Origin of the sequence: Xenorhabdus japonica (assembly GCF_900115195.1) — a bacterium.
GTDB classification, from domain to species: Bacteria; Pseudomonadota; Gammaproteobacteria; order Enterobacterales; family Enterobacteriaceae; genus Xenorhabdus; species Xenorhabdus japonica.
Genome location: NZ_FOVO01000026.1, coordinates 1 through 51,422 on the forward strand (window position 1 = coordinate 1; position 51,422 = coordinate 51,422).

Annotated in this window: 38 protein-coding genes; 27 read left to right on the forward strand and 11 right to left on the reverse strand. The window is 49.6% G+C overall.

The annotated features are described in order from the left end of the window. Positions 1–104: 104 nt before the first annotated feature. Complete coding sequence (locus BM135_RS10950) at positions 105–470, forward strand: DUF1090 family protein (protein WP_092519765.1); 366 nt, start codon at positions 105–107, stop codon at positions 468–470. A gap of 56 nt (positions 471–526) precedes the next feature. Here BM135_RS10950 and BM135_RS10955 read toward each other — a convergent pair whose 3' ends face one another. The 5 genes from BM135_RS10955 to BM135_RS10975 all read right to left on the reverse strand — a co-directional run bounded on the left by BM135_RS10955 (position 527) and on the right by BM135_RS10975 (position 10,223). Beyond that, a complete protein-coding gene (locus tag BM135_RS10955; protein WP_245737384.1) occupies positions 527–1,075 on the reverse strand; it encodes a hypothetical protein in 549 nt (182 codons plus the stop codon). A gap of 533 nt (positions 1,076–1,608) precedes the next feature. Beyond that, the gene (gene yhjD, locus BM135_RS10960) at positions 1,609–2,574 is read right to left on the reverse strand and encodes an inner membrane protein YhjD (protein WP_422646154.1); all 966 of its coding nucleotides are present in this window, start codon (positions 2,572–2,574) and stop codon (positions 1,609–1,611) included. Between the two features lie 261 nt (positions 2,575–2,835). Then, a complete protein-coding gene (locus BM135_RS10965; RefSeq protein WP_092519768.1) occupies positions 2,836–7,251 on the reverse strand; it encodes a hemagglutinin repeat-containing protein in 4,416 nt (1,471 codons plus the stop codon). Positions 7,252–7,365: 114 nt separating this feature from the next. Continuing rightward, positions 7,366–9,054: a ShlB/FhaC/HecB family hemolysin secretion/activation protein gene (locus BM135_RS10970; RefSeq protein ID WP_092519769.1), complete on the reverse strand. Its 1,689-nt coding sequence runs from the start codon at positions 9,052–9,054 to the stop codon at positions 7,366–7,368. A 650-nt stretch (positions 9,055–9,704) separates the two neighbouring features. Continuing rightward, positions 9,705–10,223, reverse strand: coding sequence for an Hcp family type VI secretion system effector (locus BM135_RS10975; protein ID WP_092519770.1), 519 nt, complete (start codon positions 10,221–10,223; stop codon positions 9,705–9,707). Positions 10,224–11,154: 931 nt separating this feature from the next. Between BM135_RS10975 and tssB the strand changes: the two genes are divergently transcribed. The 19 genes from tssB (at position 11,155) to BM135_RS11070 (ending at position 38,511) form a co-directional block, all read left to right on the forward strand. Next, on the forward strand, positions 11,155–11,652 hold the full coding sequence (gene tssB / locus BM135_RS10980; RefSeq protein ID WP_092519771.1) for a type VI secretion system contractile sheath small subunit: 498 nt from the start codon (positions 11,155–11,157) through the stop codon (positions 11,650–11,652). A gap of 20 nt (positions 11,653–11,672) precedes the next feature. Continuing rightward, positions 11,673–13,151 (forward strand): type VI secretion system contractile sheath large subunit, encoded by a 1,479-nt coding sequence (gene tssC / locus BM135_RS10985; protein ID WP_092519772.1) that lies wholly within the window; start codon positions 11,673–11,675, stop codon positions 13,149–13,151. Between the two features lie 2 nt (positions 13,152–13,153). Beyond that, positions 13,154–13,594, forward strand: coding sequence for a type VI secretion system baseplate subunit TssE (gene tssE / locus BM135_RS10990; RefSeq protein ID WP_092519773.1), 441 nt, complete (start codon positions 13,154–13,156; stop codon positions 13,592–13,594). Beyond that, a complete protein-coding gene (tssF, locus tag BM135_RS10995; protein WP_092519774.1) occupies positions 13,595–15,427 on the forward strand; it encodes a type VI secretion system baseplate subunit TssF in 1,833 nt (610 codons plus the stop codon). Beyond that, positions 15,391–16,443, forward strand: coding sequence for a type VI secretion system baseplate subunit TssG (gene tssG, locus BM135_RS11000; RefSeq protein WP_092519775.1), 1,053 nt, complete (start codon positions 15,391–15,393; stop codon positions 16,441–16,443). The genes tssF and tssG overlap by 37 nt, the downstream gene beginning before the upstream one ends. Positions 16,444–16,448: 5 nt before the next feature. Next, positions 16,449–17,744: a type VI secretion system-associated FHA domain protein TagH gene (gene tagH / locus BM135_RS11005; protein WP_092519776.1), complete on the forward strand. Its 1,296-nt coding sequence runs from the start codon at positions 16,449–16,451 to the stop codon at positions 17,742–17,744. Next, positions 17,728–18,282, forward strand: coding sequence for a type VI secretion system lipoprotein TssJ (gene tssJ, locus BM135_RS11010; protein ID WP_092519777.1), 555 nt, complete (start codon positions 17,728–17,730; stop codon positions 18,280–18,282). The genes tagH and tssJ overlap by 17 nt, the downstream gene beginning before the upstream one ends. Before the next feature lie 2 nt (positions 18,283–18,284). After that, a complete protein-coding gene (gene tssK, locus BM135_RS11015) occupies positions 18,285–19,637 on the forward strand; it encodes a type VI secretion system baseplate subunit TssK (RefSeq protein ID WP_092519778.1) in 1,353 nt (450 codons plus the stop codon). Positions 19,638–19,639: 2 nt separating this feature from the next. Next, positions 19,640–20,407, forward strand: a complete 768-nt coding sequence (gene icmH / locus BM135_RS11020; protein WP_092519779.1) for a type IVB secretion system protein IcmH/DotU — start codon at positions 19,640–19,642, stop codon at positions 20,405–20,407. 9 nt (positions 20,408–20,416) lie between these two features. Further along, a complete protein-coding gene (gene tssH / locus BM135_RS11025; protein WP_092519780.1) occupies positions 20,417–23,026 on the forward strand; it encodes a type VI secretion system ATPase TssH in 2,610 nt (869 codons plus the stop codon). Beyond that, entirely contained in the window at positions 23,026–23,823 is a 798-nt protein-coding gene (locus BM135_RS11030) for a Fis family transcriptional regulator (protein WP_092519781.1), read from the forward strand. The genes tssH and BM135_RS11030 overlap by 1 nt, the downstream gene beginning before the upstream one ends. After that, positions 23,820–24,527 (forward strand): type VI secretion system-associated protein VasI, encoded by a 708-nt coding sequence (gene vasI, locus BM135_RS11035; protein WP_092519782.1) that lies wholly within the window; start codon positions 23,820–23,822, stop codon positions 24,525–24,527. The genes BM135_RS11030 and vasI overlap by 4 nt, the downstream gene beginning before the upstream one ends. 5 nt (positions 24,528–24,532) lie before the next feature. Beyond that, complete coding sequence (gene tssA / locus BM135_RS11040; RefSeq protein ID WP_092519783.1) at positions 24,533–25,987, forward strand: type VI secretion system protein TssA; 1,455 nt, start codon at positions 24,533–24,535, stop codon at positions 25,985–25,987. Next, positions 25,984–29,610, forward strand: coding sequence for a type VI secretion system membrane subunit TssM (gene tssM / locus BM135_RS11045; RefSeq protein WP_092519784.1), 3,627 nt, complete (start codon positions 25,984–25,986; stop codon positions 29,608–29,610). The genes tssA and tssM overlap by 4 nt, the downstream gene beginning before the upstream one ends. Positions 29,611–29,696: 86 nt before the next feature. Further along, complete coding sequence (locus tag BM135_RS11050) at positions 29,697–31,097, forward strand: VasL domain-containing protein (protein ID WP_092519785.1); 1,401 nt, start codon at positions 29,697–29,699, stop codon at positions 31,095–31,097. Between the two features lie 15 nt (positions 31,098–31,112). Then, positions 31,113–33,038 carry a type VI secretion system Vgr family protein gene (locus BM135_RS11055; protein WP_092519786.1) on the forward strand — a complete coding sequence of 642 codons (1,926 nt, stop codon included), beginning with the start codon at positions 31,113–31,115 and terminating at the stop codon, positions 33,036–33,038. 121 nt (positions 33,039–33,159) lie between these two features. Continuing rightward, on the forward strand, positions 33,160–33,579 hold the full coding sequence (locus BM135_RS11060) for a DUF1795 domain-containing protein (protein WP_092519787.1): 420 nt from the start codon (positions 33,160–33,162) through the stop codon (positions 33,577–33,579). Positions 33,580–33,591: 12 nt separating this feature from the next. Continuing rightward, the gene (locus tag BM135_RS11065) at positions 33,592–38,019 is read left to right on the forward strand and encodes an RHS repeat-associated core domain-containing protein (RefSeq protein ID WP_092519788.1); all 4,428 of its coding nucleotides are present in this window, start codon (positions 33,592–33,594) and stop codon (positions 38,017–38,019) included. Between the two features lie 18 nt (positions 38,020–38,037). Further along, positions 38,038–38,511 (forward strand): hypothetical protein, encoded by a 474-nt coding sequence (locus tag BM135_RS11070; RefSeq protein WP_092519789.1) that lies wholly within the window; start codon positions 38,038–38,040, stop codon positions 38,509–38,511. Positions 38,512–38,615: 104 nt separating this feature from the next. Here BM135_RS11070 and BM135_RS11075 read toward each other — a convergent pair whose 3' ends face one another. Continuing rightward, positions 38,616–38,936, reverse strand: coding sequence for a SymE family type I addiction module toxin (locus BM135_RS11075; RefSeq protein ID WP_092519790.1), 321 nt, complete (start codon positions 38,934–38,936; stop codon positions 38,616–38,618). A gap of 78 nt (positions 38,937–39,014) precedes the next feature. Next, a complete protein-coding gene (locus BM135_RS11080; RefSeq protein WP_339385130.1) occupies positions 39,015–39,374 on the reverse strand; it encodes a helix-turn-helix domain-containing protein in 360 nt (119 codons plus the stop codon). A gap of 132 nt (positions 39,375–39,506) precedes the next feature. Between BM135_RS11080 and BM135_RS11085 the strand changes: the two genes are divergently transcribed. Both BM135_RS11085 and xerC (BM135_RS11090) read left to right on the forward strand, forming a co-directional pair. Further along, positions 39,507–42,188 carry a CHC2 zinc finger domain-containing protein gene (locus BM135_RS11085; protein ID WP_092519792.1) on the forward strand — a complete coding sequence of 894 codons (2,682 nt, stop codon included), beginning with the start codon at positions 39,507–39,509 and terminating at the stop codon, positions 42,186–42,188. Between the two features lie 167 nt (positions 42,189–42,355). Further along, positions 42,356–43,447, forward strand: a complete 1,092-nt coding sequence (xerC, locus tag BM135_RS11090; RefSeq protein ID WP_281244134.1) for a site-specific tyrosine recombinase XerC — start codon at positions 42,356–42,358, stop codon at positions 43,445–43,447. 111 nt (positions 43,448–43,558) lie between these two features. Here the strand turns inward: xerC (BM135_RS11090) and BM135_RS17015 are convergent, their stop codons facing one another. Beyond that, a complete protein-coding gene (locus BM135_RS17015) occupies positions 43,559–43,801 on the reverse strand; it encodes a hypothetical protein (RefSeq protein WP_175486098.1) in 243 nt (80 codons plus the stop codon). A 185-nt stretch (positions 43,802–43,986) separates the two neighbouring features. On the opposite strand from BM135_RS17015, the gene BM135_RS17020 reads away from it, so the two are divergent. The 3 genes from BM135_RS17020 (at position 43,987) to BM135_RS11110 (ending at position 45,969) form a co-directional block, all read left to right on the forward strand. Beyond that, entirely contained in the window at positions 43,987–44,187 is a 201-nt protein-coding gene (locus BM135_RS17020; protein ID WP_175486096.1) for a hypothetical protein, read from the forward strand. Between the two features lie 141 nt (positions 44,188–44,328). Next, the gene (locus BM135_RS17720; protein ID WP_479688441.1) at positions 44,329–45,477 is read left to right on the forward strand and encodes an RHS repeat-associated core domain-containing protein; all 1,149 of its coding nucleotides are present in this window, start codon (positions 44,329–44,331) and stop codon (positions 45,475–45,477) included. 18 nt (positions 45,478–45,495) lie between these two features. Continuing rightward, on the forward strand, positions 45,496–45,969 hold the full coding sequence (locus BM135_RS11110) for a hypothetical protein (RefSeq protein ID WP_092519789.1): 474 nt from the start codon (positions 45,496–45,498) through the stop codon (positions 45,967–45,969). A gap of 104 nt (positions 45,970–46,073) precedes the next feature. Here the strand turns inward: BM135_RS11110 and BM135_RS11115 are convergent, their stop codons facing one another. Both BM135_RS11115 and BM135_RS11120 read right to left on the reverse strand, forming a co-directional pair. After that, positions 46,074–46,394: a SymE family type I addiction module toxin gene (locus BM135_RS11115; protein ID WP_092519790.1), complete on the reverse strand. Its 321-nt coding sequence runs from the start codon at positions 46,392–46,394 to the stop codon at positions 46,074–46,076. Between the two features lie 78 nt (positions 46,395–46,472). Further along, on the reverse strand, positions 46,473–46,832 hold the full coding sequence (locus tag BM135_RS11120; protein ID WP_339385130.1) for a helix-turn-helix domain-containing protein: 360 nt from the start codon (positions 46,830–46,832) through the stop codon (positions 46,473–46,475). A 132-nt stretch (positions 46,833–46,964) separates the two neighbouring features. Between BM135_RS11120 and BM135_RS11125 the strand changes: the two genes are divergently transcribed. Both BM135_RS11125 and xerC (BM135_RS11130) read left to right on the forward strand, forming a co-directional pair. After that, on the forward strand, positions 46,965–49,646 hold the full coding sequence (locus tag BM135_RS11125; protein WP_092519792.1) for a CHC2 zinc finger domain-containing protein: 2,682 nt from the start codon (positions 46,965–46,967) through the stop codon (positions 49,644–49,646). 167 nt (positions 49,647–49,813) lie between these two features. Then, on the forward strand, positions 49,814–50,905 hold the full coding sequence (xerC, locus tag BM135_RS11130) for a site-specific tyrosine recombinase XerC (RefSeq protein ID WP_281244134.1): 1,092 nt from the start codon (positions 49,814–49,816) through the stop codon (positions 50,903–50,905). Between the two features lie 111 nt (positions 50,906–51,016). Here xerC (BM135_RS11130) and BM135_RS17030 read toward each other — a convergent pair whose 3' ends face one another. Beyond that, the gene (locus BM135_RS17030; RefSeq protein ID WP_175486098.1) at positions 51,017–51,259 is read right to left on the reverse strand and encodes a hypothetical protein; all 243 of its coding nucleotides are present in this window, start codon (positions 51,257–51,259) and stop codon (positions 51,017–51,019) included. Positions 51,260–51,422 lie beyond the last annotated feature (163 nt).

Below are 51,422 nucleotides of genomic sequence, written 5' to 3' on the forward strand. Positions count from 1 at the left end.
GATTGTAAATCACAAACGATCATCAATGTTCCTACCTTTATGTACTGAAGGCACATCACTGAACTAACTGTTCAATTTAGACCCGTTTGCCCTAGGAATAACCCATGATGTCGAAAACCGTGATCTTATCTGTATTGAGCGTTTTCAGTATGAGTGCAGCCTATGCAAACCAAGGTAAGTCGGGGTGTGAGATTAAGAAAACAACGTTGGAAAAACAGCTCGAGTATGCTCAGGCGGATAAAAATGAGCGTCTGACAAAAGGATTAACCCGCACTTTGGAAAACATAAAGATCACCTGTGCTCTGGAAAAGCGCCTAAAAGAGCAAAACAATAAACCAGAAACCGTAAAAAATAATTTGGCCGATGGCTCTCCGTCCTTAAAGCAGAAAAACAACAAAAGCCAATTTCACAAATCCACCAAAAGCAGCACAATAAAGACAAAAAAAGAAGTGCAGGCCAATAAAAAATAGCAAACCTGCACTCAATCTTGTAATTTTGCTCATTTTCCTAAAGAAGCTAGAGAAATTTACAAATTTCTCCCTCTAATTTGTTGTGCATTAGAAGGGGAAATTTTGTAATAAACCTTATCGCTTATAAATGGCTTATGTTCAATTTCTACTGAAATAATGGAGTTATTTTTTGAGATAGCATAGTGGCTAAAATAATTTTCTTTTCTTTCATAGGGATAATGAAAATTAGGCTTGATAAATTTTTTCTCGTAAGATTTACCCGAAGAATTATACTCATCTGAATAAACTACCTTATTATCTCTGACAAAGATAATTTTATAAAAAAGGCTGGCTTTCTTATTAAATGTCGCACCGATAATGTTCTCAATGTCCTTAGGTTCCATGCCTTTATCGATGATATACATTTTGTCCCAGTCAAAAGGAGTGATTTCGTTCATGTCAATCAAACAGGCTGTGTTCTTTTGACAATGTTTATCAGCATAACCAACAATCCTCACTCGACTGTTATCAAAAGATAAAAATAAAATGACAATCCCCAATATTAAAGTAAATACGATAATATTATTTTTGTTGATAATATGGAAAAACATCATTCCCCCCTTCATAATCAAACCTGATATGAGAAAACGGCTATGGAATTTTAACCTTGAAAATCAACTAACTAACATCGACCCTGCAACTTAAGCTTTATCACTATTCCCTTATGTCATGAAGGTATATCTTGAGTTTTGAAGACAACTTAACATCACTTATTAGTTATAAGCGATTGTTATACAATTGCTATTCGATATCGTAAGTGAGGTTTACAAGATAAGAAATTGACACTTATTTCTGTTTTTCATTCCGAGGATACTATAAATAGAGACTCTGGATAGTGAAAAAGTACAGTAATTGTACTAGCAATTTTTTTGATTTCAAATAGAAAATTATGGTAAACAAATAATAAATGAATAAAATAGTTGCTAACGTGATTTAATAAACTATATGTTAAAGCATTGGAAATCTATAATAGAAATAAAGCGTTTTTTAATACTGTGTTTGATGAATTTGTGGAAGAGTTGGATAAATAAAATTTCCAGGTTATTGGCGAAACTAGCAATGCATTTATTACAAAGCCTTCTTATAGATATGTGGATATTTACTCGGTTTTTTTCTCTTCTGCGGTAGCGATCCACGCGGCGCAAAACAGCGTCAGGCGGGCGAAAAAATAGAAGAAAGCCATTAAACCAATCACTGAACCAAAAGCAGCGCCAGAGGGTGAGCTGGCAAGGCGTGGCAACATCATGGTCATGATATATTTGATGACTTCAAATCCAATGGCAGCCATTAAAGTTCCTTTGAACAGCGCTTTTCTTTCAGGGCGATGACGCGGCAAGATCCACAATATCCATAGGAATAGCAAATAATTGGCAGAAATGGAAATGGTCATGCCAATCGATGTCCATGCAGGGCGCAACCATTCTATGCCTTCCAATCCAAGGGCATGGACGATGGAAGCTTGGGCAGAACCTGCAATGGAAGTCAGTGAAAGGGTCATTACCAACGCAAAAAGCAGGCCGAATAGCGAGAAAAAGTCGCGAATATACTGAAAATAGATTTTCTCTTTATCTTCATGATTGCGTTCCCAGATATCCCGGGATTGGGCAAGTATTGCTTCGCGTAAATTACCGACCCAGTTTAAACCTGAATAAAGAGCAATCGCCAAACCTGTCAATCCCACCGTCGTTCTTTGGTTGACCGCAGTATCTACGCTATTTTTCAGCGTGTTGGCGAGAGCAGGATCACTGATGCTATTGGCAATACCATTGATCAAACGGGCCAGCAAATCAGGGTTGGAAGCCAGCACAAAACCCGCGATGGCAAAAGAGAGCATCAGGATTGGGATTAAGGATAGAAATGAGAAATAGGTGATTGCAGCACCAAATTGGCTGCCCATTCGGTCGTTGAAACGTTGTGCCGCCCTAATTAAATGAGCGATAAAAGGAATGTGGCGGATGGCATTGCCAATACGAATTGTTACGGAAAGCGCTTTTTTACTGCCATGTAGCCCTTTCTCTAACGGTGTGAAACTCTTCCCCATATTGGGTTGTTCCCTTTTTTTCATGGTCATTTGGCATTACATCCCCTTAAACCTGGTCGTGCCTGATGTTACTCGTTATATCACTTTTAAAAATAGCACTTAAGATATATTGCCCTGAGTGCTGTTCGATAATGTTATTCGCTATATCTATATATGTAGCGAAAAATACATAAGTGAAAAAAGAGTAACAGGCAAGATGGAAAAGGCAACTGATGAGAGGATTTGAAAAAGTACGGTAGCCTTATATTGGCTACCGTACAGAAGATCAATCATTGATCATGATGATCAATCTAATTGATGACCCTTGACTTCACTGTGGACAGTTGGGATCTCAGTATTGTGGCTCTCATTTGTCACAAAAGGTACTTTACCGGAGAAAATATCTTTTTGTGCAGAGATTGCCAGACTTGCCATGGAATCTGGTACGTTAACCCCTAAGTTTTTGCCCTTGTCGTATCCCGCAACAGATTGTTGATTAATTTGCGGAGTATTCAGTGAGACAGATCCTTGGGCGCTGTCAATTTTGCTACCCACCAGATACGTTGTTCCAGTGGTATCAAGATTAACCCCTTGAGCACCGGTCAACGTTGTTTGCTTGCCAATGGCTTCTCGGTCGAGGGTCTTGTAATTGCCGTTGAATTTGCCATTGAAGCCCTTGAACGCGGATTTCAGTTGATCTTTCAAACTTGGTGCTTCACCGTCGGTTTTAGCATTGCCGGTAGCCGTAGTGTTTTCTGAAGAGCCTTCCGTTGCGGTAGAAACACTTTCTTTAGAAGGAGCATCTCCTTTAACGGTTTTGCTATAACCTAAACCAGCATCCAGACCCACATCCAGACGATGGGTGCTGTCTTTGCGGCTTTCAACATTGAAATTACCACCGACTTTGCCCGTTACCTGATTATCAGCAGCCACATTAGCACCTTTGAGTGAGGTATCTCCCGCACTGGTCAGTGTGACATTATCGCCGGAAACATGAGCGTTACGGTGAGTGGTTTCATCCAGATGTTTGACACCAAATTTCAATTCACCGCCAATGTTATATTTGCTGTCGATGATTTTGTCAGCCGAATCGCTTGCCGCGCCATCGCCTCCTTCATTTTTGCGGGCGGTGGAAGACATACCACCTTTCGCTTTAGCGCCGACGTTCCAACCATTGGCGTTGGCAGTATCCTGAGCCGAAGTCAGTTCGATTTTTCCACGCTGTGCTGTTAAATCTACCTGCTTGCCAGAAACATTGGCACCTTGTAACGTCAGATTATTGCCCGCATTCAGATTTACACCTTGCCCACCAGTAAGATTGCTGGTTTGAGCTGTCGTGTTGTTTTGATTGTCTGTGTTATAACCGCCACCGACGCCACCACTGAAATTCTTACCATCAGGGTTGGTTCCTACGGTCAGAGAAATCTCTCCATTGTAGCCATTGCTTTGTTTTTCATTGCGATTAGTGGCTTGATTGAACTGAATATTTCCACCTGCATTAACATTGACTGAACCTTTGCCCGCATCCATTGAGGTGCCTTGGTAGCGTGCATCTCTGGTCACCTGAACATCAATGCCGTTTTGGGCTTTGATGCTGCTGGTGGCTGTGCTGGTATTGTTGTTAGATGTTTCCTGATAACTGCCATTGCCTTTGCCATTGATGGAGATATCTGCCCCCGTTGTGGTATAGACCCGCAAGCTTGCATTGCCAGTAGTGTCAGAGGAATGAGTGTCTTGGCGATTGAGTGCCGCTTCACTGGTATGGCTGCCAGCGGTCAGGGAAACATCGCCTTTCTTGGCTTCATATTGCGTACCTTGATCGTAGACATCACCGTTCGTTGTTACTTTGATATCGCCAGCCTTGATGGTAGTCACTACGGCATTGGACTGATGGTTATTGGTGTAATGGCTTTTACCATCCATCGTCAGTTCAATACCCGCATTAGGCAGGCCAGTCTTTGTGATCGCAGTATCCAGTTTCTTATCTGCGGCGGCTTTGGCCGTTTTTTCCACAGGACGGGTAGTTGCGCTGTAATCGGCAGTTCCGCTGATTTCACCACCAACCTGTAATTGATTGGTTGAGCTAGATTCTGTATTGGCTGTTGCTACATTCTTAATATTGCCAGCATTGGCCTGATAGGAGCCTTGCACCTGATGGTCCGTTCCCTGTTGCTTCAACTCACCCATTGCGTTCAGCTCAAGGTTGCCATTGACTTGGGTTGTAGCCACTTCAGCTGTTGTCCGGCCTTGGGATTTTCCATTGCTGTTGTAGTTTCCTTCAACGCCACTACCGAGTTTGTCCATACCGCCAGTGACAAACACACTGCTACGAAGTTTTTCTTGCGAGGTTGAAGTTGATGTACTGTTTTCTCCGGCCAGTAAGGCAATGTTATCCCCAGTGATTCTCGCATCTCCCTGAGTTGTGACCAATTTTGAACCAGTCACAGTGACATTTTGGTCGGCATTTACGTTGAGGTTGCCACCACTTAATTCTGATGGGCGTTGTGTTGTGCTTTCATCCTTCTGTTTATCGGTAACGTGCTCAAAACCCACACCAGCGCGATATTGTTTATCTTTCATCTCATTGGCGTAGTACTGCCAGTTAAGGTTGGTTTTTTCCTGTTGGTACTGATTTTTATCTCCATAATTCAGGATATTAATGTTACCCGAAGTATTCAGTTGCAGTTCTCCGGCACTTTTCACCAGACTGCCAATAACATGGATATCTTTATTGCTGAGTAATTTCAGATCTGCGTCGGAAATCAGAGAACTGCTGGAAGATTTTTGCTGCTCATCATGCTCTTGGTTCGTTGTTTTGGTGATATTAAAGATGGTGCCTTTTCTTTCATCCACCTCTTTATAAGTATGGCTGACCGCGTTATCGATAGTTAATTGTCCATCATTGGCTTCAACGTAGGCCCCTTTTTGGGCTTTGACTTTACTACCCGTAATGGTGACACCATCCATGCCTTGCAGCATCACATACCCGCCAGCCGTCACTTCGGATATATGATGAGTTTCTGATTTATCGTGATTATCTTTCTTACTGCCACCAGCAATACCGCCCCAATAAGTTTTATCCTTGTCAAGGCTTTGATCATTAATGAGGGATTGAACAGTAATATTGGTTTGTTGTCCCGCCAAAACCATCAGGTTTTCGCCTGAATTAATGTGCGTTCCGATAATGTCAACATTTCCATCTGCCCGGATGACCAAATCTCCGCCTGAGCTTAATTCATTGCCAGTGCTTCTTTGTGTGGTATTAACCTCGTTCCAGTGCCCCGTCTGCAATGATGCAGAATGGTTCTTTTTATAACCTTTCTCTGAGGTCACTTCTGATTCCACTAGTCCCGCCAGCTTCACATCTTTCTTGGCAGATACGGACAAATTATTTCCGGCTTTGATCTTACTGCTAAGCACTTCTGCATTGCCTTTACTGGCAGTCAGCTGAACATTTTCATGGGCGTTGATGGTATTGCCTTCGTACTGGTATTTTTCATTCTCATAGGTGACATCATACCGCCAAACTACTTTCCGTTGATTATTGATGCTACGGTCAAGTTGATGAAGTTTTTGCCCATCCAGTTTCAGATTGGCACCAGTCAGTTCGACATTATTCCCTTCAATATCGGTTGCCATTACTTGATTGTTTTGTTTGGCAACCAGCATGATGTTCTTGCCTGTCAATTGAGTACGGGCAACAGATTCACTAATTTGCTCTTGTTCGGTATAAATGCTACTAAAAAGGTTTCGGTGATTATTACTGCCCGTTTTGTTTGATGAAGATTGGTTCAGGCGTCCTTGGGACAGCACATTATTGCCGCGCAAGGTGATATCTCCTCCTTTTAGCGCCGCCGCTTCCAATTTCACATCGCCGTAGGATTCAACATTAATGCTATCATCAGCCGTCATTTTACCCCGTAAATTGACACCGCTTCCTTCCGCTGTATTCAGCAGACGGATACGCCCAGCCTGCATACTGCCAAAATAATAGCTGTCGAGTGCGCCAGCATTTGCTTGCTGAGAATCCAAAATATGGCCATCGGCGGAAATCTGGTTATTCCCCGTCGTGATATTGAGGTTTTTTGAGGTAATCACCTGACCCTTGATATCAACTTTAGGCGCAATCAGATTCAATACTTCATTATGGGATAATCCCTTGTTTCTGATATCCAAAGACTTTTGGTTATCAAATGTACTAAAACTTTTGAGCATGCCATTTTCCACCAGCGGATTACCGACAACCAGTGATGCCTGATTAGTATTGATAAAACCACAGCCGTTACAAGTGATACCATTAGGATTTGCCAATATATAATCAGCAGCTATGCCAAACACTTCCTGTTCTCCGAGCAAAAGTGAAGGGTTACGGCTAATAACCTCATTTAAGATCACGCTTGCAGCTTGCCCATTTAGGTTGCTGTTGGCAGATAATTCGCCTGCTAGTTGTGATTGCCCATTCTCCAGGGAGTTATTGAACACTGCCCCCATTTGGTCAACGTTGAAATTCTGATATTGGTTATGTGATAGCCCTGAGTTCGAAGGTGCAACAATATTTATCACCGTTGCACCGGTATCAGCTTGGATAACACCCGGGCTGTGTGCAGCATTGCCTCCTGGAGTAATTCTATTGGCGAAACTGGCTGAACAAGTTACCAGAATAATTGCCATGGATACGGCGAGTTTTCCCGTAGGAGATAGCTTAAATTTATTACTTTTCATATGATTACCTTTATCTACTTTTTTATTGCCATATGCAGTGCCCTGGGGATCATTGTTCTAGGATTAATCCCCACAGCTGACTGCGGTTAAAAAAACATCAAATGGTTTAAGAAACTAAAAAGTATAAGAAAAGCGGGTTAACAGTTGCATAGGCTCATCCGTGTTACTATTTTGGTGAGAAAGAAATTTGCCCCGGCTTACTTCAACATCCGCAAACAAGCTCTGATAGCGCAGCGTCAGACCGGTACTCAAGCCGGCACTGCTTTTCCAGTCATCCTGACTGAGATAACTTTTAACTTGACCGATATCCACACCAGCCCACAGAGCAAGTGAGCCTTTGGGAATGGAGATTGAGTGAGAGAGTGTATTTCTCCAGTACCAGCCATTATCAGCCGATGACACATTTTTGCTGAATCCTCGCACGGCATTACGGTCGGTCACATTGAGCCACTCAATACCCGGTAACCCACTTCGGCTGTACTGAGCATAAAATTGGCTATTAAATCGGTAAGGCATATCAAAGAGAGTGAAGCGCTGCTGTAAATTTGCCGACAATTTCCCTTTGGTAAATTGTTTATTCAGACTGACTGTTGTTGTTTGGGTACTAAACCACGGCATTCCCCGTTCAATGCTTATATTGAGGGAGATCAGCCCTGAAGGAATGAGTTGTAAATGGTTAATACCCAGTTCGAGAACACTCAATGTCTGGCTACTGACATCGATTTTGCTGTCTGCGGCATAGTTATTGTAATTCTTATAAACAAACTGGGTGTTTAATGTGCTGATTTGCGATTGATTACGATGAAAGACCCAATCGGTACGAATTCCTGTTTGCTGTGAATTCCCGTGCAGTTTGATTGATTTTATCTGTGAACGGGGATGGCTGGTGTATTGGGAATAGCTGTTGAATCCGCTGAACGTCATTGCCCCATAAGGGAGGGAATAAAACAGGGTATAGGCGCGATTGTATTGAGTATCAGGTTTATCAACGGTACTGCTGCCGCTAAGGCTGACAAAATCAGATAATCCCAATGGGCTATCAACGTTGGCATTGAGTCGGGTGATCCATTTTCCTGTACTTTTTTGCCCATAATTATCGGTGGTTGTGGTTATCCTCCACGGAGAAGAGTGCTGATTATATAGCTTGACGATGGAACCACCATTGACTGTACCGGGTAGAATATCGAGAGTCGTTTTGTTTGATTGCAGGCGATTTGCCTGATCCAGTCCTTGATCAAGCTGATTCAGGTTGAGTGGTTGATTTGTCAAACGTGGGAATAGTGTTTGGCTATTGATCCAGCGATCACTTCCTTCTATCGCCTCGACAAAACCTTCAACAACATTGATCCCCAATTCACCATTCGCGTTGGGAGGAATAAATTGTACCCGCGCCGTAATGTAACCTTTAGCGATATAAAGGTTAGTGATTTCCGCCGACAGCTTGTTGATGTCATTACTGGTGATACAGTTATCGGACAGGGCACTGAGCGTATTCAAGTCCCCCAGAGAGAGTAGGGTAATACCTTGAAGATAAACTCTTTTGATAGCCAAACAAGATGGCACTTCTTCCAGCACAGGTGAAACAGTTTGCGGAGAAACGCTGTCTGCGCGATTAATCAACCCTTGATGGCGGCGCTCTTCAATTAATTGGTCTATTTCCCGTGAACTATCCTGTAAGGTTCTTCTTATTTCATTTGTAGAGAAAGTTTCATCCGTAGGTAAAATAGGGTTAAACGCGTCAGACGAAGCGCTTACCTGAAATGAAGTACATAATAAGATGAAGATTGTCGTCCTTTTAATCATGGGAATACCCAAATGACAATAGTTGATGGGAAATGTATCGTGTTGGGTTATGGTTAAACTTCCTAGTTTATTAATTCAGCATTAAAGCATAAAAAATATTTTATGTTGCTCTGATTAATGATTGTTTTTTGTTCTGTAATATAATTTTTGGTTATAAATTCACCTTAGTGATTTATTATAATTCATTTTGGTTATGCATTAATCCAATGCTTGGAGATAAGTGAAATTCAATTTTGGTTTAGTCAATATTAAGCAAAATAATGAAAAAGAATTAGGTATCTTGCTCTATTTGAGTTTTTTATTTATAAGTTTTACTTATAGCGTCTTGATGGAATGTATTGAGAATGTATTGAATAGAAGAGAAGATAAAATATAAGAAAGGCACTTTTTAATCAGTTGGTTTAATTGAGTATTAATTATGCATGTAATTATAAATACATTTATCTTAATTTATTATGAAAATAATTACTATATGAAAATCTGACAACGGGAAAAAATCAGAAAAACAAATATAAAAAAGAAAAATGGGAATTAAAGTAAATTGGCAGGAGTTTTAAGAAATATCCGATTGATTCATTCAATATTGATTCAGCCAATGAATAATATTCATTGGCTGAAAGATTATTACTTAATACTTAATGAATAAGATATTAAGCAACAATTGGCGCACGCCAGTCGTCAGCACCAGAAGTACCAGCAGTAGTGTGTTCCCACTCGATCTTACGGTAAGAAAGAGAAACACGAACCAACTGAGTGAATTCAGATTTTGCTGGGTCCTGGCAGTGTGGCATTTTGCAGTCGATATCAACGATAGTTGCATCTACCAGTTTAGTAGTGAAGAAATGCTCTTGTTTACCTTCGATTGAAGTACGGTACCATTTCAATTCTACAGTAGTCAGCATCTCGCCAGAAGCCAGTGCGTTGTAAAGCAGAGGAACTGCTTTATTCAATGCAACGGTAAAGCGGAATGGCTTATGCGCACGCTGGCCAGAAGGTTGTCCTGACTGTGGATCAGTTGGAACAGTTACGATGTGGTCAAATTCTTGAACCAGCATTTCATCTTCGTGACCTTGAACAAAGATATTACCAACGGATTCAGCCGTGAATGCGCCAGCAGTAATATTGCCCTGAGTTTTACCATTGATAGAAATATAACATGGAGTTGGCATATGAATATCCTATAAAAATTTACCAATATTTAGTGTAAGTGTTCATTCCTTGCGTGATAATTCCATTTATTCATCAAAATGAAATTTTAGCTTGCCAAACACTCGGAGCGAATAATAAAGCTGAAATTGTCTGACGCAAAGTCATTTGAAAAAATCAACATACGCTTTAATTCAATGACAAATAAAAATTTTATAATCATTGCCGTTGTGAAAGTTATGGCTTATTTTCTATAAAAAATCAGCCTCTTTAACTGGTTTAAAAATGAGCTTCGATATTCGCATGCATTTAACTTTTTGATATATAGTGTTTTTTATTTTTTTGCTTAAATGTTTTCTATGATCATTTAAAAAGTGTTACCGAGATCAAAAAAATGAAAATAATTTAGATTGTTGTGATACATAATTAATCAAAATAAAATAATAAATGACATTGATGCTGATTATTAATCTAGATTTTGATGGTTACGTTTTATTCATGAGAAGATGAAAAATATTTCTTTTTATACAATTTATAAGTAATGGGATTACATACTCTTACAGAGAGTAAAACCAAACTTTTCTCTACTTTGAGAGAAAAAAATATTTATAATTTGCTATGAGTTGAGATAAAGATATTAAAAGCTTGAATAGAGGACTTTATCAATTTGTGTTTTGGCTTTACATCAAAAAAATAAAATGTCAAACTCGAACTTGACGATTTTTCATATCGATGTTACTTCCACGATTAGATAGGATATATCTGATTATTTAACTATATGTTGATATACAGTTGATATAAAACCATTCGTACCTGCAAATATAGTTATCTTCTATTTCCTATTTTTTTAGGGAGATTTTTTGTATTTGTTATATAGGTAAGCATTGGAATCATTCTCTCACCAATAATGGGTTGTTAGACAGTTCATGGTTGTATTAGCCAAAGGATTAAAATATGAGTAAGAATAGTCCAGGTAGCGTAGCTCCAAAAGAAAGAATTAATATTAAGTACGTCCCTAATACCGGTGACCAGACCGCAGAAGTTGAATTACCTCTGAATCTTCTAGTTGTTGGTGACTTGAAAGGCAAAAGCGAAGATACACCAATTGAAGAACGGCAAACAGTTTCTATCAATAAGAACAACTTTAATGCCGTAATGAATGAGGCAAATATCAACCTGACTTTTAACGTCCCTAATCGTCTCGATGAAAAAAGCGAAGAAGATCTGCCAGTTAATCTGGAAATAAAATCACTGAGCGATTTTTCACCAGATAATATCGCGAAGAAAGTACCTGAATTAAATAAACTTCTCGAACTTCGTGAGGCATTGGTTGCATTAAAAGGCCCATTGGGAAATATCCCAGCATTTCGTGCTCGCTTGCAGTCACTGCTGGAAGATGAATCCGTTCGTGAGCAACTCCTGAAAGAACTTGAAATCGTCAATAAAAAATAACTGGTTAAAGGAATTTTTAAATGGCTCAGCACGAAGAAAACAGCACAGCTATTGCTTCTGGCGCAACGACCTCCTTGCTTGATGAAATTATGTCTCAAGCGAGAATGACTCCGGAAAATGATGGCTACTACATTGCAAAACAAGGTGTTGCTGCGTTTATCGGTAGCATTCTGGATACCGGTTCTAACGAAGAACCAATCAACAAACTGCTTGTTGATAAAATGATCGTTGAATTAGATAAAAAGCTCAGCGAGCAGATGGACGAAATTATGCACGCTAAGCAGTTCCAGGAATTGGAATCTTCTTGGCGTTCACTGAAAATTTTGGTGGATCGCACTGATTTCCGTGAAAACATCAAAATCAACATTATTCATGCCACTAAAGATGAACTGCTGGAAGATTTTGAATTCTCACCTGAAATTATTCAGTCCGGCTTCTACAAGCACGTTTATTCCACAGGCTACGGTCAGTTCGGTGGTGAACCTGTTGCTGCTGTCATCGGTAACTACGCTTTCAGCAACACGACGCCTGATATTAAATTAATGCAGTATGTCAGTTCAGTGGGGGCGATGGCTCATGCGCCATTCTTGTCTTCCGTTTCGCCTGAATTCTTTGGTGTTAACAGCTTTACTGACCTGCCAGCCATTAAAGATCTGAAATCTGTCTTTGAAGGTCCTTCACATACTAAATGGCGTGCGCTGCGTGAGTCTGAAGATTCACGTTACTTAGGTCTGACCGCACCACGTTTCTTGCTGCGTCTGCCTTATTCCAACGTTGAAAACCCAATCAAGAACTTCAACTATCAGGAAAATGTCAGCCGTGACCATGAACATTTCTTGTGGGGCAACACTGCATACTTGCTGGCTAGCTGCCTGACTGACAGCTTCGCTAAATATCGCTGGTGTCCAAACATCATTGGTCCACAGAGTGGTGGTGCAGTAAGCGATCTGCCGGTTCACCTGTACGAAGCAATGGGTCAGGTTCAGGCGAAGATCCCAACAGAAGTTCTGATCACTGACCGTCGTGAATTCGAACTGGCAGAAGAAGGCTTCATTACTCTGACCATGCGTAAGGGTAGCGATAACGCAGCATTCTTCTCTGCAAACTCGGTTCAGAAACCAAAAGTATTCCCAAATACCCGTGAAGGGAAAATTGCAGAAACCAACTATAAGTTGGGTACGCAACTTCCATACATGTTCATCATCAACCGTCTGGCTCACTACATCAAAGTGTTGCAGCGTGAACAGATCGGCTCTTGGAAAGAGCGTCAGGATCTGGAGCGTGAACTGAACATGTGGCTGAAACAGTACATTGCTGATCAGGAAAACCCACCAACTGACGTTCGTAGCCGTCGTCCTCTGCGTGCAGCTGAGATCAAGGTTCTGGATGTTGAAGGCGATCCAGGCTGGTATCAGGTTGCGATGCAAGTTCGCCCGCACTTCAAATACATGGGTGCAAGCTTCGAACTGTCTCTGGTTGGACGTTTGGATAAGGAATAATCATGGCTGCGCTGTACAGTTGGAACAGAGGCAGCTCTGCCAGTCTGTTCGAGCGCATTCAAGGGAAGAGCTCCGGCTCTTCCCGTCAGTCAAGGATGCGTTCACTGCTTGATTCTATCAGGAAGCATTTGAATGAAGTGCTGAATTCCCGTCCTGGTGCCTGCCAAAGCGCCGTTGAATTAGGGGTCATTGATCTCAATGATGCGACCGCGACATCAGTGGATTTCAAGCAAAGTATCGAATGGGCGATTGAAGAGTGCATCAGAAATTATGAACCCAGAATATCAGCGGTTTCTGTCAGCGCCATCAATGATGATTCAGATCCGTTGCTGTTGAGCTTTCATATCAGCGCTGAAATCTCTCTGGATGATATCAACGACCTTGTGGAATTTAGCATCCAGTTGGATAACAACCGGCGCTATTGCCTAGAGCGAACTCAATAAATGTCATTTGAAAAATATTTCAGAGATGAGTTGAACTATCTGCGACAACTGGGGAAAGAAGCCGCAGTTGAGCGCCCTCATCTTGCCGCATTTCTATCAGAACAAGGCTCTGACCCCGACGTTGAGCGTTTGCTTGAAGGTTTTGCCTTCCTGACAGGCAACCTGCGGGCAAAGATTGATGATCAGTTCCCTGAATTGACTCACGGCCTGCTCAATATGCTCTGGCCGAACTATCTGCGCCCAACCCCCAGCATGACTATCATCGAGTATACCCCCGATGAAAGCGTTGTGACGAAAGCGACACTGGTCAAGCGTGGCACACAGATTATGAGCCAGACGCTGTCAACTCAAGATGATATTTATTCGAACGAAAAACCGGGCGGCAAAAAAGACGATCATGGCCGCTGTACCTTCACGCTCTGCCGTGATGTTTGGCTATTTCCGCTTTCTATCCGAGACATCTCCGTTAATAACAGTAATGAGACCGGGATTATCGGCCTGAATTTTGCGTCGAAAACGGAGCTGAACCTGCATGAGTTAGAACTGGACAAACTTCGTTTTTATCTGAGTGGTGATGGCTATACCACTTCCCAGCTCTATTTCTGGCTCTGTTATTACTTCAGAAAAGCAGAATTGGTGGTAGGAGATACAGTAATCCCTCTGCCAGATTTTGATTTTGTACCTGTAGGATTTGAGCGGGAAGATGCATTACTGCCATACCCGAAAAACGCCTATATGGGGTATCGCATTTTGCAGGAATATTTCTGTTTTGCAGAAAGCTTCCTGTTCTTTGATGTGAAAGGCTTCCCAGAGCTGCCTGAAGATCTCAAGACTAAAGATTTCAAACTGAATTTACACTTTTCTCAGGCACTGCCACCAGAAGTCAAGGTTCGTCATGACACTTTCCGTCTGCACTGTACACCCGCAATCAACCTGTTCCCTATGGACAGTGAAGCGATTGAACTCAATGGCAGCCAGACTGAATATCCGTTGAAAGCCAGTTACAGCTTTCCTGATCACTATGACATTTTCTCTGTCGATGGCGTAGAAAGCTGGCTAACAGGAGAAAATGGTGAACGCAGCCGCGCCCGTATTGGTGAGCGAGTTTATACCCCGTTTGAAAGTTTCAACCACCAAATTGATAACGAAGACGAACGCTCAATGCGTTATTACCGTCTTCGGGTGAAAGAGTCACCTTTCCGCAGGGGGCTGGAACATTTCATCTCATTTGTTCGGGGGGATGAATCAGATTTGCTCAGACTCAAACTGAAAGAAAATGTTTCGATCGGATTGACCTGTACCAACCGTGAATTGCCTTTAGAGCTACGCGTTGGCGACATTAATTACCCTTCAATCGGCAGCCCGTCATTTGCGACATTCCGCAATATCACGCGCCCATCAGTGCCTCTCTATCCTCTATTGGATGGCGGTTTGCACTGGTCACTGCTGTCAAATATGTCACTTAACTATATGTCATTACTGGATAGGGACGCGTTGAAACAGGTGCTGCGTACCTACGATTTCCCAAGTATTCATAACCGACAGTCCAAGCGTTCATCGCAGAAACGGCTTGATGCCATTGAGAAGATCGAAACAGAGCCGACAGATCGGCTGTTCCGCGGGCAGCCTGTGCGCGGGTTGCGCTCAACACTGTATATCCGACAACAGGCATTCAGCTCGGAAGGCGAGCTTTATCTGTTCAGTACGGTTCTGTCACGGTTTTTCTCACTGTATGCCAGCGTCAATGCTTTTCATATGTTGAAGGTAATCAATTTAGATAATCAGGAATGTTATGAATGGCCGGTACAGATAGGTCAACACTCGTTGATGTAACCATTGATCAGAACCCTGCCACATCGCTGGCATTGGACATCGCACAGTACAACTTTTACCAGTTGGTTGAGCTGCTTAACCAGCTGGCGGTAGCGTGGGATAAAACAGGGGAGACAGATCGTCCTGATCTGGAATCTATCCGTTTCCGTTCTAGTGCCAGTCTGGCATTTCCGACTCGTGATGTCATCTCACTTGCGCAATCTAAGAAGGGATACTTCGAACTGGAAGTTTCCTTTATGGGGTTGCACGGAAGCCAGTCTCCGATGCCGGGCTATTATCTCGATTCTCTGGCATGGGAAGATGCCCAGGGGGAAAACCGCCTGACGGATTTTCTCAACCTTTTTAACCATCGTTTAATTACGCTCCTGCATCAGATTTGGCGGAAATACCGCTATTACATCTGTTTCAAGAAAGGTGGGGAAGATAATTTTTCCCAGCGTATGTTCTCTCTCGTTGGGCTGGGCAGTGATGTCAACCGCCGGATGCTGAACATCAATCACAGCAAAATGCTGGCGTATGCCGGATTGCTGGCAAGCCCCGGACGCTCACCAGAAGTGATATGCAGCCTTGTTTCCCACTGTTTTGATTTGCAGGACGTTACGCTGCACGGCTGGCAATTCAGGAAAGTTACCATTCCGGTGGATCAGCAGAATCGGCTGGGGGGAACCAATAAAGGCCAGAAAATCGGTGATACCGAGCTGTCTGTATTGGGACAAAACTTCACCATCGGCTCTTGGGTTGGGGATTATAGCGGGAAATTTCTGCTCAGTATCAACGACCTGACCCGCGATCGGTTCCTCTCATTCCTGCCTGATGGCAAGAACTATCTCCCGTTGGTGATGTTCATTTCTTTTGTCATGCGCAGCCAGTTCGCTTGGGAGCTGCGTCTTGGGCTGGCTGAAAATCAGGTCAGCGGCATGGTATTGGGGGCGAAGCAGAATAACCATCTGGGGTGGACCAGTTTTCTCGGCGAACCGGAAAAGAAACCCTTTGTCACAATTTCAGTTATGGAATAACGACTATGGAAAAACATCAACCAATCCTTTCATTGCGGGTTCTTAACAGTGAACAGCTAGAAAGTGGTAAAGCCGCCAATTGCCAGTTCTCGACACAGGGCGGTACGGTCGGTAGCAGTGAAAGCCATCTTTGGTCTGTACAGGATCAGCAGGGCAATATCCACCCATCACAATTCACCATTAAGTGGCAGGATGGGGCATTTTGCCTGCAAGTACTTGCTGAACCAGTGCAGGTTAATAATGCAACGTTGACGCCAGAGGCGAGTTTGATCCTGTTACAGCAAGGCGATCAAATCAAGGTCGGCAATTTGTCGATCAAGAGTCACATCAGTCTTTCTGAGACAGATCGCGTTGATCCTTCAACAGTATCACCTGAATCGCTGGTTTCCAGCTACAGCAATCCGCTGGATGCCATGATGGAAGGCGTACCCGCACAAAAATCTGTATTTGCCCACGATGAAAGCATTGCTCCGACGGTTATGCACCGTTTCAGTGATGATCCACTACGGGTACTTGATAGCGAGAGCCTGACCACATTGAAACCACAGGTTGAGGCTGATGATACGGAACAACTTTTGCCACCGGATCATTACCAATCCCCCCCATTTGCTAACCCTATTTTTGATAACCGAGGCAGTGTTATGGATCAGGAGTTCCTTGATTTACCTGATATCGATTCCGATAGGCAGTACGAAAATATGGATGTTGACCATGTCGCTATTACTCCTCTCATGCGTGGGCTGGAAGCTCGCCTGCCTCTGCACGACAGCCAACAGGCGAATGATTTTCTGCAAGAGATGGGCAAAACCATGAAAGCCGCTATTGAAGGGCTATTAGCTCTTCAGCGTGAACAACATGGATTGCGTGATAAACAACTCCGTCCTATTGAAGATAACCCTCTGCGCCTGAACATGGATTATGACACGACCATGCAGGTGATGTTCTCTGATCAGAAAAGCCCGGTTCATCTCTCCGCACCGGCAGCGGTAGCGGAAAGTCTGCAAAACCTGCAATTGCACTATCAGGCCAACCGGGTTGCCATTTCTGCCGCACTGGACACCATGCTGGAAGCCTTTTCCCCAGAGCAATTGCTCCGCCGTTTCTCGCATTATCGTCGTAGTAACGAAGTCAGGAATAAAGATGCGTCCTGGGCTTGGGAAATGTACACCAACTATTACCGTGAATTAGCATCCAGCCGCCAGCAAGGATTCGAAAAGTTATTCCGCGAGGTATATGAGCAGGCTTATGACCGCGCATTGCGTCAGGGCTTGGAGGAATCCAGCAATGACACATTCCGCTAGTCGCCGTATATGGGCTGTAGGGATTTTATTGCTGTCAGTGATGTTGCTGAACGGCTGTAGCAGTGCATGGAACGCAACAAAAAAAGTAGGCCAGGTCATCTGGGACCCTTCCACACCGGTAGGTACACCCGATGAGCAGGCTTCTGTTGCCAACATTACATTGCTGGCCGAATCAGACATCAACCCCAATGAAAGTGGTGAAGCAGCTCCTGTTGAAATGAATTTGGTTTATCTCAGTGAAGATTCACGTTTTCTGGCTGCCGACTATGACCAGCTTGAAAGCGACAAACTCGAAAAGGCACTGGGGAAAAACTACATCGATCATCAGGATTACACTTTGTTGCCGGGGCAATACAAGCCTCTGGAAGCCATCACATTGGAAAAGAAAAACCGTTACATCGGTGTCATCGTTCACTATGCAGATGCTAATCAATCTGAATGGAAAAAGATCATCCTAGTAAAAGACATCGGCCGCCATTACCGCATCTTGGTGCATGTCAGAAACAATGACGTCGAACTTAGAAAAGAGGAGGAGTAATCATGCCAGGTAAAAATCGGGTGATTTGGCACGAAGGGTTATTCATCAAACCACAACATTTTCAGCAACAACAAAAACACATTGATTATCTGGCACATAGCCTTGTTTCAGTATTGACACCTTATGCTCATGGTTTCAGCTCCCTGAGCATCAATGATGATTTGCTCAAACTGGGGCGTATCGGGATTACCGAAGCCAGTGGCATCATGCCTGATGGCACCATTTTTTCTGCGCCCAGCCAAGATTTGCTGCCAAAACCGTTGGATATCGAAAATATCAATGACCTGAAAAGCAAGGATATTTATCTGGCATTGCCAATGTCCAGCGATACCATTCGGGAAATTGCTGATCGGGATGCAGAAACCCAAAGCGCGGTGCGTTATCGGGAGCTTCCTACTGATGTCCGTGACCTCCATACCAAAGGTGGTGATGCCTTTGCCCTCAACCTTGCCCAACTGACACCAGTTCTGATGCAAGGCTCCGAGGACATGAGTGCTTACACCGCCATTCCGCTGTGCCGCATCAAAGAAAAGCAAAAAGATGGCACTATCGTTCTGGATAACGAATTTATCCCGACGTGTCTGTCGATTTTCGTGGCCGACAAACTCAAGCGTTTCATGGTGGAAATAGATGGCCTGCTGACCGAGCGTTCAAGAACACTGGCTAAGCGCATTGGCTCACCGGGTCAGCAAGGGGTGGCTGATGTCGCAGAATTTATGATGCTGCAATTGCTCAACCGCGTTCAGCCGTTGTTCAACCATTATGCAAAACAAACCGTTCTGCACCCACTGTATTTATATACCGAGCTACTCCAGACTTGTGGCGAGTTGAGAACATTCACCGATGCAAGCCGCCTGCCAGGGAATGTCCTGGCGTATGACCACAATAACCTGACAGACACCTTCCAGGATGCAATGCACGCAATTCGTGATGCGTTGAACGTCGTTCTGACCCCGCGTGCAACTTCGATTGCACTGAAACAGAACGAAGGTGGTATTCGTGTGGCAACGCTCCACGACAACGATCTGCTGCGCAAAGCCGAATTCGTACTGGCAATCAGCGCCAGCACACCGCAGGAACAGCTGCGTCGTCAGTTTGTCCAGCAAACCAAAGTTACCTCGATGGAAAAAATCCGTGATCTGGTCAGCGTTCAGTTGCCAGGCGTGCCATTGATTGCATTGTCCGCGGCACCTCGCCAGTTACCGTACCACTCTGGATATACCTACTTCCGTCTGGATCAGAAGAGTCCGGCATGGAAAGAGATCCAGCAGGGGAATTCCATCGCGTTCCACGTATCAGGGGATTTCCCTGACTTAGATATGCAGCTCTGGGCTATCAGGGGCGGTAAGGAATAATCATGAGTGATATCAATGTTGACAGTCTGTCGCTGGAAAAATCTGAAACGCTGAAAGCATTTCAGCGTCAGTACCAGCTACCGTTGCGTGGTGAAAGTCTCAACCCAATGATCGATGCCGCCACCCCCTTGCTGGGGATGGTTTTGCGTTTACAGGACATGAATGATCAGGCACTTCCGGACAAGCTTTACCAACAGGTTGTTACTGATATTCGAGCCATTGAGCAGTTCCTGCAAACCAAAGGTTATGAGCCGGGCGCGATTGTTTCATTCCGTTACGTACTGTGCACCTTCATTGATGAAACCGCGTTGGGGCACGGCTGGAACAGTCAGAATGGCTGGTTGAAGCAATCACTGTTGGTGCACTTCCACAATGAAACCTGGGGAGGTGAGAAGGTCTTCGTATTGCTTGAACGTTTGATGGGAGAGGCCCAGCGCTATCAGCACCTGCTGGAATTTATTTACCTCTGCCTCTGTCTGGGATATCGCGGACGCTACAAAGTCAGCGCCCAGAAAAGCGATGACTTTGAGCGCCTGTTCCGTCGTCTACAGCAACAGCTTCACTCACTGCGCGGAGATACTCCGCCGACCACGCTGTATATCAATGTCAACGAAAGTGATGCGCGTTATCGCCTGAGCAGACGATGGACTATCAAGCACCTGCTCGTTATCAGCGTAGGCTTGGTTGTGGCTATTTACAGCTTTTATGCCATCCGCCTCGGTGATCAGAGCCAAGACATATTAAAGCAGCTAAGTAACTTATTAAGATAGGAAGTCGCGATGATCCAGATTGATCTGCCTACCCTTGTAAATCGTTTAAACCCGATGACTCGCCATGCACTGGAAGCGGCGGCGGCATCTTGCGTCAGTCAGCAACAACCTGAAATCACCGTTGCGCAGCTACTGCTTCAAATGATCGATACGCCACTCAGTGATATGCGACTGATCCTAAATAAAGTAGACATTGATAAAGATCTGCTGAAAGAACAACTCGATCAGGTAATGACGCACCACCAATCGATTGTACAGACTTACCCAAATTTTTCCCCAATGCTGGTGGAATGGTTACAGGATAGCTGGCTGCTGGCTTCCACAGAGATGCAGCACAGCGAATTGCGCAGTGGCGTTATGCTGATTACGTTGCTGTTCAGTCCGCTGCGTTATCTGGCACCACAAACCGCGCGTCTGTTGGCCGGTATCAACCGCGAATTATTGCGTCAAAACTTTGCGGAATGGACAAATGGCTCGGCAGAGCAGCCTTTTGCTGTCAGCGATAAAGATGGGCAGAGCGCACATCCAGCAAACAGCGACAGCCTGCTGGCACGCTTTACCCAGAACATGACCGAGCAGGCACGTCAGGGCAAACTTGATCCGGTTTTGTGTCGCGATAATGAAATCGATCTGATGATCGACATTCTTTGCCGCCGCCGCAAAAACAACCCAATTGTCGTTGGTGAAGCGGGTGTGGGTAAAAGTGCCCTGATTGAAGGTCTGGCACTGCGCATTATTAACGATCGCGTACCGGATAAATTACGCAACAGCGAACTGATGACACTGGATCTGGGGGCATTGCAGGCAGGAGCAGCGGTTAAAGGTGAATTTGAAAAACGCTTCAAAGGCATCATGGCTGAAATCAGCCAATCCCCAAAACCAATCATCCTGTTTATTGATGAAGCCCACACCCTGATCGGTGCAGGCAACCAAGCAGGAGGTTTGGATATCTCCAACCTGCTTAAACCCGCTCTGGCTCGTGGCGAACTGAAAACCATCGCCGCCACCACATGGAGCGAGTACAAAAAGTATTTCGAAAAAGATGCTGCGCTGTCCCGCCGTTTCCAACTGGTGAAAGTCTCTGAGCCAACCGCGGATGAAGCAACTGTCATTATGCGTGGCTTACGTGCCATTTACGAGCAGGCGCATGGCGTACTGATTGATGATGAAGCACTGAAAGCCTCTGCGGTATTGAGTGACCGTTATCTTTCTGGCCGCCAACTGCCGGACAAAGCCATTGACGTACTGGATACCGCCTGTGCTCGTGTTGCCATTAATCTGACTTCACCCCCGCGTCAGCTCTCCTCGTTGACGACCGAATTGCACCAGATGCAAATGGAAATCGACGTGCTGGAAAGAGAACAACGCATGGGGCTGAGCGTTCATGTTGAGCGATTGGAAGAATTGCAGAACCAGCAAACAGAAGTTCAGGAACAACTCACCGTATTGGAAAATAGCTGGCAACAACAACAGGAGTTGGTGAAACAAATCATCGAACTGCGCAGCCAATTGCTGGCTGATGATGCCCCCGTTGAAACAGAATCCGAAGCTACTGAAAAAGTAGCAGTTCTCAACGTACAGTTGGCAGAACTACAGCAGAAGCAAACACTGGTTTCTCCGCACGTGGACAAAACTCAAATTGCAGCGGTAATTGCCGAGTGGACTGGCGTGCCATTGAACCGCTTATCACAAAGTGAACTGTCCATCGTCACTGAACTGCCTACCCACTTGGGACAGAGCATTAAAGGGCAGGAAATGGCGATCCAGTGCTTGCACAAACACTTACTGACCGCTCGTGCCGATTTGCGTCGTCCGGGGCGTCCTCTTGGTGCATTCCTGTTGGTAGGACCAAGTGGCGTCGGTAAAACCGAAACCGTCCTGCAAATTGCGGAACTCATGTTTGGCGGCCGTCAATACCTTACCACCATCAACATGTCCGAGTTTCAGGAGAAGCACACAGTTTCCCGCCTGATTGGTTCACCTCCGGGCTATGTGGGATACGGCGAGGGCGGTGTACTGACCGAAGCCATTCGTCAGAAGCCTTACTCTGTCGTCTTATTGGATGAAGTGGAAAAAGCGCACCCTGACGTACTGAACCTGTTCTATCAGGCTTTCGACAAAGGGGAATTGGCGGATGGAGAAGGGCGCATCATCGACTGTAAAAACGTCGTGTTCTTCCTGACTTCAAACCTGGGCTATCAAACCATAGTAGACAATGCCGGGCAGCCAGAGCAGATCAACGATTTGCTGTATCCAGAACTGGCGGCATTCTTCAAGCCGGCACTGTTGGCGCGTATGGAAGTGATCCCTTACCTGCCGCTGGGCCATGAAACGCTGAAAACCATCATTCAGGGCAAACTGGCGCGATTGGATACCCTGCTGACTCAGCGTTTCAACGCAGAAGTCACCATCAGCGATGAAGTATCCGAAGAGATCCTGCAACGCGCTACCCGTGCGGAAAATGGTGCCCGTATGTTGGAATCCATCATTGATGGTGCACTGTTACCACCTGTTTCATTACTGCTGTTGCAGAAAATGGCTGCGGGCACACCAATTAAGGCTATTCGCTTAACTGTAGCTGAACATGAATTCCATGCAGAGGTTGAGGAGGCAGAATAATGAAACAGCGGCTGAAAAGCGCGTTAGCGTTATTGGAAGATGACACTATAGGACAACTGGTTGACCATTTTTTGCAGGTCAGCCATAGCTCGCGTTTTGATGCCTTGTTAGTTTTCCTGCTTAACATCAATGAAAACAGGCTGGAATGCTACAACTTGCCGGAGCCTCAGCAAACCAATTCGCGCCGGTTACAAGTGGACATTGATGACGTCAATAACCCATTGATACAGGTATTACGCAAGGGAACCCCAATTGTCTGGGATTCCCTTAATCACGGGGCACGCATTGACGATCCAAATTTCCGCTCGTTCATTGCAGAGCTGCCGCATAACTGTGGGTTATACGGCACGCCTCTGTTTGACTGCAATGGGCAGGCTTGTGGTGTCATCGCCATCTTTGCCGAAAATGTCTTCCCTTTCACCAACAATGAAAACATGTTCGGCATTTATTGCCATGTTATGCAGCATCGCCTGAAAAAATTGCAGGAACTCGAACAACTGCGCGGACAGTTACGCCAAATCCGTCAGGTATTTCAGGTTCAACGCCAAAAAGAAAAACAATTGGATGAACTGCTTGCTTCCTTGAGTGAATCAAAAAACCCGGCGGCGGTCAGCAGTATCTCCGTGGATTACAGTCATATCGATAATCTGCCAAAGGCCATAGAAGAATTTGAAAGCGCCGTGTTGGTTCAACGTCAGCGTCAGTTTGGCAACGACACCAGATTGATTGCACAAAGTTTGGGAATTCCCCAGAGGACGTTGGTTTACAAACTGGCTAAATACGGGTGTAGATTATGAATATTATTTTAATTATCAGTTCATTGCTCGCTTCATTGACAGGGAACCCCAAGCTTGCAGAGATGGTAAAGCCAACGGAAATGGTAAAAACCACGGAAACGGTAAAACCAACGGAAGCAGTCGCGGTAGTAAAGGAAGAGCAAAATTTAGATGAACTGCATAAATGCCGCTTTGAGCCGTCTCCTCTTATTCGGCTGGCATGCTATGACAGGGCGTTGAATAACCTCCAGTTCAAAACTGTACAAATTCCTATCGAAAATATGGGGCCCTTATGGCGGAAAGCGATGGAACAGGAGATGAAACGCACCGATTACTCCACCAGCTTCATGGTGACGCAGGGAGAGAACGGCGCAGCACCGATTATCCTGACCACGCCCGCGATTGGGGTTCCTCCACCGCGTCCTGTATTAATGCTGAGTTGCATTGACAGTATCACCCGTTTGCAGGTGGCACTGCCTAAGCCCGTGGAATCAGGGGCGGTTACCGTGGCAACAGACAGAACCGAGTATCGTACTGAATGGTTCGTGCGGGAACATGGTTACTTATGGGAATCCAGCCGTGGCTTACCGGGCATTGAGGAAATCAAGCGGCTAATGGACAGCGACCGGATGAACATTACGGGCAGTAATGGTAGCCAGATAACCTTTAACATTTCTCAGTTGGAGCAGGCAGCGAAACCATTACGCGCTACCTGTCGTTGGTAATCGACATGGACATCAGAACACAATTCGATTGGTTCGGCTCCCTGCTGGCCTCCCTGTCCGACGAACAGATTGGCAAGGGGCTGGGAGACAATGAACCTGCATGGGAATACATTGACGGCGAGATGATCAAATTTGGCTCACTGTCACATGGCTCGCTGGATGTTGAAGAGATCCAGCGGCAGGCCTTGCAACTGCTGAGCGAAAAGAGCAAGGACTTCCGGCTGATGGTGCATTTGTTACGTACATTGCAACATGCCAGCAATTCTGCTGAGTTGATCCTCGCTATGGAACTACTGACCGAGTATGTCAAAAATTACTGGGAAAAGGCCTGGCCAACCAAGCTACAGTTAAAGCGTCGACTGGCACAGCAAGTACTCAAGCGTTTTGAGTCATCTCAAGGCAGTTTTACTGAACAGGCGAGCAAAAGCGAACGGGATGATGCACAAGGCGCATTTGCACATCTCGCCCAATGCTGGCATGCCAATGAACCTAATCTTGCCAAAGAAGTTGACCAACTGCGCATTCGTTATAACCGTCAGCCAGAAACTGTGCCCGTGGAGACAAAGCCAGCTCCAGCCGTGGCATCAGCATCTACAGCCGAATCTCTGGCGCAAGCGCCCCAGAGCTATGAAGCTGCACCAATGCCAGAAGTAGACGTCAACAGCTCGAGCGAAAAGGCGTGGAAGCAGACCCTGATGACCGTCGCGGATTTGCTGTGTGAACGGCATCCCGAATCGTCAGTGGGTTATTCTCTGCGCCGCCACGCGGTATGGCACACCATCACCACCGCACCGATGGCGAACGCAACAGGTAAAACCCCGTTAGCACCGGCTTCCGCAGATCGCACTGCTGACTATTTGGCAAGATTGCCGATGGCAGACAACAAATTGCTCCAACAAATCGAGCAAAGCCTGACGCTTGCCCCTTACTGGCTGGATGGTCATGCCATTGCCGCACAAGCTGCATTGCAATTGGGTTACGTAAACGTCTCGTTGGCTATTCGCGATGAGCTGAGTGCTTTTCTGGAACGATTGCCCGTACTGAAAACCTTAAGTTTTTCTGACATGAGTCCGTTTATTTCGCCTGAAACTCTCGACTGGCTCGCACCTGAACCAGTGGCAACGGGCAATGGTTCCGTTTCTGCTGATCAGGAGGTTATCTGGCAATGTTTCCAGCAACAAGGGTTGGAAGCAGCCCTGAAAATGCTGGAAGAACATCAGCAACAGTTAACTGAGCCACGGGATCAATTCTATGGTCAACTGCTCAATGCTCAATTGCTTGCAGAAGCTGGCATGACAGCGCTGGCCCAACAGCATTACCGGAATTTGTTACACACGGGGCAACACATGCAACTTACTCAATGGGAACCGAGCCTGTTGGCTTCATTGGCTGAAAAATTAGCTGAAAAACTCCCTTCTCCTCTCAAGGATACGGCTTCAAACAGGAGCGTTAACCCATGAAATGGCCCTCTTTGTCATCTTTGGCACCATTGAAATCAGCCTTGCCGGCGCTGGCGAAGTTTAAGTCCCTGCCACGCCTCAAGGCATTGATGACGCTGATTCTGGCGCTTATCCCCTGCTTGCTCTTGATTGCAATCTGGTGGTGGGGGCCAGAATGGAAAGTCCGTAGCGACTATCCGCTGGAAAGCCTCGCGGCACGCTGGCTGGCAACCGCCATCATCATCATGGTGGTGTTGTTCTGGATCGGCATGAAAGCGTGGCGTCGCTTGCGGACACTGGAAAAACTTAACCTTGACGTTGAACTGAAAGTAGTTGATCCGGTACGGGTAGATATTGAACATCAAGATCGCTACCTCGACCATTGGAAATCCCAGTTGCAACGCCATCTGGACACCCATAATTACCTGTATGAGCGCCCGTGGTACATGGTCATCGGTAGCCAGAAAAGCGGTAAAACCTCACTGATAAAGGAAGGTTATAAGCTATCCGAGATCGCGGCACCGGAATATTTGCGTCAGGACGGAGAATTGCCCCTGATGTTGCGTTGCTGGTTGGGAGAAAAAGCGGTCATCATCGATCCGAAAGGTCAGTTGATTGACCAGCCAGTCCCACTTAACAGCGATAAACCACAAATCAACAGCCGTCTGTGGGAATCATTGCTGAACTGGCTGACTGAAAACCGCCAGCGCCAGCCACTCAACGGGATTATTCTGACCGTGGATACCCTGCGCCTGCTGACCGATAATCGCGAACAGCGCGAACGTTATGTGAGGGAGATCCACCAGCGTCTGCAAGACATTCGCCTGACCTTCCACAGCCAGTTGCCGCTCTATCTGGTGATGACCAAAATCGACTTGCTGCACGGCTTTGAGCCGATGTACCAATCACTGGATCGCAAACTGCGCGACCAGATTTTGGGTGTGACATTCAGTCTCAATAACCGCGATGAGAAAGCATGGCACAGTGAACTGGAGCAGTTCTGGAAACAGTGGATGAACAACCTGAATACGGCGATGCCGGACATGATGCTGAACAATGTGGATGCCAACCAGCGCAGCGCCCTGTTCAGTTTCACCCGTCAGGTTCAGGGCTTGTACAGCTACATTGTCCAGATGCTGGAAGATATTCTGTATAACGACGAACATCAACGTTCGACCCTGCGTGGCGTTTATTTGACGTCGGCGCATCAGGTGGGGCAGATGGATGACCTGTTCACCCAATCTGCTTCGGCTCAGTACCATTTGGGCTCTCAGGCGTTCCCAACCTGGCCGGCGGGCGACACGCTGCCGTACTTCACTCACTCTCTGTTTGAAAATGTCTTGCTGGCAGAGCCGAATCTGGCGGCTGAAAACCGCATCTGGCTGAGCCGGAACCGCCGCCAGTTGTATACCTTCTCCACCATCAGTGCATTGGTCATCATGGCGATGTGGGGCGGTTGGCATTATTTCTACCAGAAAAACTATCGGGCAGGTGAAGAAGTATTGGCACAGGTGAAAAACTTCCTGTCTGTCCCGCCACCGAAAGGTGATGACCACTATGGCAATCTCCAGCTGCCGCTGATGAACCCGATTCGTGACGCGACACTGGCTTACGGTAACTATCACGATAACAAATCCTTCCTGACGGATATGGCACTGTATCAAGGCGATCGCGTCGGTCCGTATGTGGCAAAAACCTACCTGAAATTGTTGGAGCAGCGTTTCCTGCCGTCCCTAATGCAGGGGTTGCTGGATGACCTGAATCAGGCAAAGGCGGGCAGTGAGGAAAAACTCGAGATCCTGCGTGTGATGCGCATGATGGAAGATAAAAGCAAGCGTAACAACGGACTGGTAACACAGTATATGCGTGAGCGTTGGAGCAAGGAGTTCATGGGTCAGCGTGGTGTTCAGGATTCGTTACTGACCCATCTGGATTACGCCCTGGATAGTACCGACTGGAAAGAAAAACGTGATAAAGGCGAACAAGATGCCATCGATCGCTTTGCGCCGTTTGTTAAGCCAATCCATCAAGCCCAGCAGGAGCTGAAAACACTTTCCGTCAAGCAACGGGTATACCAGAACCTGCGTATCAAAGCACAGGATGCGTTGGCAGCACCGATCAATCTGCGTGATCAGATTGGCCCAAGCTTTGACAGCGTGTTTGTTGTCAGCAACGAAAAACGGCTGGTTGTTCCGCAGTTCCTGACCCGTCACGGTTTGATGGACTACTTTGTCCAGCAAGGCGAGCAGTTGGTGGAACTAACCGCAATGGACAGTTGGGTGTTGAATATAGAACAGAGTAACAAAGAGAAACACAGCGAGGTGGGAGCGTCACAGAATAACGACAAAAACAAGAGTCACGACGATTATAGTCAAGCAGATCAGAATATGATCAAGGATGAAATCACCGAACTGTACCAAGCAGAATACACCGCAACATGGCGGGCGGCGATGAACAACCTCGAAGTGCGTGACTTTGATGATCTGCCGCAGGCTATCAGTGCCATCGAACAGGTGATCAGTGGTGAGCAGCCTATTAAGCGAGCGTTGCAAATCCTGAGTGATAACACTAATCCGCCGATGATAAACAGTTCGCTGAGCAGCAAGGAAAAAGGGCTGTTGCTGGATAAAGAAGATTACAAACTGTTGAACAGGATCAGCCATGGCTTTGCAGCTGAAACCGGCGTACTGATTGAACACGGTGACAAGGGCAGCACGCTGCAAAGCGTCTACCAGAAACTGATGGCGTTGCACCGTTACCTGCTGGCGATCCAGAACTCGCCTGTGCCGGGTAAGGCCGCACTGCAAGCAGTACAGATGCGTCTGGACAAGAATAACAGTGATGCCATTTTTGAAGTGCAGCAGATGGCGAAAAACCTGCCAGAGCCGCTGAACCGTTGGATTGGTGACCTGGCTGAGCAGGCGTGGCGCGTTGTGATGATGGAAGCCGTGCGTTCACTGGAAGTGGAATGGCAAGACACCGTAGTCAAACAGTACAAAACCTATCTGGCGGGCCGCTACCCATTCAACCCTAATGTCCGTGAAGAAGTGCCATTGAGCGAGTTTGACCGCTTCTTCCGGCCGGGTGGGACACTGGATGCCTTCTATCAGCAGAGCCTGAAACCGTTTGTGGCAAATAACCTGACCATAGGCACTGACGGCAAGATGTTGATCCGTCCGGACGTGATGAAACAGTTGGAAGTGGCGAACCGCATTCGCACCACCTTCTTTACACCACAAAACGGCCTCGGTGCCCAGTTCGCCATCGAACCGATGAGCCTGACCGGCAATAAACGCCGTGCCTTGCTGAACCTTGATGGTCAGCTGGTGGATTACTCCCACGGACGCAGCAACGTAGCACGTTTGATCTGGCCAAACTCAATGCGTACAGGCACAGAAAGCAAACTGACCCTGATGCCGGCGAAAAGTAATCAGGCACCGCGTTCCACCAGCTTTAGCGGCCCGTGGGCACAGTTGCGGCTGATTAACAGCGGCAAACTGACCAACATCCAGCCGGGCTTCTTTGACGTACGTTTCAATGTCGATGGCGGTGAGGTGACCTACCGCATCTATATGGATGAATCGGACAACCCATTTGCGGGCGGACTGTTCAGTCAGTTCAAACTGCCGGACACCCTTTATTGATATGAAGACCTTCTATTGAAGGAAAGTACCTCAATTAACCACCCCTTGCCTTCGGGCGGGGGTTTTTTTAAGGAGAAAAGCCAGATATGAGCGGGCACCCTGAAAATCTTATCATCCGGGCGGGCGGCAGTCCGCTGAACCTGCCGGAATTTGCCGTTATCCGCGATGAAATCAACAAAACCAGCCACCCGGCGCAACCGGAAGTGAACTGGCCGCTGGTGGAATCCCTGTCCCTGACGATATTCAAAACCAACGGCGTCGATTTACAGACGGCGATCTACTACACATTGGCACGCATGCAATTGAACGGACTGGCAGGGTTCACCGAGGGCTGTGAACTGCTGGCGGGAGTTATCGTCAGTGAATGGGATGCCCTGTGGCCGCCCCAGCCGCAAGTGCGTACTGACTTGCTGGAATGGTTCTATTCCCGCACCGGCAGTGTACTGCGCCAACAAGATTTTGCCGCCAGTGACCTGCGGATGATTTACCGTGCCGAACGGGCACTTCAACTGATTATCGACCGGTTACAGCAATCCGACCTGAAACGCCTGCCGCGCGTGGAAAATCTGTTGTGGTTCTTCCAGAACGCAGCGAAAAAACTGGAAAAGCCACGACAGGCCGCCAAACCGGCATCGCAGTCGGTGCAGATGCCGCCGCTGGTTTATCTCTCCCAGTCAGAGACGGAGCCGGATATGCCACCGCCGCCTCCGCTACCTCGTCATGATCCTCAACCAGCGACCGATAATAACCAACAGAGGGTAAGGGTACAGTTTCCCGAACAACCGCCGAAGGGGTTAAGTGCGTGGCAGGGTTTTGGCCTCGGTGCCCTGTTGGGTGGGTTGGTGTTGGTGGGGAGCTGGTTGTTGTTCTACAAGCCGTTGCAACAAAAACTCAACGCCATCACCGACCAACCGGCGGGAGCCCGGCTGGCGTGGCTGTACCAGCCCGAACTGGAACGCTATCAGAACCAGTTGGATCGGTTGGCGGAAGCATCGCCACTGGCTACGTGGGAAAACGCCCGTACGGTAACCGGAACGGCAGAGCAACGTTGGCCCACGTCACCGGATCAGCGGAATATCACCCGTCAGTGGGAGCAGGAGATGACCGCCCGTATTGACAGCGTGCCCTTAAAAGGCAGCTGGAATGCGACCCGCGACCAACTTCAGCAACTGGCGGACAAAATTCTGTTGCAGGAGCGTACCCGTGGTAGTTTCACACTGTCCTACCTGAAAACCGCCATCTATGACATCCAGCGCAGCCACGGCAGTGAAGTCCCACTGGAAGAACTGCTGCGCCAGCTGGGCATCTATGCAGCAAAAGGGGACACGGTACCATCGGTATTGCTGAAAAATATTGATGAACGTTTTAACGCCCTGCTTGGCCGTTATGACCGGCTGCGACAGGCGACAGAAAACCAGAACAAAAACGAAACCGAACGCCAGGCCAAAGATCATCAACAAACCGTCACCCTTGACGGTGGGCATTAATCAGGGAGACACCTCATGTCAGTGAAAAAGAGCATTGCGAAACTTCAGAAAGGGCAGTCACTTGTCCAGCAGGGACAGCAGGCCGTCAGTATGTTGGGTGGTGGGGGCGGTGGCAGTACACCGAGCGGACTGCAATTTACCCTGACGGCAGGTGGTTTGCCACCGCAGACCTTTGTCGTCACCGATTTCACCCTGACGGAAGGCTTTTCCCAGCCGTTCCACCTGAATGTGGGGCTGGCCAGTGCCGACCCGGCCATCGATTTTCCGGCGGTACTGGATCGTACCGCCACCCTGACCATCCTACAGGAAGGGGTTGAGCAGCGCAGCATCACCGGCATGGTCGCCCGCTTCGAGCAAGGTAACACCGGGTTGCACCAGACCACCTACCAGATGACTATCTGCCCTGACCTGTGGCGCACGACTCTGCGCCAGAACTCACGCATCTTCCAGCAGCAGGATATCGCCACGATTGTCACCACCATCCTGAAAGAGCACGGCATCCGTGACGTGGTGTTCAGCCTGCGCCATCCGCATCCTGAACGGGAATTCTGCGTCCAGTATCAGGAAAGCGACTTTGTGTTCCTGCAACGGCTGACCGCCGAAGAGGGTATCTTCTATTTCTTTGAATGTGGCAGCGGGCGTAACACGCTGGTGTTTGCCGATGATGCCGGCTCCGTTCCGACGGGCATTGTTGTTCCGTATCAGCCGGGGGACGCCAGCACATTGGGCGAACCTTCCGTGGACAGCCTGACATGCAGTGCGCAGGTACGTCCGGCACAGGTAGAGCTTAAGGATTACACCTTCAAAAATCCGGCCTGGGCGGCGGAATTCCGCGCGCAGATGAAGGAAGAAACTCTGCAAGAGATGTACTACGAGCACTACGACTACCCGGGGCGCTTTAAGGACGAAGCCCACGGGGAAGCCTTTACCCGCTACCGCCTCGAAGCCCTGCGCAACAACGCGGTGATGGGACAGGGCAGCGGTCACGCCATCGCCGTGCAACCGGGTCGGTTGTTCACTCTGACCCATCACCCGCGTCCTGACCTTAACCAGCCGTGGCAGGTAGTGGGCGCGAGCCACACCGGCAGCCAGCCACAGGCATGGGAAACCGCGTCCGGCGATAGCGGCACCACGCTGCACAGCCATTTCAGCTTTATCCGCCATAACCAGAGCTGGCGCCCGACCCCGCCGCCGAAACCCACCATTGACGGCCCGCAAATCGCCAAAGTCGTCGGCCCGGCGGGGGAGGAAATCTTCTGTGACCAATACGGCCGCATCCGCCTTCAGTTCCCGTGGGATCGCTATGGGCGCAGCGACGACCACAGCTCCTGCTGGATACGGGTGACCCAACCGTGGGCCGGCCAAGGCTGGGGCATGCTCGCCATCCCGCGTATCGGTCAGGAAGTGGTGGTGGACTTCCTGCACGGCGACCCGGACCAGCCTATCGTCACCGGCCGTACCTATCACGCCAGCAACATTCCGCCGGGTACCCTGCCGGGCAGCAAAACCCAAATGGCGTTCCGCTCCAAGACCCATAAGGGAGAGGGATATAACGAATTGCTGTTTGAGGACTCGAAAGGCAGTGAAAAGCTGTCAATGCGTGCGCAGAAGGATATGGAAACAACAGTTCTCAATGATCGCACTACCCGCGTGTTACACGACCACACAGAAAGCGTCGGTCACAATCAAGTGATTACTGTGCGTGAGGAGCGGCATAAGGAAGTGATTGGCAAGGAAGTGAGTAGTATTGGTGAACGGCAGATAACGGTGGAGAAAACAAGTGCGCTCAGTGCTAAGGGCGAAATCACCATCCAGTCGGTTGAAGACAGTATCAGCATCAGCAATACCAAAGGCAGCATTTCGATAGACAAGGAAGGGAACATCCATATCACTGGGGTCTCTGTGATTATCAATGGTCAGAAGGTAATCATGCTGAACTGATCTCACTCATACTGGCAAGCAGGCCGATAACAAAGCGAAGTCAGCCAGAGAAATCTTATTATGCCCGGGCTGAATAAAACTAATGAACTGAATACGTTGAAAAGAACGAAAAGGAAACACCATGAGCGCACACCCTTACCAGATGAACGAAGGTACCTTGACTGTCCCGGCAAACTGGCGTGATGAATCCATGCACGTCTTCGTGCTACCGGATGACAGTGGAGTCAATCTGGTGATTAACCGTACACCCGTACCTTTGGGTACCGATACAGCAGCCTATTACGAACAGACATTAGAACAATTTCGTACCCACTTACCGGGTTATCTGGAGCATCAACGTCTGGAAATGACGCTCAGTGGTGAGGTGGCATGGCGTTTGGATTACCAATGGCAAAGTCCGGAAGGTGAAATGCACCAGACTGTGGTGTTGCAAATTCGGGGCAGCCAATTGCTGGCTTTTAACCTGACTTCACCAAAGCCGTTTGATGCGGGACAACGTGATGCTCTGTTGGCAGTGGTGACCAGTTTTCAGGCCGTATGATGGGAGGCCAATATGGGACTGAGTGATGAAATTGTAACGAGGATTGCCCGCGTGGGTGCGACTCACGCGGGAATGAAAGTGATGTCACCTTCTCTGCCAAGAGGTCCGGCAGCAGCCCGCGAAGGGGATCCAATCCAGCATTCCAGTTTTCTGGGCGCACTGGCGGGTGCCATTGCCGGCGCATTGATTGGGGCCGCCGTTTTTGCTGCTGCATCCGCACTGGTCGTGGGCACGGGCGGGCTGGCGACAGCGGCAGTACTGGCACTTGGCACTGCGGGAACTCTGGCATTGGGTGGGCTTATCAGTGATGTCAGCTCGGCGGTGACGAACATGGTGAACAGCTTCGGTTCACCTGATGGTACGATAACGTCAGGTTCATCCAACGTGAAGATTGAGGGTAAACCGGCTGCTCGGGCTACCGTTGACTTAGCCGCGTGCAGCAAACATCCGCCGCCATTGATCGCACAGGGTAGTGAATCGGTCTTTATCAACGACCAGCCAGCCGCGCGAGTGGATGACAAATTGGTCTGCGGTGCCACCATCAAGGGTGGCGCGAGCACGGTTTTCATTGGTTCTGGTCAGGGGACTTACCTGAAAATCGAGGAAGAGTTTTCTGGCTGGCAGCGTGCTTTGTTGATTGCAGTCGAATTTGTAGTACCACCCTCGCGGGGACTGGCAAAAGGCATTGGAAAACTGCTGACTAAAACAGGCCGGCAGGCTGTGGTGAGGGGCGCACTTAAGGGCGCGAGAAAGGTTGGGGAGGTTATACGGGGCAAGACTCTGAACTGTACCAAAATCGCCTTCAAGGAAACCAAGGGCTTGAAGCGTTATTGGTCCAGCACAAAAAAATTCTTTACCGGTGATCCGATTGATGTCACGACCGGTGCGTTGTTTGACCAGCGCACGGATATTGAACTGGGACAAACGGTACCGCTGCAATTTATACGCAGTTGGTCACCAGGACAACGGGGATTGTTAGGGGAAAACTGGACGGATAGCTTCTCGGTATGTGCGATAGCGACTGGAGACCGGATAGAAATTCTTACTACGGAAGGGGCCTCGCTGTATTTTGCCTTGCCGGAGAGCGTTGACCACAGTGTCAATCCAGAACATCCTGATTTTACCTTGAGCCGTGAGACACAAGGTTATGTGCTGACGGAACGGAATAATCCGGTTCGAAAATATTTTTCATTGTCTGTCCTGACAGAGAAATCTGAGCCAACGGGGGCCTTGCGCTGGCTGCTGACTGAACACCGTGACCGCAACGGGAATACGGTGCATTTTCACTATAATGACACCTATAAGTTAGTGAATGTCACTCACAGCGATGGCCCTGAACTGGTGTTGTTGTATAGGGAGGATGGGTTACTAGCAGAAGTTCGTCGCAGCGACAATGGTCTGAATGAGGTGATGGCACGGTACGGTTACCACACCAATGGCTGGCTGGCAGATGCGGACAGTCTCCAGCAGTTTCATTTATTCTATGACTATAACGAACAGGGCTTGATTAGCCGCTGGTCTGATGGTGACCAGACGGCGGTGGATTATCGTTATGATGTGCAGGGACGCTGTACCGACAGTGTGGGCAGTGGTGGTTTTTACCCTGTTAAACTGACTTATGAATCGGGTATCACCCGTTCAACGTCACCACAGGGACATACCACCACTTGGCATTACAATGAAGAACAGCAGGTTACCCAAGTAGAGACACCGTGTGGTCATATTACCCGTTATGAATATGATGAGTGGGGAAACTTGCGGCGACAGATTTTGCCGGAAGGGCAGGTGCTGACGCTGGCTTATCTGGCGGATACGGGGCTGGTAACAGCGTTTACCGATGCAGCTGGAGCCACATGGAAATATCACTATGATGAGGTTGACCAGCTTATCAGTATGACTGACCCGCTTGGCCGTGTCTGGTGGCAGCAATATGATGACAAAGGCAACCCAGAATGCTTTATTGCGCCCGATGGCAGCAAGACCACCCTGACCCGCAATGAATTTGGATTGGTTATCGCTGCCGAAGACGACGAGGGGCACAAACGAACGTGGAAATATGACGAGCATCAGCGGTTGACTCAGCTCTTTGATGAAGAGAATCGCAGCTTGCGGCTGGGTTACGACAGCCATGACCGGTTGCAACGGCTTGCTTCAGGCGGCGGGGCACTGTGGTTATGGGATTATGACCGTCATCATCGGGTATCTTTAAGTAACCGCCCTAACAACAGTCTGGAAAGTTTTCGTCATGACCGCCACGGCAATCTGACCGAGTGGACTGATGCCCGCGGCGTGAAATGGCATATCGAATACGGGCCGTTTGACTTACCCGTGGGACGGATGGATGGCGAGGGTCACCGCTGGCAGTACCACTATGACCTTGACAGCCTGCAACTGCTGGAGGTCACTAACCCACAGGGAGAAAGCTATCGCTATACTCTGGATGCCGACGGACGGGTGGTTACCGAAACCGACTATGCCGGAACACAGTGGCACTATGCGTATGATGGCAATGGCCACTGCATTGAGAAACGGGATGCGCTGAATACGATCACGCGTTTTGAGTACGATGCAGCCAGTCGTATGACCGCAATGCACACGCCCGAAGGCACCACCACTTACCGTTACGATATTCTAGGGCGATTGCTGGAAGTGATTGCTCCTAACAGTACGCCGCTGACGTTTGAATACGATGACCAGGATCGCATCGTGAAAGAAACGCAGACTCACGGTGATATCCAGCGTGATTACCCCAACAGCGCAATCGTTGAAAGCACATATCGTCCGGTGACAGGCCAGCGCTGGCAGGTGAAAACCGAAGCCAACAAAGTCGGCGAGTTGTGTCGATTCAGTTTCAATAACGAACATACACTTACTCTTGAGCGGGATGAAGACGGACACGAATGGCATCGTCAGTCGGATAAAGGCTTCATCCTGCGCCAGGAACATTCCCTGATGGGGCAGTTGACCGCACAACGTGCCGGACGCAACACCGAATTCTTTGAAGCCTATGAAGTCGCGGATATTCCGCAACCGACACTGGCAGGATTGGACAGGGAATACCGTTACGACGCCGCGCTCAATCTGGTGGCAGCTAATGACGAACGGCAATGGCTGCGTTATGTGGTTAATGGCAATGGACAAGTGATCTCAGTCAGTGATGGTGAACGTTTGCGGGAGCATTATCAGTATGATGCGTCCGGTTACCCGTCCCGCCGTTTTGATGGCCTCAATGAGATTGATGGGGAACGGCTGTACCAGAAAGGCCACCGGTTACGCCAGCTGGGTCAGCATCTGTTTGAGTATGATGATGCCGGGCGGATGACCGCCCTGCAGCTGTGGCAGGCAGGCCACCGCCCGCAGCTGACCAGGTTCCGCTGGAACAGCCAGAACCAGCTGATTGGGGTGCAGACGCCGGGCGGCCAGCAGTGGGAGTATCGTTATGATGCCTTCGGGCGGCGCACGGAGAAAGCGTGCGAACGGGCAGGCCTGCGCACCACGTATTTGTGGGACGGGGACGTGCCGGCGGAAATCCGCGAATACCAGCACAACCGCTTGCACTGTATCCGCCACCTCGTTTTTGATGGCTGGCAGTTGCTGGCCCAGCAGGTGCAGTTCTTTAGCCTGAACCCGGAAAACCGGCATGAGCTGCTGGCCGGAGAGGTGCAGATGCAGTATGCGGTGTGCGCACCGACCGGGGAGCCGCTGGCGTTGTTTGATGCCGCGGGGCACCGGGTCTGGCGCCAGCCGCCGCAGAGCCTGTACGGGCTGCGTCTGGGGGTGTTGGGGGAAAATGCCGAGCTGAATCCGGGGCTACAATTCGCCGGGCAGTGGCTGGATGAAGAGAGCGGGTTAGTCTACAACCGGTTCCGGTATTACTCGCCAGTGGCGGGGCAGTATCTGACGCCTGATCCGATTGGGCTAATGGGCGGTGAGAATCCCTATGCCTATGTTCATAATCCATCAACATGGGTTGATCCAATGGGACTGGCAGGATGTCCTTGGGAACAAATTGATAGGTTTAGATCTAGAACCCGATTGCCAGTTCTTGGCAACAGAGTCCCTGCTCCTAATGATGGATTACAAACTGTTGCTTTTGTTTCCATAGGAAACCGTAAATTCTTTGGTATGAATAGGCAAGCTATTCCAGGGTTGGAGTACGCAGCTAAGCGTAAAGAGTGGTTTAGAAAAATATACAAGAGTACTGGTGTAGAACCATCAACAATTTCAAAAGCTGCCGCAGACGCTGAAGGGCTTGCATTAGTCCGAGCTTATGAACGAATAACAAAAAGTGGCGGAAAGATGCCAAAAGAAGTCACGATGTTTGTTGACCGCCCGACATGCGATTTTTGTAAGAACTATTTACCACTGCTAAGAGAATCAATGGGGATTGAGAAACTGGTTGTATATAATAAAGGCGTTTCTAATCCATTGATATTCTGATGCATAAGGAGAATTAAGATGTATTATTTTGAATTTAGCTATCCAGATGGAACTGTTTCTGAAAATTTTATCCTAGAAAAATATAGAGATTTTTTTATGTCCTATTCAGAAAATAAATATATTTGGACTAAGTCTCATACAACTCTAGCCAGTCGTTATTTTTCTGAAAATAGAAAAATAATATCTACTTTATTTTTTTCTCATCACTCTGAGCAAGGAACTTTTTCTCTACTTTATAGCCATGGTAGTTCAGGATTTTACTCTCTGGGAGATAAAGATAAAATGGATCAATTAATTGATCTGGATGGTCAGCTTGACCTTATCTTTGTCGGTGCTTGTATCCCACCGGAGAAAGCATTTTTAGCAATAGAAGACTTTGCAAAGAATCCTTTGGAACCATCGGAACGAATTGATTGGATTAATGCTAAAGATATTGACATGACAGAGAAATATAGGCTTTTGGGGTTGGATGATCTGGAGGATTTAGATTAATTTTATTCCCATAAATCAGGAAAAATTTAATTCTTGATGGCCTAAATATGTCGAGCTTTAATTAAAAAAATGAGAGGGGAACATTTCCTCTCATTCTATTTTAATTATCCCGCCTGATAATCCCCAATCAACTCCCGCATCCGCAGCTTAATCTCACTGAGCTGATCTTGCTGGCGTCGGTACTGTTGCTTGATAGTGCATGTATCATCGCTGTCAGGGATCAGCACTAAACAGCCGTTCATAATCTTGACGGTGAGTGTATCGCCAATATCAAACCCTGCTGCCTTAAGCCACTGGCCTTTCAGGTGGATCGCAGGCGGGGCACTGGCCTTGTCATTTTGCGGCACGTATCCCACCGTGTAATAACGTTCTGTTTTGGCGGCTTTATTTACCGCCCGGTTTTGCTTAGAATGCGCCTTAGCCATATTCAACTCCATATCAGTTGGTTGTGGTGAGCAGATTGCCAGTGTTGACGCACTGACAATCTGCGATCATTTTATAACTTACTCTTTCTTCTTAGCGGCCTGCCTTGCTGAATCCCAGCGCCGTGATTGATACTTGATAATCAGGCTTTCCAGTACTTCCCGCACAATACCTTGCTCATCTTCTGGAAGCTGACTGATGGCTTCAAACTGCAATGACAGCTCACCAGTTGGCACACGTTCATGTGTATCAAATAACAAAAAATCCGTGCTGACATTCAACGATGTTGCAATCTTCTTCAATACCTCAAGGGAAGGCTGTGCCTGCCCTGTTTCGTACTTCTTCCAGCTATTAGCATGTATGCCAATCGCATCCGCCATTGCCTGTTGGGACAGGCTGCGTTGTTTGCGTAACGCAATGAGTCTTTCAGATAAAGGCATAGGTAAACACCAGTAAATCGAATGACTCATGATTCTACCCCCAAAAAAATAACCGCTTGACGATGGTACATGTATATGTGCCATAATAAAACATATAAATGGTCTTGACAAGGTTTTGAGGGAACTAAAGATATGGCTCGCATTCCCGAAGCAGAATTGCAGCACCTGAAAGCAGCAGTTCCTTTAGTGGCCGTCCTTGAGCAGCAGGGGCGGCAGGTGATTAAACGCGGCAAAGACAGGATCGTGCTGTGCCCGTTCCATCAGGAGAAAACGCCGTCGATGGTGATCACGCCGTCGAAAAATCTCTATCACTGCTTTGGCTGCGATGCGGGCGGATCAGTGCTGGACTGGGTGATGAAAACGGAGAATTTAAGTCTGCGCCATGCCTGTGAACGGTTGCGCGCGATGCTCGGCCGCAATCCGGCGGTCGAGCCGCTGGTTGACTCGTCGGAACTGATGAGCGATGTGGTCGGGCAACAGGCGCTGTTGTTACGGGTGACGGAGTTCTATCACCAGACCTTGCTGAATGCGCCGGAAGCACAGGCCTATCTGATCAAGCGGCGGCTGAACCATCCTGAATTAGTGGCGCAGTTTAAGCTGGGCTTTGCCAACCGGACACTGGGGTATCGCTTGCCCGCCCGACAACTGAAAGCCGGTGCCGAGATCCGTGCCCAGCTGCAGGCCGCCGGAGTGTTGCGTGAGAGCGGCCATGAACACTTCAGCGGCTCGCTGGTCATTCCGGTGATCGGTCTCAATGGTCAGGTGCAGGAAATGTATGGCCGCAAAATCATTGACCGCTTGCGGGCCGGGACGCCGAAGCATATTTACCTGCCGGGGGCACACCACGGCGTCTGGAATGAAGCTGCACTGGTGGCCTCGAAAAGCCTGATCCTGTGTGAATCGCTGATCGATGCGCTGTCGTTCTGGGTCGCCGGACATCGCCATGTCACCACCGCTTATGGGGTCAATGGCGTCACGGCTGAGCACTGGCAGGCTTTTGCGCACTACGGGATTAAGCAGGTACTGATCGCGTTCGACAATGACAGCGCCGGTAATGTGGCGGCGGTGAAACTGGCGGCCGCACTGGCCGCCAGAGGGATCACCCCGCTGCGCGTGATGTTCCCGCCGGAAATGGATGCCAACGGTTATCTGTGTCAGGTCGCCGAGCCGGAAGCCGCCTTCGGCCTGCTGCTTGACAGTGCCGTGCCGATGCAGGAGGTGGCCGACCGCGTTGCGATTGATCCCGACCCCGCTTCTTTAGTGGCTGAACCCGCGCTCAACACCACACCGGGGGTGGTCTGTGAACCCGGTGACAATGGCGAGCTGTTGATCTCGGTCGGCACACTGCAATGGTGTCTGCGAGGCATGGGCGCAATCAAAGCCGGTGCCGCCACCATGAAACTCAATGCGCAGGTGCTGGACAGGCAAAGCGGGGTGCTGTTCGCGGATGGCGTTGATCTGAGGAGTGCCCGCAGCCGGCACAGTTATGCGAGGCAGGCGGCGACCGAGCTGGGACTGGCGGAGGGGGATATCCGGCGGGCATTGGGGCAGGTGTTGCTGGCCGTGGAGCAGTGGCAGCCGCAGGCGGCGAACCCGGCAGCGGTGCAACCTGAACTGAATGAAGCTGAACGGGAGGCAGCACTGGCCTTGCTGCAAGATCCGGCGTTGGTTGGGCGTATCACCGCTGATTTAGCCGCCTGTGGTGTGGTCGGTGAATCAACCAATCTGTTAGCGGGGTATCTGGCCGCCGTGAGCCGCAAGTTACCTAAACCCTTAGCCGTCCTGATCCAGAGCAGCAGCGCCGCAGGCAAGAGCAGTCTGATGGATGCCGTCTTGAATCTGATCCCCGAAGAAGAACGTATCCAGTACAGCGCCATGACCGGGCAGAGTCTGTTTTACCTCGGTGAAACCAATCTCCAGCATAAAATCCTCGCCATTGCCGAAGAAGAGGGGGTGCGACAGGCTGCGTATGCGTTGAAGCTGTTGCAAAGTGATGGCGAATTAACGATGGCGAGCACGGGCAAGGATGAGACGACTGGCACGCTGGTCACCAAAAGCTACACGGTGAAAGGCCCGGTGATGCTGATGTTAACCACCACCGCCATTGATGTGGATGAAGAGCTGCTGAACCGCTGTCTGGTGTTGACGGTCAATGAATCCCGCGAACAAACCGAAGCGATCCATGCGTTGCAGCGCCACAAGCAAACGCTCGAAGGCTTACTGGCTGAGAATGAGCGGGACTATCTGACCGAACTGCACCAGAATGCCCAGCGGTTATTGCGTCCGCTGAATGTGGTCAATCCGTATGCCTCGCAACTGACTTTTATGTCAGACAAAACCCGTACCCGTCGTGACCACATGAAATACCTGACCTTAATCCAGAGCATTGCCCTGTTGCACCAGTACCAGCGGGACATCAAAACCGCCGAACATCGCGGTAAGACACTGGACTATATCGAAGTCACGAAAGCCGATATCCGGCTGGCGAACCAGCTCGCCCATGAAATCCTGGGCCGGACGCTGGACGAGATGCCGCCGCAGACCCGCAAACTGTTATTGCTGATCCAGCAGATGGCGAATGACATGGCAGCGACCGGGCAGCAGACATTACGGGAAGTTCGCTTTACCCGGCGGGATATCCGGGCTTACACGAACTGGAGCGACAGCCAGCTTAAGCTGCATTGCCAGCGTTTAAGTGACATGGAGTATCTGCTGATCCACGGCGGCAGTCGCGGGCACCTGTTGCAATACGAACTGCTCTGGGACGGTGACGGCGACAGTGCTCACTTAAGCGGCCTGATCGTCCCCGTATGATTATCGCAAGTCTGGGCAGCACGAACGCAAGTCTGTGCCAAGTCTGCCCCAAGTCTTGGCTAAGTCTGGGTAAGCAAAATAGCCCTAAAGCCACAGCCAGACAGGGTTAACCGCCCGCAAGTCTGGCTAAACGAAAAATCACTGTTCCAGCAACGTAAGAAAATAAAATCACACCGTACTGCTACTGCTTCACGTTAACGCAAAAAAATACAAGGAGCTGTCTGATGCCAAACACGCATGACTTCACAGTAATGACCTTACGCCAGCAACTGGATAACTGGCTGGACACGCTGACCGCACAGGGCAAAAGCCCGCAGACCCGGCTGGCCTACCGGGCCTATCTGGTGCCGTTCGTGGACTGGTGCGAACAACGGGCTGTCTGCACTGCTCCGCAGGTCTCGCTGTCGGTGCTGGAAAGCTGGCAGCGTTATCTTCGCGCTTACCGCAAGGCGGACGGGCAGCCTTACCGCAACAACGGTCAGCGTGAACGGCTCAATGCTCTGCGGTTGTGGTTCCGCGCGCTGCTGCACCGCCACCAGATTTTGTACAATCCCGCTGACCAGCTCGTGCTGCCGAAAAAAGAAAAGCGCTTGCCCGCTCAGGTGATGAATGTGGCTGAAATCGGGCAGGTGCTCGACAGTCTGGACTGCGGGACGTTGCACGGCTTTCGCAACCGGGTGATGCTGGAAGTACTCTGGAGCAGCGGCATCCGCCGGATGGAACTGGCGAATCTGCGCACGGGCGACATTGACCGCGGGCGCGGGGTGCTCTGTGTGCGTCAGGGCAAGGGGCAGAAAGACCGGGTGGTGCCCATCGGCCGCCGGGCGCTGGACTGGCTCACCCGGTATCTGGCGCAGGTCCGCCCGCGACTGGCGGCGCACCGGGACAGTGGTTACCTGTTTATCTCCGACCGGGGACGCGGCCTGTCACGTGATTACTTAAGCCAACTGGTCGGCAAGGCTATCCGTGAACAGGCGCAGCTCGACAAACCCGGTGCCTGTCACCTGTTCCGCCATTCGATGGCGACCCAAATGCTGGACAACGGGGCCGACACCCGGCACATCCAGGCGATACTGGGGCATGAACGGCTGGAAACCACCCAAATTTATACCCGGGTGGCTATCGGGCACTTAAAGACAGTGCACCAGCAGACGCATCCGGCAGAGCAGGCAGAGTACGGGCAATCGGGGACTGACACGAAAACCCCGGATAGCAACCCGAAACCCCGGCGCACCGGACAGCCCGATAATCCCCGTTAAGCTGGGCAGGGTTAGGTGAAGGGGCAGACCGTGGCCGGACTGCCCGTTGGCCTCAGTGCCTGCGGGGGTAAATGGGCAATGGTCGGCCTGTCCATCGGTGTCCCCAATCAGTCAGTGCAGGCCGTCCAAAGCCCATTCAACATAATGTGGGGGAATTATACGCCACTCACCGGGCAGCCCCTCCGCAGCCAGTCCACGGCATCGGTGAGCGGCTCGCAGCGTATAATTAACATTATGTCTGCGCCCCCGCTGTTCGGCATCGCTGGGTGTGGCGCACAAGGCTGCGCCTTCTGCTGTCAGCACCGGCGCCCGTCCTCGGCAAAAATCGGTGTTCTTCTTTAGCTGCCGTGCCATCGTCCGGCCAACAACCCTGTAGGCAGGTCGGCCTGTGGCCCCCGCTGTTTTACCTCCCCCGCTCCAACCCCGCTGCGACTTACTGCGCCCGGCTCGCAGTCACTACGCTTCTTGCCCGTTCCCGTGCTCGCCATCTCCGCCCCGTGCAGCCCCCGCAGGGGGCTTCCCTTGAATAAAGCGTCGTCATGCAAAATCGTACTCAATCAGCAACATCGGTGCGCCAGAGCGTCGCAGGGCGCCGCTGGCAGGCTCTGTGCCGCCCGCACCCGCAGAACGGCTGCCCGCCGCCCAGACAAGCTGGTCAGCGTTCAGCCGTTGCCGAAAATCCTGAAAGTGCACATTGGCGTTTTGGGTTCGCTGTGGTTAGCGGAACCGGTAAAAACTGAACTTTAATAGCATGATATTGAAAGGAAAAATCACGTAAAAAAGTATGACCGCACCCGGACTCGTCTGAGGATGGCCTCAATGAGATTGATGGGGAACGGCTGTACCAGAAAGGCCACCGGTTACGCCAGCTGGGTCAGCATCTGTTTGAGTATGATGATGCCGGGCGGATGACCGCCCTGCAGCTGTGGCAGGCAGGCCACCGCCCGCAGCTGACCAGGTTCCGCTGGAACAGCCAGAACCAGCTGATTGGGGTGCAGACGCCGGGCGGCCAGCAGTGGGAGTATCGTTATGATGCCTTCGGGCGGCGCACGGAGAAAGCGTGCGAACGGGCAGGCCTGCGCACCACGTATTTGTGGGACGGGGACGTGCCGGCGGAAATCCGCGAATACCAGCACAACCGCTTGCACTGTATCCGCCACCTCGTTTTTGATGGCTGGCAGTTGCTGGCCCAGCAGGTGCAGTTCTTTAGCCTGAACCCGGAAAACCGGCATGAGCTGCTGGCCGGAGAGGTGCAGATGCAGTATGCGGTGTGCGCACCGACCGGGGAGCCGCTGGCGTTGTTTGATGCCGCGGGGCACCGGGTCTGGCGCCAGCCGCCGCAGAGCCTGTACGGGCTGCGTCTGGGGGTGTTGGGGGAAAATGCCGAGCTGAATCCGGGGCTACAATTCGCCGGGCAGTGGCTGGATGAAGAGAGCGGGTTAGTCTACAACCGGTTCCGGTATTACTCGCCAGTGGCGGGGCAGTATCTGACGCCTGATCCGATTGGGCTAATGGGCGGTGAGAATCCCTATGCCTATGTTCATAATCCATCAACATGGGTTGATCCAATGGGACTGGCAGGATGTCCTTGGGAACAAATTGATAGGTTTAGATCTAGAACCCGATTGCCAGTTCTTGGCAACAGAGTCCCTGCTCCTAATGATGGATTACAAACTGTTGCTTTTGTTTCCATAGGAAACCGTAAATTCTTTGGTATGAATAGGCAAGCTATTCCAGGGTTGGAGTACGCAGCTAAGCGTAAAGAGTGGTTTAGAAAAATATACAAGAGTACTGGTGTAGAACCATCAACAATTTCAAAAGCTGCCGCAGACGCTGAAGGGCTTGCATTAGTCCGAGCTTATGAACGAATAACAAAAAGTGGCGGAAAGATGCCAAAAGAAGTCACGATGTTTGTTGACCGCCCGACATGCGATTTTTGTAAGAACTATTTACCACTGCTAAGAGAATCAATGGGGATTGAGAAACTGGTTGTATATAATAAAGGCGTTTCTAATCCATTGATATTCTGATGCATAAGGAGAATTAAGATGTATTATTTTGAATTTAGCTATCCAGATGGAACTGTTTCTGAAAATTTTATCCTAGAAAAATATAGAGATTTTTTTATGTCCTATTCAGAAAATAAATATATTTGGACTAAGTCTCATACAACTCTAGCCAGTCGTTATTTTTCTGAAAATAGAAAAATAATATCTACTTTATTTTTTTCTCATCACTCTGAGCAAGGAACTTTTTCTCTACTTTATAGCCATGGTAGTTCAGGATTTTACTCTCTGGGAGATAAAGATAAAATGGATCAATTAATTGATCTGGATGGTCAGCTTGACCTTATCTTTGTCGGTGCTTGTATCCCACCGGAGAAAGCATTTTTAGCAATAGAAGACTTTGCAAAGAATCCTTTGGAACCATCGGAACGAATTGATTGGATTAATGCTAAAGATATTGACATGACAGAGAAATATAGGCTTTTGGGGTTGGATGATCTGGAGGATTTAGATTAATTTTATTCCCATAAATCAGGAAAAATTTAATTCTTGATGGCCTAAATATGTCGAGCTTTAATTAAAAAAATGAGAGGGGAACATTTCCTCTCATTCTATTTTAATTATCCCGCCTGATAATCCCCAATCAACTCCCGCATCCGCAGCTTAATCTCACTGAGCTGATCTTGCTGGCGTCGGTACTGTTGCTTGATAGTGCATGTATCATCGCTGTCAGGGATCAGCACTAAACAGCCGTTCATAATCTTGACGGTGAGTGTATCGCCAATATCAAACCCTGCTGCCTTAAGCCACTGGCCTTTCAGGTGGATCGCAGGCGGGGCACTGGCCTTGTCATTTTGCGGCACGTATCCCACCGTGTAATAACGTTCTGTTTTGGCGGCTTTATTTACCGCCCGGTTTTGCTTAGAATGCGCCTTAGCCATATTCAACTCCATATCAGTTGGTTGTGGTGAGCAGATTGCCAGTGTTGACGCACTGACAATCTGCGATCATTTTATAACTTACTCTTTCTTCTTAGCGGCCTGCCTTGCTGAATCCCAGCGCCGTGATTGATACTTGATAATCAGGCTTTCCAGTACTTCCCGCACAATACCTTGCTCATCTTCTGGAAGCTGACTGATGGCTTCAAACTGCAATGACAGCTCACCAGTTGGCACACGTTCATGTGTATCAAATAACAAAAAATCCGTGCTGACATTCAACGATGTTGCAATCTTCTTCAATACCTCAAGGGAAGGCTGTGCCTGCCCTGTTTCGTACTTCTTCCAGCTATTAGCATGTATGCCAATCGCATCCGCCATTGCCTGTTGGGACAGGCTGCGTTGTTTGCGTAACGCAATGAGTCTTTCAGATAAAGGCATAGGTAAACACCAGTAAATCGAATGACTCATGATTCTACCCCCAAAAAAATAACCGCTTGACGATGGTACATGTATATGTGCCATAATAAAACATATAAATGGTCTTGACAAGGTTTTGAGGGAACTAAAGATATGGCTCGCATTCCCGAAGCAGAATTGCAGCACCTGAAAGCAGCAGTTCCTTTAGTGGCCGTCCTTGAGCAGCAGGGGCGGCAGGTGATTAAACGCGGCAAAGACAGGATCGTGCTGTGCCCGTTCCATCAGGAGAAAACGCCGTCGATGGTGATCACGCCGTCGAAAAATCTCTATCACTGCTTTGGCTGCGATGCGGGCGGATCAGTGCTGGACTGGGTGATGAAAACGGAGAATTTAAGTCTGCGCCATGCCTGTGAACGGTTGCGCGCGATGCTCGGCCGCAATCCGGCGGTCGAGCCGCTGGTTGACTCGTCGGAACTGATGAGCGATGTGGTCGGGCAACAGGCGCTGTTGTTACGGGTGACGGAGTTCTATCACCAGACCTTGCTGAATGCGCCGGAAGCACAGGCCTATCTGATCAAGCGGCGGCTGAACCATCCTGAATTAGTGGCGCAGTTTAAGCTGGGCTTTGCCAACCGGACACTGGGGTATCGCTTGCCCGCCCGACAACTGAAAGCCGGTGCCGAGATCCGTGCCCAGCTGCAGGCCGCCGGAGTGTTGCGTGAGAGCGGCCATGAACACTTCAGCGGCTCGCTGGTCATTCCGGTGATCGGTCTCAATGGTCAGGTGCAGGAAATGTATGGCCGCAAAATCATTGACCGCTTGCGGGCCGGGACGCCGAAGCATATTTACCTGCCGGGGGCACACCACGGCGTCTGGAATGAAGCTGCACTGGTGGCCTCGAAAAGCCTGATCCTGTGTGAATCGCTGATCGATGCGCTGTCGTTCTGGGTCGCCGGACATCGCCATGTCACCACCGCTTATGGGGTCAATGGCGTCACGGCTGAGCACTGGCAGGCTTTTGCGCACTACGGGATTAAGCAGGTACTGATCGCGTTCGACAATGACAGCGCCGGTAATGTGGCGGCGGTGAAACTGGCGGCCGCACTGGCCGCCAGAGGGATCACCCCGCTGCGCGTGATGTTCCCGCCGGAAATGGATGCCAACGGTTATCTGTGTCAGGTCGCCGAGCCGGAAGCCGCCTTCGGCCTGCTGCTTGACAGTGCCGTGCCGATGCAGGAGGTGGCCGACCGCGTTGCGATTGATCCCGACCCCGCTTCTTTAGTGGCTGAACCCGCGCTCAACACCACACCGGGGGTGGTCTGTGAACCCGGTGACAATGGCGAGCTGTTGATCTCGGTCGGCACACTGCAATGGTGTCTGCGAGGCATGGGCGCAATCAAAGCCGGTGCCGCCACCATGAAACTCAATGCGCAGGTGCTGGACAGGCAAAGCGGGGTGCTGTTCGCGGATGGCGTTGATCTGAGGAGTGCCCGCAGCCGGCACAGTTATGCGAGGCAGGCGGCGACCGAGCTGGGACTGGCGGAGGGGGATATCCGGCGGGCATTGGGGCAGGTGTTGCTGGCCGTGGAGCAGTGGCAGCCGCAGGCGGCGAACCCGGCAGCGGTGCAACCTGAACTGAATGAAGCTGAACGGGAGGCAGCACTGGCCTTGCTGCAAGATCCGGCGTTGGTTGGGCGTATCACCGCTGATTTAGCCGCCTGTGGTGTGGTCGGTGAATCAACCAATCTGTTAGCGGGGTATCTGGCCGCCGTGAGCCGCAAGTTACCTAAACCCTTAGCCGTCCTGATCCAGAGCAGCAGCGCCGCAGGCAAGAGCAGTCTGATGGATGCCGTCTTGAATCTGATCCCCGAAGAAGAACGTATCCAGTACAGCGCCATGACCGGGCAGAGTCTGTTTTACCTCGGTGAAACCAATCTCCAGCATAAAATCCTCGCCATTGCCGAAGAAGAGGGGGTGCGACAGGCTGCGTATGCGTTGAAGCTGTTGCAAAGTGATGGCGAATTAACGATGGCGAGCACGGGCAAGGATGAGACGACTGGCACGCTGGTCACCAAAAGCTACACGGTGAAAGGCCCGGTGATGCTGATGTTAACCACCACCGCCATTGATGTGGATGAAGAGCTGCTGAACCGCTGTCTGGTGTTGACGGTCAATGAATCCCGCGAACAAACCGAAGCGATCCATGCGTTGCAGCGCCACAAGCAAACGCTCGAAGGCTTACTGGCTGAGAATGAGCGGGACTATCTGACCGAACTGCACCAGAATGCCCAGCGGTTATTGCGTCCGCTGAATGTGGTCAATCCGTATGCCTCGCAACTGACTTTTATGTCAGACAAAACCCGTACCCGTCGTGACCACATGAAATACCTGACCTTAATCCAGAGCATTGCCCTGTTGCACCAGTACCAGCGGGACATCAAAACCGCCGAACATCGCGGTAAGACACTGGACTATATCGAAGTCACGAAAGCCGATATCCGGCTGGCGAACCAGCTCGCCCATGAAATCCTGGGCCGGACGCTGGACGAGATGCCGCCGCAGACCCGCAAACTGTTATTGCTGATCCAGCAGATGGCGAATGACATGGCAGCGACCGGGCAGCAGACATTACGGGAAGTTCGCTTTACCCGGCGGGATATCCGGGCTTACACGAACTGGAGCGACAGCCAGCTTAAGCTGCATTGCCAGCGTTTAAGTGACATGGAGTATCTGCTGATCCACGGCGGCAGTCGCGGGCACCTGTTGCAATACGAACTGCTCTGGGACGGTGACGGCGACAGTGCTCACTTAAGCGGCCTGATCGTCCCCGTATGATTATCGCAAGTCTGGGCAGCACGAACGCAAGTCTGTGCCAAGTCTGCCCCAAGTCTTGGCTAAGTCTGGGTAAGCAAAATAGCCCTAAAGCCACAGCCAGACAGGGTTAACCGCCCGCAAGTCTGGCTAAACGAAAAATCACTGTTCCAGCAACGTAAGAAAATAAAATCACACCGTACTGCTACTGCTTCACGTTAACGCAAAAAAATACAAGGAGCTGTCTGATGCCAAACACGCATGACTTCACAGTAATGACCTTACGCCAGCAACTGGATAACTGGCTGGACACGCTGACCGCACAGGGCAAAAGCCCGCAGACCCGGCTGGCCTACCGGGCCTATCTGGTGCCGTTCGTGGACTGGTGCGAACAACGGGCTGTCTGCACTGCTCCGCAGGTCTCGCTGTCGGTGCTGGAAAGCTGGCAGCGTTATCTTCGCGCTTACCGCAAGGCGGACGGGCAGCCTTACCGCAACAACGGTCAGCGTGAACGGCTCAATGCTCTGCGGTTGTGGTTCCGCGCGCTGCTGCACCGCCACCAGATTTTGTACAATCCCGCTGACCAGCTCGTGCTGCCGAAAAAAGAAAAGCGCTTGCCCGCTCAGGTGATGAATGTGGCTGAAATCGGGCAGGTGCTCGACAGTCTGGACTGCGGGACGTTGCACGGCTTTCGCAACCGGGTGATGCTGGAAGTACTCTGGAGCAGCGGCATCCGCCGGATGGAACTGGCGAATCTGCGCACGGGCGACATTGACCGCGGGCGCGGGGTGCTCTGTGTGCGTCAGGGCAAGGGGCAGAAAGACCGGGTGGTGCCCATCGGCCGCCGGGCGCTGGACTGGCTCACCCGGTATCTGGCGCAGGTCCGCCCGCGACTGGCGGCGCACCGGGACAGTGGTTACCTGTTTATCTCCGACCGGGGACGCGGCCTGTCACGTGATTACTTAAGCCAACTGGTCGGCAAGGCTATCCGTGAACAGGCGCAGCTCGACAAACCCGGTGCCTGTCACCTGTTCCGCCATTCGATGGCGACCCAAATGCTGGACAACGGGGCCGACACCCGGCACATCCAGGCGATACTGGGGCATGAACGGCTGGAAACCACCCAAATTTATACCCGGGTGGCTATCGGGCACTTAAAGACAGTGCACCAGCAGACGCATCCGGCAGAGCAGGCAGAGTACGGGCAATCGGGGACTGACACGAAAACCCCGGATAGCAACCCGAAACCCCGGCGCACCGGACAGCCCGATAATCCCCGTTAAGCTGGGCAGGGTTAGGTGAAGGGGCAGACCGTGGCCGGACTGCCCGTTGGCCTCAGTGCCTGCGGGGGTAAATGGGCAATGGTCGGCCTGTCCATCGGTGTCCCCAATCAGTCAGTGCAGGCCGTCCAAAGCCCATTCAACATAATGTGGGGGAATTATACGCCACTCACCGGGCAGCCCCTCCGCAGCCAGTCCACGGCATCGGTGAGCGGCTCGCAGCGTATAATTAACATTATGTCTGCGCCCCCGCTGTTCGGCATCGCTGGGTGTGGCGCACAAGGCTGCGCCTTCTGCTGTCAGCACCGGCGCCCGTCCTCGGCAAAAATCGGTGTTCTTCTTTAGCTGCCGTGCCATCGTCCGGCCAACAACCCTGTAGGCAGGTCGGCCTGTGGCCCCCGCTGTTTTACCTCCCCCGCCCCGACCTGTCTCTTAGTCACATCTCCACATCAACCGATTTAGCCAGTAAATACCCATCAATAAGCGTTTGTAGCAGGAACCAGCCTTCCCATAGTCTTTC

Excerpts from the sequence above, each read along its gene's own strand:
- tssH (WP_092519780.1), top strand. The coding sequence starts at position 20,417 with ATGATCCAGATTGATCTGCCTACCCTTGTAAATCGTTTAAACCCGATG.
- tssM (WP_092519784.1), top strand. The coding sequence starts at position 25,984 with ATGAAATGGCCCTCTTTGTCATCTTTGGCACCATTGAAATCAGCCTTG.
- BM135_RS11055 (WP_092519786.1), top strand. The coding sequence starts at position 31,113 with ATGTCAGTGAAAAAGAGCATTGCGAAACTTCAGAAAGGGCAGTCACTT.
- BM135_RS11075 (WP_092519790.1), bottom strand. The coding sequence starts at position 38,936 with ATGGCTAAGGCGCATTCTAAGCAAAACCGGGCGGTAAATAAAGCCGCC.
- BM135_RS11120 (WP_339385130.1), bottom strand. The coding sequence starts at position 46,832 with ATGCCTTTATCTGAAAGACTCATTGCGTTACGCAAACAACGCAGCCTG.
- vasI (WP_092519782.1), top strand. The coding sequence starts at position 23,820 with ATGAATATTATTTTAATTATCAGTTCATTGCTCGCTTCATTGACAGGG.
- icmH (WP_092519779.1), top strand. The coding sequence starts at position 19,640 with ATGAGTGATATCAATGTTGACAGTCTGTCGCTGGAAAAATCTGAAACG.
- BM135_RS11030 (WP_092519781.1), top strand. The coding sequence starts at position 23,026 with ATGAAACAGCGGCTGAAAAGCGCGTTAGCGTTATTGGAAGATGACACT.
- BM135_RS17015 (WP_175486098.1), bottom strand. The coding sequence starts at position 43,801 with ATGGCACGGCAGCTAAAGAAGAACACCGATTTTTGCCGAGGACGGGCG.
- BM135_RS11065 (WP_092519788.1), top strand. The coding sequence starts at position 33,592 with ATGGGACTGAGTGATGAAATTGTAACGAGGATTGCCCGCGTGGGTGCG.
- BM135_RS11110 (WP_092519789.1), top strand. The coding sequence starts at position 45,496 with ATGTATTATTTTGAATTTAGCTATCCAGATGGAACTGTTTCTGAAAAT.
- tssB (WP_092519771.1), top strand. The coding sequence starts at position 11,155 with ATGAGTAAGAATAGTCCAGGTAGCGTAGCTCCAAAAGAAAGAATTAAT.
- tssG (WP_092519775.1), top strand. The coding sequence starts at position 15,391 with ATGGCCGGTACAGATAGGTCAACACTCGTTGATGTAACCATTGATCAG.
- tssE (WP_092519773.1), top strand. The coding sequence starts at position 13,154 with ATGGCTGCGCTGTACAGTTGGAACAGAGGCAGCTCTGCCAGTCTGTTC.
- BM135_RS11115 (WP_092519790.1), bottom strand. The coding sequence starts at position 46,394 with ATGGCTAAGGCGCATTCTAAGCAAAACCGGGCGGTAAATAAAGCCGCC.
- yhjD (WP_422646154.1), bottom strand. The coding sequence starts at position 2,574 with ATGAAAAAAAGGGAACAACCCAATATGGGGAAGAGTTTCACACCGTTA.
- BM135_RS11050 (WP_092519785.1), top strand. The coding sequence starts at position 29,697 with ATGAGCGGGCACCCTGAAAATCTTATCATCCGGGCGGGCGGCAGTCCG.
- BM135_RS11060 (WP_092519787.1), top strand. The coding sequence starts at position 33,160 with ATGAGCGCACACCCTTACCAGATGAACGAAGGTACCTTGACTGTCCCG.
- BM135_RS17020 (WP_175486096.1), top strand. The coding sequence starts at position 43,987 with ATGCAAAATCGTACTCAATCAGCAACATCGGTGCGCCAGAGCGTCGCA.
- tssC (WP_092519772.1), top strand. The coding sequence starts at position 11,673 with ATGGCTCAGCACGAAGAAAACAGCACAGCTATTGCTTCTGGCGCAACG.
- BM135_RS10975 (WP_092519770.1), bottom strand. The coding sequence starts at position 10,223 with ATGCCAACTCCATGTTATATTTCTATCAATGGTAAAACTCAGGGCAAT.
- BM135_RS11085 (WP_092519792.1), top strand. The coding sequence starts at position 39,507 with ATGGCTCGCATTCCCGAAGCAGAATTGCAGCACCTGAAAGCAGCAGTT.
- BM135_RS10970 (WP_092519769.1), bottom strand. The coding sequence starts at position 9,054 with ATGATTAAAAGGACGACAATCTTCATCTTATTATGTACTTCATTTCAG.
- BM135_RS10955 (WP_245737384.1), bottom strand. The coding sequence starts at position 1,075 with ATGAAGGGGGGAATGATGTTTTTCCATATTATCAACAAAAATAATATT.
- BM135_RS10950 (WP_092519765.1), top strand. The coding sequence starts at position 105 with ATGATGTCGAAAACCGTGATCTTATCTGTATTGAGCGTTTTCAGTATG.
- tssF (WP_092519774.1), top strand. The coding sequence starts at position 13,595 with ATGTCATTTGAAAAATATTTCAGAGATGAGTTGAACTATCTGCGACAA.
- tssK (WP_092519778.1), top strand. The coding sequence starts at position 18,285 with ATGCCAGGTAAAAATCGGGTGATTTGGCACGAAGGGTTATTCATCAAA.
- tssJ (WP_092519777.1), top strand. The coding sequence starts at position 17,728 with ATGACACATTCCGCTAGTCGCCGTATATGGGCTGTAGGGATTTTATTG.
- BM135_RS11080 (WP_339385130.1), bottom strand. The coding sequence starts at position 39,374 with ATGCCTTTATCTGAAAGACTCATTGCGTTACGCAAACAACGCAGCCTG.
- tssA (WP_092519783.1), top strand. The coding sequence starts at position 24,533 with ATGGACATCAGAACACAATTCGATTGGTTCGGCTCCCTGCTGGCCTCC.
- BM135_RS11070 (WP_092519789.1), top strand. The coding sequence starts at position 38,038 with ATGTATTATTTTGAATTTAGCTATCCAGATGGAACTGTTTCTGAAAAT.
- BM135_RS17030 (WP_175486098.1), bottom strand. The coding sequence starts at position 51,259 with ATGGCACGGCAGCTAAAGAAGAACACCGATTTTTGCCGAGGACGGGCG.
- tagH (WP_092519776.1), top strand. The coding sequence starts at position 16,449 with ATGGAAAAACATCAACCAATCCTTTCATTGCGGGTTCTTAACAGTGAA.
- BM135_RS11125 (WP_092519792.1), top strand. The coding sequence starts at position 46,965 with ATGGCTCGCATTCCCGAAGCAGAATTGCAGCACCTGAAAGCAGCAGTT.
- BM135_RS10965 (WP_092519768.1), bottom strand. The coding sequence starts at position 7,251 with ATGAAAAGTAATAAATTTAAGCTATCTCCTACGGGAAAACTCGCCGTA.